The 57671-nt window shown below is 44.3% G+C and carries 44 protein-coding genes (1 of these 44 running past the window's edge); 21 read left to right on the top strand and 23 right to left on the bottom strand.

Going from position 1 to position 57671, the window contains the following annotated elements:
* The 4 genes from QT979_RS04200 to QT979_RS04185 all read left to right on the top strand — a co-directional run.
* Positions 1-2636, top strand: the 3' portion of a protein-coding gene (locus tag QT979_RS04200) for a response regulator (RefSeq protein WP_333308334.1). It extends 232 nt beyond the left edge of the window; the window shows 2636 of its 2868 coding nt (coding positions 233-2868); its start codon lies off the left edge, out of view; the stop codon is at positions 2634-2636.
* Positions 2629-4065, top strand: coding sequence for a response regulator (locus QT979_RS04195; RefSeq protein ID WP_333308332.1), 1437 nt, complete (start codon positions 2629-2631; stop codon positions 4063-4065). The genes QT979_RS04200 and QT979_RS04195 overlap by 8 nt, the downstream gene beginning before the upstream one ends.
* A gap of 124 nt (positions 4066-4189) precedes the next feature.
* On the top strand, positions 4190-4585 hold the full coding sequence (locus QT979_RS04190; RefSeq protein WP_333308330.1) for a response regulator: 396 nt from the start codon (positions 4190-4192) through the stop codon (positions 4583-4585).
* Positions 4582-7188 carry a PAS domain S-box protein gene (locus QT979_RS04185; protein ID WP_333208969.1) on the top strand — a complete coding sequence of 869 codons (2607 nt, stop codon included), beginning with the start codon at positions 4582-4584 and terminating at the stop codon, positions 7186-7188. The genes QT979_RS04190 and QT979_RS04185 overlap by 4 nt, the downstream gene beginning before the upstream one ends.
* Positions 7189-7292: 104 nt before the next feature.
* Here QT979_RS04185 and QT979_RS04180 read toward each other — a convergent pair whose 3' ends face one another.
* The 6 genes from QT979_RS04180 to tkt all read right to left on the bottom strand — a co-directional run bounded on the left by QT979_RS04180 (position 7293) and on the right by tkt (position 16359).
* The gene (locus QT979_RS04180) at positions 7293-8381 is read right to left on the bottom strand and encodes a response regulator (RefSeq protein WP_333308328.1); all 1089 of its coding nucleotides are present in this window, start codon (positions 8379-8381) and stop codon (positions 7293-7295) included.
* 124 nt (positions 8382-8505) lie between these two features.
* Positions 8506-10008, bottom strand: a complete 1503-nt coding sequence (locus tag QT979_RS04175) for an ATP-binding protein (RefSeq protein WP_333208965.1) — start codon at positions 10006-10008, stop codon at positions 8506-8508.
* A gap of 91 nt (positions 10009-10099) precedes the next feature.
* Positions 10100-10252 (bottom strand): hypothetical protein, encoded by a 153-nt coding sequence (locus QT979_RS04170; protein WP_333056783.1) that lies wholly within the window; start codon positions 10250-10252, stop codon positions 10100-10102.
* 306 nt (positions 10253-10558) lie between these two features.
* Positions 10559-11005, bottom strand: coding sequence for a response regulator (locus QT979_RS04165; protein WP_333208963.1), 447 nt, complete (start codon positions 11003-11005; stop codon positions 10559-10561).
* Between the two features lie 48 nt (positions 11006-11053).
* Complete coding sequence (locus tag QT979_RS04160; protein WP_333208961.1) at positions 11054-13852, bottom strand: PAS domain S-box protein; 2799 nt, start codon at positions 13850-13852, stop codon at positions 11054-11056.
* 491 nt (positions 13853-14343) lie between these two features.
* On the bottom strand, positions 14344-16359 hold the full coding sequence (gene tkt, locus QT979_RS04155) for a transketolase (RefSeq protein ID WP_333208959.1): 2016 nt from the start codon (positions 16357-16359) through the stop codon (positions 14344-14346).
* 540 nt (positions 16360-16899) lie between these two features.
* Here tkt and lysS point away from each other — a divergent pair.
* Positions 16900-18453 carry a lysine--tRNA ligase gene (lysS, locus tag QT979_RS04150; RefSeq protein WP_333229114.1) on the top strand — a complete coding sequence of 518 codons (1554 nt, stop codon included), beginning with the start codon at positions 16900-16902 and terminating at the stop codon, positions 18451-18453.
* A 144-nt stretch (positions 18454-18597) separates the two neighbouring features.
* Here lysS and QT979_RS04145 read toward each other — a convergent pair whose 3' ends face one another.
* The 6 genes from QT979_RS04145 to QT979_RS04120 all read right to left on the bottom strand — a co-directional run bounded on the left by QT979_RS04145 (position 18598) and on the right by QT979_RS04120 (position 24743).
* A complete protein-coding gene (locus QT979_RS04145; RefSeq protein ID WP_333208955.1) occupies positions 18598-19197 on the bottom strand; it encodes a TerD family protein in 600 nt (199 codons plus the stop codon).
* Between the two features lie 81 nt (positions 19198-19278).
* Positions 19279-20733, bottom strand: a complete 1455-nt coding sequence (locus QT979_RS04140) for a TerD family protein (protein WP_333229116.1) — start codon at positions 20731-20733, stop codon at positions 19279-19281.
* Between the two features lie 99 nt (positions 20734-20832).
* Positions 20833-21405, bottom strand: coding sequence for a TerD family protein (locus QT979_RS04135; protein WP_333208952.1), 573 nt, complete (start codon positions 21403-21405; stop codon positions 20833-20835).
* A 54-nt stretch (positions 21406-21459) separates the two neighbouring features.
* Complete coding sequence (gene def / locus QT979_RS04130; RefSeq protein ID WP_333308323.1) at positions 21460-21993, bottom strand: peptide deformylase; 534 nt, start codon at positions 21991-21993, stop codon at positions 21460-21462.
* Positions 21994-22126: 133 nt separating this feature from the next.
* The gene (locus tag QT979_RS04125; protein ID WP_333308321.1) at positions 22127-23368 is read right to left on the bottom strand and encodes an HhoA/HhoB/HtrA family serine endopeptidase; all 1242 of its coding nucleotides are present in this window, start codon (positions 23366-23368) and stop codon (positions 22127-22129) included.
* A gap of 145 nt (positions 23369-23513) precedes the next feature.
* Complete coding sequence (locus tag QT979_RS04120) at positions 23514-24743, bottom strand: transposase (RefSeq protein WP_333308319.1); 1230 nt, start codon at positions 24741-24743, stop codon at positions 23514-23516.
* 58 nt (positions 24744-24801) lie between these two features.
* On the opposite strand from QT979_RS04120, the gene QT979_RS04115 reads away from it, so the two are divergent.
* The 4 genes from QT979_RS04115 to dnaN all read left to right on the top strand — a co-directional run bounded on the left by QT979_RS04115 (position 24802) and on the right by dnaN (position 28288).
* The gene (locus QT979_RS04115) at positions 24802-24981 is read left to right on the top strand and encodes a hypothetical protein (RefSeq protein ID WP_333308317.1); all 180 of its coding nucleotides are present in this window, start codon (positions 24802-24804) and stop codon (positions 24979-24981) included.
* Positions 24982-25132: 151 nt separating this feature from the next.
* Positions 25133-26503, top strand: coding sequence for a chromosomal replication initiator protein DnaA (gene dnaA, locus QT979_RS04110; protein WP_333208947.1), 1371 nt, complete (start codon positions 25133-25135; stop codon positions 26501-26503).
* Between the two features lie 57 nt (positions 26504-26560).
* A complete protein-coding gene (locus QT979_RS04105; protein ID WP_333308315.1) occupies positions 26561-26911 on the top strand; it encodes a hypothetical protein in 351 nt (116 codons plus the stop codon).
* Between the two features lie 237 nt (positions 26912-27148).
* Positions 27149-28288: a DNA polymerase III subunit beta gene (gene dnaN, locus QT979_RS04100; RefSeq protein WP_333081191.1), complete on the top strand. Its 1140-nt coding sequence runs from the start codon at positions 27149-27151 to the stop codon at positions 28286-28288.
* Between the two features lie 198 nt (positions 28289-28486).
* Here dnaN and QT979_RS04095 read toward each other — a convergent pair whose 3' ends face one another.
* On the bottom strand, positions 28487-29926 hold the full coding sequence (locus QT979_RS04095; RefSeq protein ID WP_333213479.1) for an ATP-binding protein: 1440 nt from the start codon (positions 29924-29926) through the stop codon (positions 28487-28489).
* Positions 29927-30909: 983 nt separating this feature from the next.
* Between QT979_RS04095 and QT979_RS04090 the strand changes: the two genes are divergently transcribed.
* From QT979_RS04090 to QT979_RS04055, 8 genes are all read left to right on the top strand, one after another.
* On the top strand, positions 30910-31989 hold the full coding sequence (locus tag QT979_RS04090) for a permease (RefSeq protein ID WP_333213480.1): 1080 nt from the start codon (positions 30910-30912) through the stop codon (positions 31987-31989).
* A 150-nt stretch (positions 31990-32139) separates the two neighbouring features.
* On the top strand, positions 32140-32928 hold the full coding sequence (locus tag QT979_RS04085; RefSeq protein ID WP_333213481.1) for a TIGR03943 family putative permease subunit: 789 nt from the start codon (positions 32140-32142) through the stop codon (positions 32926-32928).
* Positions 32929-33110: 182 nt separating this feature from the next.
* Positions 33111-34487 carry an oligosaccharide flippase family protein gene (locus QT979_RS04080; protein ID WP_333213482.1) on the top strand — a complete coding sequence of 459 codons (1377 nt, stop codon included), beginning with the start codon at positions 33111-33113 and terminating at the stop codon, positions 34485-34487.
* Positions 34488-34506: 19 nt separating this feature from the next.
* Entirely contained in the window at positions 34507-35508 is a 1002-nt protein-coding gene (locus tag QT979_RS04075) for a hypothetical protein (protein ID WP_333308312.1), read from the top strand.
* A gap of 477 nt (positions 35509-35985) precedes the next feature.
* Positions 35986-37551 (top strand): hypothetical protein, encoded by a 1566-nt coding sequence (locus QT979_RS04070; protein WP_333308310.1) that lies wholly within the window; start codon positions 35986-35988, stop codon positions 37549-37551.
* Positions 37552-37633: 82 nt separating this feature from the next.
* Positions 37634-38200, top strand: a complete 567-nt coding sequence (locus QT979_RS04065; RefSeq protein WP_333308308.1) for a hypothetical protein — start codon at positions 37634-37636, stop codon at positions 38198-38200.
* A 691-nt stretch (positions 38201-38891) separates the two neighbouring features.
* The gene (locus QT979_RS04060; protein ID WP_333213486.1) at positions 38892-40247 is read left to right on the top strand and encodes an ATP-binding protein; all 1356 of its coding nucleotides are present in this window, start codon (positions 38892-38894) and stop codon (positions 40245-40247) included.
* 108 nt (positions 40248-40355) lie between these two features.
* Complete coding sequence (locus QT979_RS04055; RefSeq protein WP_333308306.1) at positions 40356-41732, top strand: ATP-binding protein; 1377 nt, start codon at positions 40356-40358, stop codon at positions 41730-41732.
* A 252-nt stretch (positions 41733-41984) separates the two neighbouring features.
* Here the strand turns inward: QT979_RS04055 and QT979_RS04050 are convergent, their stop codons facing one another.
* On the bottom strand, positions 41985-42764 hold the full coding sequence (locus QT979_RS04050; protein WP_333308304.1) for an ion transporter: 780 nt from the start codon (positions 42762-42764) through the stop codon (positions 41985-41987).
* Positions 42765-42810: 46 nt separating this feature from the next.
* Between QT979_RS04050 and QT979_RS04045 the strand changes: the two genes are divergently transcribed.
* Together QT979_RS04045 and QT979_RS04040 are read left to right on the top strand one after the other, a co-directional pair.
* Entirely contained in the window at positions 42811-44547 is a 1737-nt protein-coding gene (locus tag QT979_RS04045; protein ID WP_333308302.1) for a pentapeptide repeat-containing protein, read from the top strand.
* A gap of 268 nt (positions 44548-44815) precedes the next feature.
* A complete protein-coding gene (locus QT979_RS04040; RefSeq protein WP_333308300.1) occupies positions 44816-45337 on the top strand; it encodes a hypothetical protein in 522 nt (173 codons plus the stop codon).
* A gap of 60 nt (positions 45338-45397) precedes the next feature.
* Here the strand turns inward: QT979_RS04040 and QT979_RS04035 are convergent, their stop codons facing one another.
* Together QT979_RS04035 and QT979_RS04030 are read right to left on the bottom strand one after the other, a co-directional pair.
* Complete coding sequence (locus QT979_RS04035) at positions 45398-46018, bottom strand: DUF4276 family protein (RefSeq protein WP_333213491.1); 621 nt, start codon at positions 46016-46018, stop codon at positions 45398-45400.
* Positions 46012-47211 carry an AAA family ATPase gene (locus QT979_RS04030; RefSeq protein ID WP_333213492.1) on the bottom strand — a complete coding sequence of 400 codons (1200 nt, stop codon included), beginning with the start codon at positions 47209-47211 and terminating at the stop codon, positions 46012-46014. The genes QT979_RS04035 and QT979_RS04030 overlap by 7 nt, the downstream gene beginning before the upstream one ends.
* Positions 47212-47434: 223 nt before the next feature.
* Between QT979_RS04030 and QT979_RS04025 the strand changes: the two genes are divergently transcribed.
* Positions 47435-47779, top strand: coding sequence for an NAD(P)H-quinone oxidoreductase subunit M (locus QT979_RS04025; protein ID WP_333213493.1), 345 nt, complete (start codon positions 47435-47437; stop codon positions 47777-47779).
* Positions 47780-47994: 215 nt separating this feature from the next.
* Here QT979_RS04025 and QT979_RS04020 read toward each other — a convergent pair whose 3' ends face one another.
* Together QT979_RS04020 and QT979_RS04015 are read right to left on the bottom strand one after the other, a co-directional pair.
* Positions 47995-48351 (bottom strand): hypothetical protein, encoded by a 357-nt coding sequence (locus QT979_RS04020; protein ID WP_333213494.1) that lies wholly within the window; start codon positions 48349-48351, stop codon positions 47995-47997.
* Positions 48352-48380: 29 nt separating this feature from the next.
* Positions 48381-49652, bottom strand: coding sequence for a transposase (locus tag QT979_RS04015; protein WP_333308297.1), 1272 nt, complete (start codon positions 49650-49652; stop codon positions 48381-48383).
* An 884-nt stretch (positions 49653-50536) separates the two neighbouring features.
* Here QT979_RS04015 and QT979_RS04010 point away from each other — a divergent pair.
* Positions 50537-52846, top strand: a complete 2310-nt coding sequence (locus QT979_RS04010) for a protein phosphatase 2C domain-containing protein (RefSeq protein WP_333308295.1) — start codon at positions 50537-50539, stop codon at positions 52844-52846.
* Positions 52847-53157: 311 nt separating this feature from the next.
* Here QT979_RS04010 and QT979_RS04005 read toward each other — a convergent pair whose 3' ends face one another.
* The 5 genes from QT979_RS04005 to QT979_RS03985 all read right to left on the bottom strand — a co-directional run bounded on the left by QT979_RS04005 (position 53158) and on the right by QT979_RS03985 (position 57560).
* Positions 53158-53853: an LPS assembly lipoprotein LptE gene (locus QT979_RS04005; protein ID WP_333213497.1), complete on the bottom strand. Its 696-nt coding sequence runs from the start codon at positions 53851-53853 to the stop codon at positions 53158-53160.
* Between the two features lie 293 nt (positions 53854-54146).
* Positions 54147-54512 carry a DUF1823 family protein gene (locus tag QT979_RS04000; protein ID WP_333213498.1) on the bottom strand — a complete coding sequence of 122 codons (366 nt, stop codon included), beginning with the start codon at positions 54510-54512 and terminating at the stop codon, positions 54147-54149.
* A gap of 149 nt (positions 54513-54661) precedes the next feature.
* Complete coding sequence (gene gap, locus QT979_RS03995; RefSeq protein WP_333213499.1) at positions 54662-55693, bottom strand: type I glyceraldehyde-3-phosphate dehydrogenase; 1032 nt, start codon at positions 55691-55693, stop codon at positions 54662-54664.
* Between the two features lie 582 nt (positions 55694-56275).
* Positions 56276-56587, bottom strand: a complete 312-nt coding sequence (locus QT979_RS03990) for a P-II family nitrogen regulator (RefSeq protein ID WP_223300725.1) — start codon at positions 56585-56587, stop codon at positions 56276-56278.
* Between the two features lies 1 nt (position 56588).
* A complete protein-coding gene (locus tag QT979_RS03985) occupies positions 56589-57560 on the bottom strand; it encodes a sodium-dependent bicarbonate transport family permease (RefSeq protein WP_333213500.1) in 972 nt (323 codons plus the stop codon).
* Between the last annotated feature and the right edge of the window lie 111 nt (positions 57561-57671).

Here is a 57671-nt window from a genome sequence, read left to right as displayed (position 1 = left end):
CTGTCAAGCTCGGCTTGTTAAAGATGGAAAAATTATCAGCTTGGGAGAAATATCTTTGGCGGCAAGTACAATTATATCCATATATCTATTTTACCTCCGTTGGCAACGATAAGGGAGATTATAGAGCCGGTGAACAACTCTCTAACGGCTCCCGAATCATTAATGTGATAGAAACATCTACTGGGTTAAATTTTGATTCTTACAATACGAACGCTCTCGGCGATCGCACTACAATTACCACCCTGGCCAAAAACTATGATCATCGGCAACATCCTGCGTACCGAAAAGCCGTAAAAGTCGGCAAACCTACTTGGAGTTCGGTTTTTGTTTCCTTACTAGAGCCGACATTACTTATCAGCGCTCTCCAACCCGTATACAGCGAAAAAAATCAGCTAGAAGGAGTCTTATTTACTGCCTTCCGTCTCGACCATCTTGGGAGATTTCTCAACAGTCTCAAAGTTGGCAAATCCGGTCAAACATTTATTATAGATCGCCAGGGAACTTTGTTAGCAACTTCCACAACAGAAAAACCATTTCGCACTAAAGGTAATGAAAGACAACTGTTTAAAGTAGAACAAAGCAGCAACCCTTTTACTCGTTCGACAGCTAAATATTTAACTGCCAACTTTAAAAATTTAGACCAAATTAAAAAATCCGAGTTATTGAGCTTTGAAATAGATGACAAGCGACATTTTTTAAAAGTCTTGCCGTTCCAAGACGGCAAAGGTTTAGACTGGCTGATTGTCGTAGTTGTTCCCGAAGCAGATTTCACCAAAGAAATCGATGCCAATACCCGCACAGCGGTTTTACTTTGTTTCGCAGCTTTAGGAGTAGCTGTGGCGATTGGCATTCTGACTTCTCAGTGGGTGACAAATCCTATTCTGAGCTTAAATACAGCAGCAAAAAATATTGCTAAAGGTGAATGGGATAAAACAGTACAAGGCGAACGTTCTGACGAATTGGGGGAATTAGCAAAGTCATTTAACAGCATGGCTCAACAACTGCAACAATCTTTTGAAACTTTAGAAAATAGAGTACAAGAGCGGACGACAGAATTGGCTGTAGCTAAAGACAAAGCGGAAGTAGCAAATCAAGCTAAAAGCACCTTTCTGGCTAACATGAGCCACGAATTGCGATCGCCTCTCAATGCAATTCTCGGCTTTTCCCAACTGATGACTCGCAGCCAAACTCTATCCCCCGAACATCAAGAAAATATTAGCATAATTAGGAGCAGCGGAGAACACCTCCTTACCCTGATTAATAACGTGCTGGATTTATCTAAAATTGAATCGGGCCGCACCACCCTCAATCCCCATAAAATCGACCTCTATCGCCTGCTAAACGACTTGGAAGATATGTTTCAACTCAAAGCAGATGACAAGCACTTGCAGTTGGTTTTTGACCGCAGCCCCGATGTGCCACAATACATAGAAACTGATGATTTAAAGTTGCGGCAAATCTTAATTAATCTGCTCAATAACTCTCTTAAGTTTACCGATGAGGGCGGTATAGCGGTCAGAGTTGGGAAGCAGCCATTCGGCAAAAATCAGCAGGCAGAAGGCGGAAACTTTGAGCAGTCGGAAGTATCAAAAAATACAAAAAGTTCCGCTATGAATGGTGTTAAAATATCTCAAGTCAGTCCGTCCAGCAACCAGATTATTGCAAAGCCAGATGACGATGCAGCTTCTACCTGTTCCTTCTTCCTTCATTTTGAAGTCGAGGATACTGGTTCCGGTATTGCTACCAATGAATTAGACGATATTTTTGAACCTTTCGTGCAAACCAAGACAGGCAAAGATTCGCAAGAAGGTACTGGCTTGGGATTGCCCATCAGTCGCAAATTTGTGGAATTAATGGGCGGCGAAATGAGCGTCTGTTCTGCTGTTGGTAAGGGAACTAATTTTAAGTTCAACATTCAAGTTATTGCGGTCGCTGCGGCTGATATTGAAAGCCCAAAACCGAGCCGGAATGTTATAGCCCTGGTTCCCAACCAACACACCTATCGAATTTTGATAGTAGACGATAAACAGCTCAACCGTCAACTGTTAATTAAAATCCTCTCTCCTCTTGGTTTTGAACTAAAAGAAGCTACTAACGGTCAAGAAGCTATTGAGATTTGGGATAGTTGGGAACCGCATCTAATTTGGATGGACATGAGAATGCCTGTGATGGACGGCTACGAAACTACGCAATACATTAAAGGTACTATTAAAGGTCAAGCTACTGCAATTATTGCGCTGACAGCAAGCGTTTTGGAGGAAGAACGAGCAGTTATTTTGTCGGCGGGCTGCGATGCTTTTATGAGGAAGCCTTTCCGGGAAGCCGATATTTTTGATGCGATGCACAAACATATCGGAGTGCGCTATATTTATGAAGAGCTGGGTTTAACTAATTTATCGGCAATCAAAGAAGGCGATCGCGCTATGAGTGCGGCTGATTTCGTAAAATTGCCTGATTCACTGGTAGCTGATTTAAAGCTAGCAATACTGAATGCAGATATGGATTTAATTGATACCTTGATAGAGCAAATTCGATTAAAGGATGCAGTAACGGCAGGTGCGATCGCAAATTGTATGGAAAATTTTGAGTACGACAAAGTTTTAAAGCTAATATCTCAAGCAATATCACATGAATAACGACATTCCTAGCACCGATCGCGGTAATATTTTAGTAGTTGATGACACCCCAGCTAATTTGCGGCTGCTAGCCGGAATTTTGAACAGCAAGGGCTATAAAGTGCGCCCGGTACCTAGCGGCGAGTTAGCGCTTTCGGCGGCAAAAGGTATGCCTCCCGATTTGATTTTGCTGGATATTATGATGCCCGAAATGAATGGATATGAAGTGTGCGAAAAAATCAAAGCTGATGAACTAACTTGCGACATCCCGGTGATTTTTATTAGCGCGATTAATGACGTACTTGATAAGGTCAAAGCCTTTGCTGTGGGCGGGGTAGATTATATTACCAAGCCCTTTCAGGTGGAAGAGGTTCTAGTGAGGGTAGAAACCCATTTAGCAATATGCCAGTTGCGAAAAAAACTTCAACAGAAAAACAATGAACTTACAGTTACTTTAGACCAACTGCAAGCTACTCAGAATCAATTAGTGCAATCGGAAAAAATGGCTGCGTTAGGACAACTGATTGCGGGCATTGCTCACGAAATTAATACGCCGTTGGGGGCGATTCGGTCGTCTATTGGAAATATTACCAGCTTTTTGGATAACAATCTAGAAAGGTTGCCAGTTTTTTTTAAAGAACTGTCAGCAGAACGCCAGCAAGATTTCTTGCGTTTGATGTACAGTTCTAGCCAACAAAATTACTCTTTATCTACTAGAGAAAAACGAGTTTTAAAAAAAGACGTGAAGCAGCAACTAGAGTCGGAAGGCATTGACAATTATGACAGCCTTGCTAGCATTTTAGTCAATATCGGATTGCAAGGAAATCTGCAAGAATTCTTGTCGTTGCTCAAAGATCCTGACAGCGAAAATATTATCAAAACAGCCTACGACTTTGCTAGCATTCACAGAAGCGCCCGAACCATCGCTACCGCTACTGAACGCGCTGCAAAAGTCGTCTTTGCCCTGAAAAATTATGCGCGTTACGATATAAATGGGGAAAAAATACAAGTGAATATTACGGATGGACTTGAAACTGTATTAACTCTTTATCAAAACCAAATCAAGCAGGGTGTGGAAGTTGTCAGAAACTATCAAGATCAATTGCCTGTGGTACTGTGTTATCCCGACGAACTCAATCAAGTTTGGACAAATTTAATTCACAATGCCTTACAAGCGATGGACAATCAAGGAACTTTAACAATTGACGTGGTACAACAAGATACCAGCGTCTTGGTAAAAATTAGTGACAGCGGTAAAGGGATGCAACCAGAGATTATTCCAAAAATTTTTGAGCCTTTTTTTACTACCAAACCTGCGGGAGAAGGCAGCGGGTTGGGGCTGGATATTGTCAAAAAAATAATGGAAAAACATCAGGGTAAAATTGATGTGGAGTCGATGCCCGGTAAAACAGCATTTACCGTGTCTTTGCCGATTAATTTAACTGAGTAGGTAAAGCGCCGGAGACTGAAGTCGGGGGCGAAAATTTGCAGTCTACCCGCGCAGAATGTAGAATTTGGAAAACGGTGTGCTGCCCATGGGGTGCACCCTGCCACACTAAAGAAGGAAACTAGCGATGTCTAAATCAGCAATTTTGTGTGTGGACGATGAAGTAGGAGTGTTGGAAAGTCTTGAAATTGAACTGCAACAGGCATTTAACGGTAAATATCTTTGCGAATTTGCTGAAAGTGCTTCCGAAGCCCTGGAAATTATTGAAGAGCTATGTGAAGCTGAGGTTAACATTTTAGTAATTGTCTCTGATTGGTTGATGCCCGGAATGAAAGGAGATGAGTTGCTGATTAAAATTCATCAAAAATATCCGCAAATTGTGACAGTGATGCTGACAGGACAAGCAGACCAAGAAGCAATAGAGCGCACAAAAAGTCAAGCAAATCTTCATGCTTTCATAGAAAAACCTTGGCAAAATCAAGAATTAATTGAAGCGATTAAGTCTGGTCTAGCAAATTTATGAAAAAACCAGTGATTATTTGTGTCGATGATGAGCAGACTATACTCGATAGTCTGGAAATAGACCTGCTAAAAGCCTTTGAAGATAAATATTTAATTGAAACGGCCCAAAGTGGCGAAGAAGCTTTAGAGTTGCTGTCCGAACTTTTAGCAGAACAGTATGAAGTTCCTTTGGTGATTTCGGATCATATCATGCCTAGTATGAAAGGAGACGAACTATTAAGGAGCGTTCATGCTATCTCGCCGAACACTCTCAAGATCATGCTGACGGGGCAAGCTGATTTGGATGCGGTAGCCAATGCTATTAACTATGCTAAATTGTACCGATATATACCTAAACCTTGGCAATGTGATGACTTAAAATTAACTGTAACTGAGGCAATATATAGATATTTTCAAGATAAAGAATTAGCTGAAAAACAAAGAGAACTTCAGGAAATGAATCAGGAGTTGATAAAATTAAACCGCAAGCAGGCGATGCTGATTGCCAAACTCCATGAAAACGAAAGTCGCTTGACACAGTATCTAGAAGCTATGCCATTGGGCGTGTGTGTACTTGATGCAAACGGGCAATCTTTTTACGCTAATCAGAAGGCGCGGGAGGTATTTGGCAAAGGCACTGTGCCACATATTAATTCAGAGCAAAAAGCAGCTATTTATCAATTCTATAAAACCGGGACTAATCAGAGATGCCCAGTGGAAGAATTGCCAATTATGCGGGCACTTAGGGGCGAAAATGTGCGGACTGAGGGTGTAGAAATTCGTACAGCTAATAAAATTACTCCTGTAGAGAGTTGGGCAACTCCAATTTATGATTCTACAGGCGACATTTCCTATGCGATTATTGCTTTTAGTGACATAACTGAACGCAAGGAAGCTGAAGCGGCGTTAATTCAAGCTGAAGAGAAGTATCGCGGGATATTTGAAAATGCTCTAGAAGGTATTTTTCAGACGACTCCGGACGGACATTTTATCAGTGCGAATCCTGCTCTGGCGGAAATTTACGGCTACGATTCCGCATCAGAATTGATAGAAAGTATTAATGATATTCAGCAGCAATTGTACGTGGAACCTAACCGCCGTCAAGAGTTTCTGGCGCTGATGAAACAGCACGGTACTCTGTGTGAGTTTGAGTCTCAGGTTTACTGTCGAGATGGCAGCATTATCTGGATTTCTGAGTATGCGCGCACCGTTTATGATGCTAACGGTGAAGTGCTTTACTATCAGGGTTTTGCTAAGGATATTAGTTTGCAAAGACAGGTAGAAGTAGAACGAGTCAGGTTTACTAATGATTTAGAAAAAGCTTTGGCAGCCGAAGAAAAGTTAAATGAGGCACTGTCAGAAAACGAAAGTCGATTGACTCAATTCCTGGAAGCGATGCCAGTGGGAATATTTGTTGTCGATGGTAAGGGGAAACCTTTTTACATGAATTCTTGGGGGGAAAGGATACTAGCCCAAGGTTTAATTTTTGATGGGGGTACTGACCAATTTCCTGAAGCTTATCATTTTTACGACGCTGCAACTAATCAATTGTATCCGAGGGATAGCCAACCGATTGTTCGGGCGTTGCGGGGAGAATTTGTGCGTATGGACGATCTAGAAGTTCATGGGTCGGATCGGATTGTGCCGATCGAGGTTTGGGCGACTCCAATCTACGACGAACGGAAAAACATAGTTTACGCGATCGCCGCTTTTCAAGACATCACGGAACGTCTAGAGGTAGAAACCGAACGCCGCCAATTCACAGACGAGTTACAAAAAGCTTTAGCAGCAGAAGAAAATTTAACAGATGCTTACGGGCGGTTTGTGCCGCACGAATTTCTCCACTTTCTGGGATATGAAAGTATTCTGGAAGTCAAATTAGGCGATCAGGTACAGAAAGAAATGTCGGTGCTGTTTTCAGATATCCGCGATTTCACTTCTCTTTCTGAAAGGATGAATCCCGAAGAGAATTTTCAATTTATCAATGGTTATTTGTCGCGAATGGAACCGGCAATTACTAATAATTTTGGGTTTATTGATAAATACATGGGCGATGCGATTATGGCGCTGTTCGATGGCAGTGCGGATGATGCTGTGAAAGCTGGAATTGCAATGCTAGAAGAGCTTAATGAGTATAATATTAGTCGCAATCGACCCGATCGCCCGCCGCTGCAAATTGGCATAGGAATCAATACGGGTTCTTTGATGTTAGGCACGGTTGGTGGCCAAAGTCGGATGGACAGCACAGTGATTAGCGATGCGGTAAACTTAGCCTCTCGTGTGGAAACTTTGACAAAAGAGTATGGAGTTTCCATGTTAATTACTCACCATACTTTTATACAGTTGAACGATATTTATGATTTTAGGTTGATCGATCGCGTAGCAGTTAAAGGCAAATCGCGAATGGTAACAATTTATGAAGTATTTGCGGCCGATCCGCCAGAGTTACGACAGAAAAAGTTAGAGACCAAGACAATCTTTGAGCAAGCTTTGGTACTCTACAATAGTGACAAGTGTGTCGAAGCTAAAAGATGGTTTTCGGCCTGCTTGGAAATCAACCCTAATGATAAGGTAGCTCAAATTTATCTGCAGCGGTGTCTGAAAGAAGCGATCGCTCCTGCATAATACCATTTGAGAGTTTAGATTTGAGAATAGGGAATGACTTATGCCATAAGAGTTGGGAGTTTACCTACAGTTGTATTCTTTTTGGAAACTGGTATAATCATTGTTTAGACAGGCAGGGAAACGCAAACTATGGTTTCTTGCTGCGGCAAACTTTCTATTTTAAATTCTCCTCCGTGTAATTCTACAAGTAGTTGAACAATCGCCAGGCCCAATCCCAAACCTGCTTGTTGGTAAAGTTTGCGATCGAACTGCCTGTAAGCTTCTAGCTGTGCAATCTGATCGGTAGTCATGCCGCGGCCTTGGTCTTTGACAGACAGAATAAAAGTCTGATTTTCGACGAAAGTGCTTAATAAAACAGGCGTTCCTTCTAAAGAAAATTTGAAGGCATTGTCCAATAGTTCTTCAACAATTTTTGCGAGTCTGACAGAATCAATAGCAACCGAGGAATCTTGCAAGTTTAATTGTAAATCGTCTGTTCTATTCGCGTGTTTTGCTTGCTGGCGCGCTTTTTGACTCAGCAAAGATTTTACACAGCTAAATTCGCTGTTACGCATCTCCTTTAACAGTTCGGGATTTGTAGCTGCTATCTCCAGTTCTGCATACAGCAAAAAGTTTTGAATGAGTCGATACAAGCGATGACCAGAAGTTTGAATTTGACCAATCATCTCTAAGATATCTGCTTCCTCTAAGACCTGATATTCTGACAAAATCAGCTCAGAAAAACCCAGAATTGCATTCAAAGGAGTCCGCAATTCGTGGGGCAGCGACATACTAATATTAGTGCGTAATTCGTCTAGCGTCTTTTGAGATTGTCGGCTAATTGTTTTTTGTTTCTCAAGTCTAATAGCAATGGCTTTTAGCAGTTCTTGCGGCGTACATGGCTTAGTAATGTAATCGTCAGCTCCCAGTTCCATGCCCGTGCGAATGTCAACTTTATCGGCTTTTGCTGTGAGGAAAATAAACGGAATTGTGGCAGTCAAGGGTTCCGAACGCAAAGCTTTGAGGACGCCGTGACCGTCTACTTCCGGCATCATCATGTCGCACAAAATTAAATCAGGGATTTGTTCGATCGCCAATTTGATGCCGAGTTTGCCGTTAATTGCTCCTATTCCTTCAAAATTCTCGGCTTCCAGCAACTCTAAAATATTCTCTCTAATCGCTTCTTCGTCTTCTATTACCAAAATCTTAGCCATGGTGATAGCTCCTTTTAGTTAGTAGTTTGTGGGATAAATCTGGGTTCAGATACTTGATAAGTTTGTTTGTTAGAGAGTTAATTAATCGTTAAATTACGGATATGTATAGTTGATGATTCAGTTGTTATTGATGGGGAGGGCAAATTAAAGGCAAGGTAATAGTGAAAGTTGTGCCTTTTCCTTCTTGACTATCGATCGCCAGTTTTCCGCCGTGAAGTTCCACAGCCCTCTTCACAATTGCTAAACCGAGACCTGTTCCCGAAATAGTGCCGACATTTGGAGAGCGGTAAAAAGTTTCTAATATCCGCTCTCGATCGGCTTGGGGAATGCCGATGCCCTGGTCTTGAACTTGGAACACAGCTTCGTTGTTTTGACAGTTGAGATGCAAAGAAACTGGACTGCCTACGGGGGAATATTTGATGGCATTTGAGAGGACATTTCCCAAAATTTGCTGCAACAGTTTTTCATCCATTTGAGCCTCGCAGTTGCCACCTTCATATTGAAAGGCGATCGGGTGTTGGTTGCTGTCGTTGAGCTGCTGCTCTTCTACCAGTTGACGGCAAAATTTTTCGAGGTTTAAGGAAATCGGTTGAAACTGCAAAGTATTGGCTTCGATTTTGCCAATTACGAGGATATCTTCTAATAACTCTGTCATGCGTTTAATTGCTAATTGAATCCGCACAAAATGAGTAGATTTTTTATCTTGGGCCCACTGAGAACTGTAATCTTGCAGCAATCCAGCGGAAAATTGGATGGTTGTCAAAGGTGTGCGGAACTCGTGGGAAACCATTGTGACAAATTTAGCTCGCAGTTCTGAAAGTTCCTTTTCTCGTGCGAGGGCTTTGAGAATTTCCGCTTCTGCTCGTTTGCGATCGCTAATATCACGGGCTTCCGCTATCAGCAGCAAAATTTTTCCTGTCTCATTTTTAACAGGTTTCAGTGAGAAATCAACTGTCATGATTTGACCACTTTTGCCTAACAAGTCGATTTCGCTGCGGAAAAACTCGCCGCGACTTGCTTTGCCGATCGCGCATTGCAATTGTTCGGAAACCTGTGGCGACTGGGCCCAAATCGCCATTTCCCAAATCGGGCGGCCGACAATACCCTCCGATCGCAATCCGGCAAAATCGAGGGCTGTCTCGTTGACTTCCAGCACAATTCCTTCGGGAGTCAGCAGCTTGGTTAGCTGAAACGACGAGTCAAAAATCGCCCGAAAGCGGCGCTCGCTTTCCCGCAGCATTTGAAATGTTTGAGAACGTTCGATCGCATAGCGGATCGTCCGCACTAATAATTGAGTAGTAATTTGACCTTTAACAATATAGTCTTGAGCTCCCAAGCGAACTGATTCGAGGGCGATCGCCTCATCATCCAAGCCTGTCATTACCACCATTGGCACATCAGGAGCAACTTCTCGCAGGCGAGTTAGCGTTTCCAAACCGCGGCTGTCGGGCAAAGAAAGGTCGAGCAAAACGACATCAAAGGGTTGTTTACACAGTTGTGCGATCGCCTCATGCAGGAACTCAACAGACACCAGTTCCCACTCGACGCCCACAGATACTTCTAACAGTTCTGCAAGTAAATCAGCATCAGCAGGATTGTCTTCTACTAACAGAATCTTAATCCACATAGCTTAGACGTTTTTGACTGTAAAATTTTTACTCTACCAATCTTAGGTTAAACTTTTTTGCTTTCCCTTGCCATTTTCAACTTGAAAATTATTATTTGGGAACTGTCACCACCACCAGCCACCAATCCTCAATCCATCTCACCAGCTTAGCGACTTGACTAAAATCGATAGGCTTAGTGATGTAGCACCGGGCTGACAGGGCATAAGACTTGAGAATCTCTTCATCGGCTATGGATTTTGTCATAATTACCACCGGAATCATTTTTAACTTGAGTGCTGAATTAATTTATATCAATATTTACCAACTGTTTTTTTATACAAAATTAAGTCCAGCAGAATTAAATCGGGACGCAAACCCTAACAGAAAAGCCTTCTTTATTCAATAAATTTATTGCTATTACCATATTTCCTACTCTTATGCAAATTGTTAAAGATTGACTGGTAGCCAGCTTTTATAAACCCCATTCAGCCTCGCTGAGCAAATCATCCACCAGCATAATTTCCTAGGTTAAAAAATTTTAGAGCATTCATAAGCAAAGCATCTGTTCGTTTAATTTAGAGGAAGTTTGACGACTGCCAGCCAGAATTCCTCGATTAACCTCACTACTTTAGTAAATTCTACGAAGTCTACCGGTTTTGTTATGTAACAGTTGGCGTGGAGCGAGTATGACTTAAAAATATCTTCGGGAGCTGCTGAAGTGCTGAGAATCACTACAGGAATTAATTTTAACTTTGGGTCAGTTTTAATTTCTTCTAGCACTTCAATACCGCTTTTTTTCGGCAGATGCAAATCGAGCAAAATCAAATCGGGACGAGGTACTCTGAGATAGGGTTCTTTTCGGCGCAAAAACTTGATTGCTTCTACTCCATCCTCCACAAAATGCAAGTTATTCAATATTTTACCTTGACTGAGGACTTCTCTTGCCAAATCCGCATCGCTGGGAGAATCCTCAATCAGCAAAATCTCTATAGGTCTAACAGTGCTTCGATCGCTCATAACCGGCGTATCCCTTTGAGTATAAAAACAGAATTGAATTTTGAGGCTTCAGGTACTAATTATAGGAATAGTGAAGTAAAAAGTCGCTCCTTTTCCCTCCTGAGATTCCACCCAGATCCGACCGCCGTGGCGTTCAACAATGCGCTTGCACATCGCCAAACCTATGCCAGTACCGGAATATTGGCGGCGGGAGTGCAGGCGCGCAAAAATGATAAAAATGCGATCGGCATACTGCGGATCAATGCCAATGCCGTTATCGCGGACACTGAACACCCATTCGTTCTCTTGCCTACGGGCAGCGATATGAATCAACGGAATATCTTGGCGACAAAATTTGATGCTGTTGGCGACCAAATTTTGGAATAATTGCACCAGTTGAAATTCATCCGCCATCACGGTTGGCATCACGTCGCAGGTGATTACAGCTTTTGTTTCGGCGATCGCAATTTGCAAATTGCACATAGTTTGCTTAACCACAGCGTTGCAGTCCGCCTGCTCAAACTCCTGACCCCTCGTTCCCAGACGTGAATACGCCAACAAATCGTTAATTAACTGCTGCATTCTCGTGGCGCCATCGACAATATAATGAATATACTTATCTGCGCGATCGTCCAAATTTCCTTGATAGCGCTGGGCAAGCAATTGAGTGTAACTGGTAACGGCTCGGAGCGGTTCTTGCAAATCGTGGGAAGCCACATAAGCAAATTGTTCTAATTCCTCGTTGGAACGCTTCAAATCTTCTGTAAGTTGCAGCATTTGCTGCTCTGCTTCTTTGCGGCTTGTAATATTGTAAACCAAGGCGCAACAAGACAGCAGATTACCCTGGGAGTCCATGACTGGACTGGTAGACATATCAGTCCAAATATCTTTGCCATCCTTGCTTTTGAATTTAAATTCGTGTTGTTCACGAATACCTTGCTTGCGTCGCTCGACATTATCAATAGCTTGTGGTTCTTCCGCTTTGTCCATGAAATCAAAAAGCGATCGCCCGAACATTTCTAATTCATTATAGCCGAGCATTCGCGCCATTGCGTGGTTCACATAAGTCGTGAGACCATTACTATCAATTACCCAAATGCCTTCTTCTGCTAATTCAACTATTTGTCTGTACTTGAATTCACTTTCCTGCAAAGCTGTTTCAGTTAGTTTGCGCTCGGTGATATCTTTCATAAAACAGTGGTTGCCGTTAAATATTCCTTGTTCGTCCCAAGCTTTTACCATTGTTACTTGCTTGTAAAAAAACGAGCCATTTTTGCGGACCCCTCTAGCTTCTACTTCTACTTTGCCAGAAATGACCATTTCCTGATAAGCTGAGAGCATCATCTCAACATCGCCCGGATGTACGGTGAGCTGCCATTCCATGCCAAGCATTTGTTCCGGTTCGTAACCACATTTATGAGCGTAAGCTCGGTTAACCTTCACGTAGCGTCCCTCAATATCCAGCCGCGAAATGCCTTCCACCGCATTTTGCATGGCATTAGTGAGGTCGCGCAGCTCTTTTTCAGCTTGTTTGCGATCGCTAATATCCTGACCGATACCCAAAAAACCGTTAATATTTCCGCTACTATCAAATAAGGCAGTCACCGACAACAGTACCGGAAACCGCGAACCATCTTTGCGAATGTAAGTCCATTCATTTTCGTCCGCGATTTTCCTGGACGGCAAAGCAAAAAATACTTGAATTCCCGGCTCTATTTGCACTCCCAATTCTTGAGAAAGAACTTCAGCTCTTTGAGCGACCTCCAGAGGATCGTGAATTATTGCTAGCGTGACTTTCCCGACTACTTCTTCTAGCGAATAACCTAAAAGTTGCTCTGCCGCCCGATTAAATGTTTTAATTGTACCATCGGGAGCTGTAGAAATAATTGTGTAGTTAGCGCTATTAAGAATTGCATTTTGCAGTTGCGTCAATTCCAACAAAGTGAGCGCAATTTTTTCCCGGTAGGCTATTTCTTTTTGCAATTGGTGGTTAGAAATTTCGATTTGAGCAGTGCGCTCAGCAACTCTGTGCTCCAGAGTTTCATTGAGCAGTCGATTTTCCTCTTCGACCTGCTTGCGTTCTGTAATATCAGTAATAGTACACACATAATTTTTAACCTCCCCATTTTCTCCGATTTGACCGACAGATTGACCGAATACCCAACTGATTTGAGTGTGATGAATGCCTTGAAAGCGGTACTCAGATTTAAATGGCAATTTCTCATGCGCGGCGCTATACCATTCAGAAAAAACCCGATCGCGGTCGTCTGGATGAATGCCTTGCAACCACCCTTTGCCCAAAGCTTCATCACAGGTAATTCCCGAAATTTGACACCAGCGCTCGTTGACATACAAGCAGTCTCCTCCAGCATCTGCATAAAATATTCCCACCGGCGAAGCTTCAGTTAAAGTTTGATAGCGAGCTTCCGTTTCTCGGCGTTCAATTATTTCTTTTTGCAGTATTGAATCGATCATCCCTAATTGAGTTGGACTCAGGAGAGTTAATGCTTGGGGAACGAAAGGGATTAATGCAAATGCGGTGTAACCAGAAATCGCGGCGGTAATAATTTTTAGAATGCCAGAAACCCAATAAACAGGATGCCAAAGCGTCCAAACTTCCATTATATGAGTAGTGCCGCAAGAGATAATAAAGGCTGCAAGCAGCCAAAAGATGTTGCGGAAGGGCAAGTCTTTTCGCTGACCGATAAAATAATAAATTAACGAGAGGGGTATTGAATAGTAGGCCAGGGCAATGATAGAGTCTGACACTATGTGGAGCGCGACTAGCTCTCGCTGCCAAAGGTAACAGTAGCCTTGAGGAATATAATTCCCGGTGAATAACAACTGATTTAAAAAATTCCAAATCATAAATCGAATGAGTAATCGGGAATGGGTAATCGAGAATTGGTAATTGGTAATTGGTAAGCGGGAATTGGTAATTGGTAATTTAATCCAATGACTTATAACCTATCTCAAATTTTTGAAATATACAGCCTTGGACCCACCGGGCGGTAAAAACCCCGTTTCTGGCTAGATGCCTCATTGCCAAACCGAATATTGTCGTAGGGAACTGGTTTTTCTTCCGTAAGCCTTAATATAGCAATTCTCAATGATTCGCGATGTGTAGCGAGCTCTAGGTTGGGTAGAACGAAGTGAAACCCAATATTCCGATTTTAGATTTTAGATTTTAGCTTTTCCTTCCTTCTTCCTTCTTCCTTTTCCTTCTTCCTTCTTCCTTCTTCCTTCTTCCTTCTTCCTTCTTCCTTCTTCCTTCTTCCTTCTTCCTTTTTCTTCTTCCTTCTTCTATAAAAAATGGGGCGAGCTCGAAGCCCGCCCCACCAAAAATTATGCTGCTGCTATTAACCCAACAGCGCCTGAGCCTTAGCTACCACATTATCAACGGTGTAGCCAAACTTTTCTAAAGCAACGGGGCCCGGTGCAGAAGCGCCGAATCTGTCAATACTGAGGCTATCGCCTTCAGAACCCAAATAACGTCCCCAGCCGAAGCTAGAACCTGCTTCAACTGCCAACCGCTTAGTAACAGCTTTCGGCAGTACAGATTCGCGGTAAGAGGCATCTTGTAAGTCGAACAATTCCCAGCAAGGCATCGAAACTACGCGCACTTTATTGCCTGCAGCGCGCAATTTTTCAGCGGCATCAACGCAGAGGTAGGTTTCGCCGCCGGTGCCGATTAAAATGATGTCGGGAGTGCCACCGTCGTCGGACAAAATGTAAGCGCCTTTGGCTGTTCCTTCGATCGAGCTTCCAGCCAAGTTAGGCAAGTTTTGGCGCGACAAAGCCATTAAAGTTGGGCGGGTGCGGCTTTCAACTGCCACTTTGTAAGCGCCGGATGTTTCATTACCATCCGCAGGGCGCATTACCAACAAATCGGGAATTACTCGCAGAGAAGCGATGGTTTCCACGGGTTGGTGAGTGGGGCCGTCTTCGCCCAAGGCTACGGAGTCGTGAGTCATTACATAAATAACTCCAGCTTCCGATAGTGCAGAGAGGCGAATTGCTCCCCGCATATAGTCAGCAAATACCAAGAAAGTAGCGCAGTAAGGAATTAAACCGCCGTGCAGTACCATACCGTTCGCGATCGCACCCATGGCGTGTTCCCGCACACCAAAGCGCAGGTTACGTCCTTCGTACTGACCTTTTTGGAAGTCTTTTTCACCCTTGAGCAAAGTCATGTTAGAAGATGCCAAGTCAGCGGAACCGCCGATCAGTTCAGGTAACACACCTGCCAAAGCATTCAAACATTTTCCAGAATGATTCCGAGTCGAATCGGCTTTATCTTCTGCCTTGTATGTCGGCAAAACTTTATCCCAACCTTCAGGAAGTTTGCCGGCAACGCTGCGCTCATATTCTGCTGCTTCTGCAGGATATGCTGCTTTATAAGCATCAAAAGCTTTCTGCCATTCTTGCTCAGATTGAGCACCGCGATCGACTGCTTTGCGGAAGTGTGACAAAGCATCATCAGGAATCTCAAACGGTGCGTGTTCCCACTTCAAGAAATCACGAGTTGCTTTCACTTCATCGGTACCCAAAGCAGCACCGTGAGAACTGTAAGAATTGCGCTTGTTAGGAGAACCGTAACCAATAACTGTGCGGACTTTAATCATGGACGGTTTGTCCGTGACTTTTTTGGCTTCTTCAATAGCTTTGTGAACTGCTTCTAGGTTAGTATCTTCGTCTAGAGCGGTATTGTCTACTGTAATGACGTGCCAATTGTAAGCTTCAAAACGCTTGCCCACATCTTCAGTAAAGGCCAAGCTTGTGTCGCCTTCAATAGAAATGTGATTGTCATCGTACAAGGCAATTAATTTGCCGAGTCCGAGGTGTCCGGCCAAAGAACAAGCTTCGCCAGAAATGCCTTCCATGTGGCAGCCGTCACCCATGATGACATAGGTGTAGTGGTCAACAATTTTATGGTCGGGCTTGTTAAACTTAGCAGCGAGGTGAGCTTCTGCCATTGCCAAACCGACGGCATTAGCAATTCCTTGTCCGAGGGGGCCGGTGGTAACTTCTACGCCTTCGGTGACGAAGTTTTCGGGGTGTCCGGGGGTTTTGGATTCCCACTGACGAAATTGCTTGATGTCGTCGAGGGTGACGCTATCGTAGCCGGTCAAGTACATGAGGGCGTACTGTAGCATACAGCCGTGGCCGGCGGAGAGGACGAAGCGATCGCGATTAAACCACTTGGGGTTTTTGGGGTTGAACCGCATGAACCGATCCCACAGCACAAAAGCCATAGGGGCAGCGCCCATCGGCAGTCCCGGGTGTCCTGATTTTGCTTTTTCTACCGCATCGATGGCCAAAAAGCGGATAGAGTTGATGCAGAGTTCTTCGAGTGATTGGGTTGCAACAGCCATAATTCTGGTTTTTATATGTTAAGAGAGAGTGTGTGTGGTCGATTCTGACAGAGGTGCGATGAGCCGAGTTCGATCGCTCGCGTTTCTGCTGTTCAGTTTCTATGGAACTGCCGTGAGGCTGCACTACATATCATCTCACCTGTTGCGATCGACAGACAACTTAATTTTTTAATGTTTCGGTCGCTTTGTGCAGTCGATAACAATAGTTGTCTGTTGTCTGTTGACTGTTGACTGTTGGGGAGAGGGAGTAGGAGGGATGGAGAGGATAGAAGACTTCCGTCAGGATTAAAACCTTACTGACCTTCTGCATCTGTCGATCGCCAGTGTGTCTGGATTATCTGACAAATTGGTCTATGTTGACCAGTTATGATAGAGTTTGGTGTTTCTGACATTTTGCAGCTCGATCGCGAACAGGCAAGATGCCTGTTCCACAAAGAGTGAATTTTCTTGTAGGGCGTTGTTTTGAGCAACGCCCGATCGCACGATCGCCAGAATAGTGCAAGATGTCAGATATTTGTAATTTTAATCAGGCAATAACTAATGACTCTCAGTGAAGCCGAAGTCCGCAGTCAAAAAGTAGACGAACTGCGATCGCAAGGCATAGAACCGTATCCCAGTGAATCCTACGCGCGATCGCACACAGCCCAACAAGTTCGCGAAATATTTAGTCAGCCGGGAAAAGAACTCCAAAACGGAGAAAGTGACCCCGAAGAAATTTCCCTGCGATTAGCCGGCCGCATCACTTCCAAGCGAGACAGCGGCAAAATTGGTTTCATCGATTTAAAAGACGCCACAGACAAAATTCAACTCAAAATCGAGAAAGCAATTGTCACCGGCGAAGTCGGTTTGAGCTTTGAACAAATTAAAAAATTGCTCGATGTCGGCGATTTTGTCGGCGTCGAAGGTATCGGCTGCCGCACCCCCAGGGGAGAACTTTCTATTTTAGTGAGGGAATTAAAGCTTTTATCAAAAGCTACTATTCAATTTCCCGATTCTTATTATGGAATTAACGACCCCGAAGTTTGCCGCCGTCACCGCGAAATGGATTTGGCAAGCAACCAAGATGCGCTCAACCGTTTTATGCTGCGAAGCCGCATCGTTCAAAGCATCCGTTCCTATCTCTGGCAAGCCGATTTTTACGAAATAGAAACCCCGACACTGCAAGCTATTTACGGCGGTGCTGCTGCTAAGCCATTCATCACTCACCACAATGCTTTGGAAGTAGATTTGTATTTGCGAGTGGCTCCAGAATTATTCTTAAAAAGAGCCATTTGCGGCGGTTTCGAGCGAGTATTTGAACTAGGGAAAGCATTTAGAAATGAGGGCATTGACAGCACGCACAATCCAGAGTTTACATCTTTGGAAGTTTACCAAGCTTATGCTGATGTTTTCGATATTTTAGGAGTTGTCGAAGACGTGATATGTTTCGCAGCGGCGGCGGTATTTGGGGATGTCAAAGAAATTGAAAATCAGGGGGAAACCATTAGTTTAGAACGCAAGTTCGACTACAGCGAAAAATATCCCGGTTTCAGCGGCAAACACTGGCAAGTGAAAACGATGGTAGAAGCTGTCAGAGACGAGTTTGGGCTGGATTTTGACAGTTTGGACTTGGAAAGTGCGATCGACTCTGCAACCAAGTTAGAATTGCACCTGTCTAAGTTAGAACAACAGAGTTTAGGCTACGTGCTCTATGCAGTTTTTGACAAATTAGTTGTTCCCAAACTCATTCAACCTACATTCATCATCGACTACCCTGTTGAAGTCAGTCCCTTAGCAAAAGGACATCGCAGCAAGCCGGGATTTGTAGAACGTTTCGAGCTGTTTATCAACGGTACAGAATACTCGAACGGATTTTCAGAATTGAACGATCCGAAAGAACAAAGAAAGCGGTTTGAGGAACAGTTAGCACAGAAAAATGCCGGCGATGACGAAGCGCATCCAATGGATGAAGATTTTATCCAAGCGCTATCTTTGGGAATGCCTAACTGTGCCGGAATGGGTATCGGTGTAGACAGATTGGTGATGCTTTTAACTAATACTCAAAGCATCCGAGATGCCGTCATGTTCCCGACAATGCGGCCGGTCAAAGATTGATTGGAGTAGGTTTTTTGCAGATGTCTAATAAGTACATGGGGATTTTTTAACCGCAGATATCAGCGGATTAACACAGATAAACGCAGATGGAATTTCATCTGCGTTTATCTGCGTTTACCTGCGGTTAAAACAACATTTTTAAGATCACCGCATAAATGAACCGACAACACCGTTCATATCTTCAGCCAAAGGATTTCCCAAAGCCTTAAACTTCCACTCGCCGCCTTCTCGATAGACTTCTCCCATCAACATATTTAATTTTCCTTCATAAGATGGGTCATTTGACAAGCGATAGCGAGCTATTTCTTTCCCGGCGGCATCTACAGCCCTCACGAAAGCATTTTGTACCAGGCCGAAATGCTGTTTTCTCTCTTTTCCATCGTAAATATTTACGCCCAAAATAATTTTGTTATATTCGGCTGGCAAAGAACTCAGTTTCACCACTATTTGTTCGTCGTCTCCGTCTCCAGCCCCCGTGAGATTGTCGCCTGAGTGAACAACTGTTTTGTCCTTTGACTCCAAATGAGAGTAATAAATTACATCCTCTTTGTAGTTCTTTATTTTGCCATTTTCTCCCAGCAGCATAGCGTAGGAATCTAAATCAAAATTGGCACCGCTGCTTCGACCGAAAAGACCTTTTTTAGCTTGGGCAACATCCCAGCCCAAACCCATTGTCAATCTGGATAAGTCGTATTCGCTTTTGCTGAGAACGATCGATTGCCCTTTTGTCAAGTTGATAGCCATAGTTTTGAGATTTTGTAAGGTTTATGGTGAAGTTGAATGATTGCCCTAAGCTAGCATTTTGTTTGGCTGCAAAAGCTGTTTCTAGGGTAAGAGATTTTTGATTCGTGCTGATTTTACCCAATGTGGATATTCGGCTGTCAACAAATCGTATAATTCCTCATCGGCAATATGTTCTGGGTCTTCTAAACTGAAGAAATCGGCGTTGTCTAGGTAGCGATCGCCCATTTCGTCAAGCTGTTCTAAAAAGCTAAAATCGCTCGCTACGGCTCTTGCTAACCACCCGCGAGCTCCCTTACTTTTGACATCTTTCTGCGACTTGCCGATCGCCATAAACTGCCAAAATATCGGCTCGTAAGACGACCATTGTAGCTGCTGCTTGGTTTCCGATTCGTCAGCAGTGGCTCCATCCGTGACAAACATCACGTATACAGGTCGATCGGCTTTAATAGCTGCGTAGCGCCTGCTACCGCGAGCGTCAGGAAAATAGAAATTTCTAATTTCTTTCATTACTTTACCGTAGTAAGTACCTCCTTCTAAAGGATACGGTTGCAGTATATTGTGGATGAAGTTTGAGAAATTGTCGATCGACATTTCACCGGGATTGTGGGGGTTGACTCCAAACAGAAATATGTCGATTGATCCGTTGTCATCCAACCGACACCCCAAAGCCAAAATCTTCTCTGCCAAACGCTGAATTTTTCCTGAACGGTATAGGGAAGACATAGAAGCAGAAATATCGAGGCAAAGCGCTACTTGAGCATTGTGATTTGTGAGATTTGCTTTCTTGAGCGAGATATCGGCTTTCTTCGCGAGATTAAAAATGTGCGGCGCTTTCTCCTCAAGCTTTTTGTCTAACGCTATAGCTTTCTGACTTTTGTGGCTATCTTCAATAACTGGTAATTTAGGCAATTCTACTGTACGTTGTGCTGGTTTTTCTTGCTGTTGAATCTCAGAATGATACTTATCAACAAAACTCTGCAACCCTGCTTTATATCCTTGCCCTACGGCCTGAAATCTCCAAGCTGCATCTTTTTTATACAACCGTCCAAACTCGATCGCGGTTTCTTCAGAAAAAGCTTCGGTTAAATCATACCGCGCTAGTTCGCTGCCTGTTTGGCGATCGTACAATCGGATAAAAGCATTTCTGATTTGGCTGAAATTTTGATGTTTAGCTTGTGCGTCGTGAATCGTGACCACAAAAACCATTTCTTCAACAGCAGCCGTTACTTTTTCCAAGTCTACATCAATTGTCTCGTCATCCCCTTGAGTTTGACCAGTTTGATTATCTCCCGAATGGGCGATCGCTCCGTCCGGCGACTGCGAGTTATTGTAAAATACAAAGTATCTTCCATCGGGAATCTTGCCGTCCGCACCTAATGCAAAAACAGAGGCATCGATATCGCAGCTTTGCGGGTTTGAGTTCGGTAAGTTTAGTTCAGTTGCTATTTCCCACCCCAGGGCGATCGCAACTTTTGTTAAACTTGGAGATGTTTTAGAAAGATTAAATCTTTCGCCCTTCTTTAATTGAATTCCCATCTGGTTTATCACCTCATGAGTCTGATTGCTTAAAATCGAGGGAAACATTCCTGCTTCCGAATTTCCCCTCGATTTATTTAGCTGGGAGCGATCGCCTTTTTATGCGGCATACTTATCTACAAAGCTTTGCAAGCCGGAATTGTAGCCTTCTCCTACAGCTTGAAACCTCCACTCGCCGTCTTTCTTGTAAAGTCTGCCAAACTCTACCGCTGTCTCCCGAGAAAAATCCTCGTCTAAATCGTACTTCATTACCTCTGTGTTAGTAGTAGTGTCGTAAATCCTGATAAAAGCATTCCGCACTTGACCGAAGTTTTGCCTTCTCGATTCTGCTTCGTGGATAGTTACCACAAACACAATTTCTTGCACCGCCGGATCGACTTTGCTTAAATCGACTGTAACGGTTTCATCATCGCCAAATCCTTCTCCAGTTCTGCTATCTCCCAGATGTATTACAGAAGTGTCCGGCGACTCCTTGTTGTTGTAGAAAACAAAGTATTTTTCGCCGGGAATTTTGCCCGTAGCCCCCAACATAAACACGGAAGCATCTAAGTCAAACGCTGTGCCGGTATCTGTAGCATTGGTATCCCATCCCAAACCAATCCCGGCATTTTTTAGCCCCGGTGCTTCTTTAGAGAGATTGATTCTCCCGCCTTTTTCCAAATTGATAGACATTCGCCCTCCTATTCACAACATCACTGGTGTTACTACTAGCAATTATATCAAGTGTTATAGTAAGTTGACAATTTGCTTTTGGTACTCGTCCTCTGTGATTAGTTCGTGGGTATTTTCCACTCTGTCTAAAAACACGATTCCATCTAAATGGTCGTGTTCGTGTTGAAAAATTCGGGCCACAAAGTCTGTCAATTCTTGTCGGTGGAGTTTGCCGTCTCTACTGGTGTATTCTATCTCGATCGCCCTACTTCTCGGCACCAACCCTCGAATCCCCGGAATGCTCAAACAGCCTTCCCAGTCTTTGACTGTCTCTGTTGATGCAGCCACAATCCGGGGATTAATCATCGCTGTGGGTTCCATGTGGGGTGCTTGGGGATACCGTAAATTGGGACGGGATGCGACGATGAACAGGCGATCGGACTGAGCGGCTTGAGGGGCGGCAATCCCAACTCCGTTTGCCTGCTGTACTGTACAGATTAAGCTGTCAATCAATTGTTGAATGCGATCGTCCTTAATATTCTCGACAACTTGCGACGGGCGGCGCAGTACAGGATTTCCTAATTGAGAAATTTGTAATATCTCTGCCATAGTTATTGGTTAGTCGTTATTGGTTAGTGGTTAACTACTGACAAATAGCCATTTTTTTCTTCCTTCTGATGTCCTTCTTGACATCCGTTACATCCGTTACATCCGTTACATAATCCGTTGCCGAACTTCCTTCTTATCCAACTTTTTGAACCGGCAAACTCCCCGGTTTAACACTCAAATTAACTATTTGCCCGTTGCGGTTGATTTCCATTTGCAACAGCCCGCCAACCTTAGCATTTTGCACGAACTCCTGAACAGCTTCCGACTGAATAATCGGCTGATTGTTAATCTTTTGAATCACATCTCCAGCCCGCAAGCCTGATGCTGCTGCGGGAGAATTAGGAACTACACTAACAATAGCCACACCCCGATCGACTGCAACTCGCAGACTGCTGGTAGCATTGCTGTTAATTTGCTCCTTAACATCGGGAGTCAGCGTCGCCATTTCAATACCCAAATAAGCGTGTTCGACTTTACCCGTCGAAATCAGTTCCTTCGCCACCTGTTGCGCCGCCTGAATGGGAATCGCAAACCCCAATCCTTGAGCACCTTGAATAATCGCCGTATTCATGCCAATAACTTGGCCCGAAGCATTCAGCAGCGGGCCGCCGGAATTCCCCGGATTAATTGCAGCGTCTGTTTGAATAAAACCGATCCGCTTGTCGGGTACGCCCACCTCTGAGCTCGATCGCCCCGTAGCGCTAATAATTCCCGCAGTTACGGAATTGTCCAAACCCAAAGGATTGCCGATCGCGATCGCCCATTCCCCAGGCAACAGCTTATCCGAATTGCCGATCGCCACCACAGGCACATTATTGGCTTCAATCTTCACCACAGCCACATCCGTCACCTTATCCGCCCCCAACACCCGCCCCTGAAAGCTGCGGCCGTCCTTGAGAGTTACATTTACGGTATCGGCTCCCTCTACAACGTGAGCGTTAGTGAGAATCAAGCCGTCGGCACCGATGACAAAACCCGAACCAGTGCCCCGTTCGATCCCGCCCCGGCCGCCCGAATTCGGTTCTATACCCAAAAAATCTTCCGGCGACAGCCCTCTATTTCCCGGTTTCACCCGGCGCGAAGCATCGATCCGAACCACTGCCGGGCCAACTTTTGCCACCGCAGCCACAATAAAATTCACATTAGTCCCGTCGCCGGACAAGGAAGCCGGCGGCAAGACTTTGCTAGCTTGATTCTTTGTATTAGGAGGCAGTTGCAATTTCGGTTCCAGCGCCCTTTGTCCCGAATCGCCAGAATTTCCACGAAATTGAGAAACCGTCAGACGATCGCCCAACATGGCGGCCCCGGCTCCCGTTACCAGCAGCAATATGTAAATTGCCGGTTGCTTCCAAAATTTGCCAGTAGAACTCTTCATGGCCATGTTTTAAGGCTTTCCTGCCAAATCTAAATATTTGCTGAGCCGCTCCCCGATACCTGGTTTGGGCTGCAGAGCGGCAAAAATTTTGGCGATCGGCAGACTCCCTTAAACTTTAGCATCTGAGGAGTGACATACTCCCACATCAATCACAAGCTGTCACCATTGATGTCGGCTTCTCAGCGACTCCAGCTATTGCTTCGGACGTTAACTGAGCTTTAAGAACGGAATGCCCTACCGCTCTGTTTTTTATATTGATAGCTGCATTTTGATCGCGATCTAGACTACACCCGCAATGAGGGCAATCGTGCCATCTTTTATGCACCTTTTTAGGTACTTTCTCGCCGCAATTAGAGCAATCTTGTGAAGTGTTATGGGCACTTACTGGGACTACCAACAAACCAGCATTTACGGCTTTATTTGTTAGTATCGACAGAAAGCTTGACCACCCAGCATCCAGCACGGATTTAGCTAATCTTGTACGAGCAAGTCCTTTAACATTCAAGTCTTCAACTGCAATAACATCATATTTATTCAATAAATTCTTAGCAGTTTTGAAATGAAAATCTTTACGTTTATCTGCAACTTTCTTGTGTTGACACCCCAGTTGTTTAATTGCTTTCTGTCTACGGTTACTTCCCTTTTTACGTCGTGCAACTCGCTTTTGAATAACCCGTAGGCGTTTTTGGGCTTTGCGATAAGGTTGAGGAATAGTAACCGTTTCCCCCTCTGATGTCGTCAAGAATTCCTTCAAACCAACATCAATGCCAGTAATTTTGTTTGGATCAAAATCTGGTTTGATTGTAGGAACTGTTAGATATTCCAAGCTGAGAGTTACGTAGTATCCATCAGCTTTTTTGGTGATCGAAACAGTTTTGATCTTAAAGCCATCAGGTATGGAGCGATGCAAAATAACCTTAACCTTCCCGAACATCGGTAAGTTAATAAGGTTGTCTTGCAAGCACTCGCCTTTGATCTGAGGATAAGTAAACGTGCGGTAACGACTGCGTGATTTAAATCGAGGTCTACCGCTACGTTTTCCATTGCTATCACCTTTCAGAAAACTATCAAAAGTTATCTTGACTCTTTTCACTACATCTTGGAGAACTTGAGAATAAATCTTGGCATACCAGGGATGAGATTTTTTGAGCTGAGGTAAATTTCTCTTCTGTGAGTAGTAATCGGGATTATCTCTCAGTTCAGGCAGGTAACAAATCAGAGGACAAGCATTAACAGGAGAACGGTTTTGCTCATACCAGTTAAATCGATCGGCCAACAAATAGTTATACTGAGCGCATAGCATCGACAACCATCTGTCGATCTCAATGGCTTGTAACTTTGTAGGGCGTAGTTTATACTGATATGCCGTTCTCATCTATCTGACTGTACACTAAGTGCTATATATAAGTTAACCTGTATACTGGGGGCTGTCAATGCCTTTTCAAAAAAATCACAAACTAGGGGCAAGGAAACGGTTGAACCGTCCTTTAGACAAGGAAACAATCGGATTCAAAGGCTATGAAGGACAAAAAGAAAAACTTAAGGCTGTTCCTGACTGGCAAGAACGTTTGAGAGAGTTTGTTGATAAATTAATTAGTGATTACGAGAATTAATTGGTCAACTCCGTACCTAGGTTGACCCGCCGGAGCGAACCCAACACCAATCTGATTACAGGTATCGCGCGTGGGATTCCGGCGGTTTCATAGCTAAACTCTCTAGACTGTAGAATTAAATATCTTGAATGCCGATCGGCAGAGGTGAGCAGTGGACATTCCCCTCGAAAGTCTGTGGAATCAGATACTTGAACGTCTCCAGGTACAACTTAGCAGACCTAGCTTTGAGACGTGGATCAAAACTGCTAGGGCCGAACAACTCGAAAATAACTGTTTGATTGTCAGCGCCCCCAACCCCTTTGCTCGCAATTGGTTGCAAAAATATTACAGAGAAATCCTTGCCGATGCAGTCGCAGAAATTCTCGGCTATCCCGTAGACATTTACTTGACAATTGCCGGGGGAAACGAAACAGGCGGCAGCAGCGACTCGGCCATAATTTGGCCATCCCCCATCGCCGATATCCCGGAAACCCACTCGCTTCACCCCCCCAAACCCGCCAATTTAAACCCGAAATACCTATTTTCCCGCTTTGTCGTCGGTTCCAACAACCGCATGGCTCACGCGGCTTCCCTCGCGGTAGCCGAGTCTCCGGGCCGAGAATTCAATCCCCTATTTTTGTGCGGTGGCGTCGGTTTGGGCAAAACTCATTTGATGCAGGCGATCGGTCATTATCGCTTGGAAATTGACCCCAACGCCAAGATTTTTTACGTTTCTACTGAGAAATTTACTAACGATTTAATCGCCGCCATTCGCAAAGACAGTATGCAAACTTTCCGCGACCATTATCGGGCAGCCGATGTTTTATTAATAGATGATATCCAATTTATTGAAGGAAAAGAATACACTCAAGAAGAATTTTTTCACACTTTTAATACTTTGCACGAATCGGGAAACCAAGTAGTTTTAGCTTCCGACCGTCCGCCACAGCAAATCCCCCGCCTGCAAGAGCGTTTATGTTCCCGATTTTCTATGGGATTAATTGCCGACATTCAATTGCCAGACTTGGAAACTCGGATGGCAATTTTGCAGAAAAAATCTGAGTATGAAAATATGCGGCTGCCGCGAGATGTGATTGAATACATTGCTTCTAGTTACAATTCCAACGTTCGGGAATTGGAAGGAGCTTTGATTCGGGCGGTAGCATATCTTTCAATTACCGGTTTGCCGATGACCGTGGAGAATATCACCCCGGTTTTGAACCCGCAAACTGAAAGCGTAGAGGCGACTCCCGATGCAGTAATTGCAGTTGTGGCCGAGGCGTTTGATGTTTCTGTTGAAGATTTGAAAGGCATTTCCCGCAGGCGAGAAATTAGTCTCGCCCGTCAAATAGGGATGTATTTAATTCGGCAGCATACTGGTTTGAGTTTGCCGAAAGTTGGCGAAGTGTTTGGCGGCAAAGATCACACGACTGTGCTTTACAGTTGCGACAAAATTGCTCAGTTGCGGAACACTGACCCGAATTTGGCTCAAACTTTGCGTCAGTTGAGCGATCGAATTAACGCTGTCAGCCGCAAAAGTTAATTTGAAGTCAGTTGTCTGTTGACAGTTGTCGGTTGACAGTTGTCAGTTGTCACATCAATGACTCAGTTGTCAGTTGTCAGTTGTCAGTTGTCAGTTGTTATCACTCAACGCCGTCAACAGTCAACAGTCAACAGTCAACAGTCAACAGTCAACAATTCCCATTCCCAAATCCCAATGCCCCATAATAGACAATCTTGCCTGTGGAAAAACCTGTGGAAAAGTTGCCCTCCGTTTGTGGAAAACTTTACTCGATCGCCCAAAACAGTTTTTGCACAAAAATGGGCGGGCGATCGACCGCAACAGCTTTTCCACAAGTTTTCCACAAGTATTTATTACCTACAAGTCTTTCCCAGCAAGCAGTTAGCTTTTTTTTCCACAGTTTCCACAGGGCGATTGACACAAAAATAATTCAATAAATTAAAAAAAACTGGTGATCCCTACACACCCTACACACATAGTTCGCGACGCGCGCTGACTTCAGAAACCCGGTTTCTACGAAGATTTCTCGTTTTTACAGACAAAATTTTGCCTAGAAACCCGGTTTCTAGCTCCATGCTTAAGCCCTACACACAGAAAAACCGACCCGCCGGCTTTCTGTGATACCATTTGTTTCTGTTTCAAATCCGGTTAATTAACCTTCCTACAATGAAATTGGTTTGCACCCAAAGTGACCTCAACGCCAACCTCTCGTTGGTAAGTCGGGCCGTTCCCTCCCGCCCGACACATCCGGTACTAGCCAACGTGCTCTTAGTAGCGGATGAGGAAAATCAGCGGGTTAGCTTGACAGCTTTCGATCTCAGTTTGGGCATTCGCACCAGCTTCGCAGCAGAAGTAACAGGCGGCGGCAGTTTTACCATACCCGCTAAATTACTCAACGATATTGTTTCGAGACTCCCAGATGGAGAGATTACTTTAGAAGACGAAGCAGGGGACACCGTAGCATATCTCACTTGCAGTTCTGGCAGCTACCAAGTTAGAGGCATGGGCCCGGAAGAATTCCCAGAATTGCCTGCAATAGAAGGCGGAACAATCCTCAAATTGCCACCGGAAGCCTTGATAGAAGGACTCAAAGGAACTTTATTTGCTACTAGCCCCGACGAGGCAAAACAGGTACTTGCAGGCGTGCATTTAAAGGTATTGCAAGATTGCCTGGAATTTGCAGCTACAGACGGTCACAGATTGGCAGTAGTTCAAACTGCCAATGAAAAACCTGAAGGCGAAGAAACCCAAGAAGAATTTGAGGTGACAGTCCCCGCTAAAGCATTGCGCGAAGTAGAAAGAATGCTGGTGATGCGGCAGTGGACTGAACCTGTCACCCTGCATTTTGAACACGGTCAAGTAGTGTTTGAATGGGCAGATCAGCGGCTGACCACCCGCACCTTGGAAGGGCAATATCCCGCATACCGGCAGTTGATTCCGCCGTCTTTTGAGCGGCAAATTACCTTAGAAAGGCGATCGTTCTTAGCAGCAGTAGAAAGAATAGCCGTTTTTGCCGACCAAAAAAACAATATTCTCAAATGCAGCATCGACGAGGAGAATCAGGAAATTACTTTGTCTGTAGATGCTAAAGATGTCGGCTGTGGCAAAGAGTCAATGCCCGCACAGATTTCGGGAGATAGCATAGATATTGCTTTCAACGTGAAATACTTAATTGACATTTTGAAAACTGCTCAATCCCCCGAAATTCAACTGCAATTAAACGGTGCCTTAGCCCCCGTAATTTTTCAGCCATTAGGCGGAGTCAATGCTACATTCTTGGTGATGCCTGTGCAGCTAAGAGCTTAAAAAGAGTCAGTAGTCAGCAGTCATTAGTCAATAATCACGGATGCTGCAACCGGAATTGATCTAATTCATCTGCGTTAATCTGTGTTAATCTGCCCTCATCTGCGGTAAAAAAAAGAGAACTTTTGAACCGCAGATGACAAGGGATGGACGCTGATTCACGCAGATAAAGAGAAGAGAGATTTGATATGAGTTAGTGCTTCAAATCCATGGTAACAAAATTTCAAATTCAGTACCTGTACCGGGCGTAGAATGCAAATTTAACTTGCCTTTATGCTTTTCCGTAACAATTTGATGGGTGATTGCCAACCCCAAACCAGTACCTTTCCCGGCGGGTTTAGTGGTGAAAAATGTCTCAAAAATCCGCCGCTGAATTTCTGGCGGAATTCCCGGCCCGTTATCGGCAATTCGGATGGCTATCCAAGCGTTATTTTGATTTTTTTCCGCTGTTTCTGGGCAGAAATCGCCGTTTTGGCTGGCGGATGATAGCTGTTTGACATTTTGCCGATCGCCCATAACATAATTTTGAATTAATTCCGAATTCACGCAGTCTCCGTCAGAACTGTCTATTACCTCGGTTTCAATAGTAATCACAGGCATAAAATCTTTTTCTGCTTTTACCTCTTCCAAAGCGTCGATCGCATTGCTGATGATATTCATAAATACCTGGCTCAACTGGCCAGAGTAACACTTGACCAAAGGCAAATCACCATAGTTTTTAACTACCTTAAATCCGTACTTCAGACGGTTTTTCATAATTAGCAGGGTACTGTCAATACATTCGTGGATGTTAGCTTGCTTCAAGTGGGTTTCGTCCATGTGAGAAAAGGTGTGCAGGCTGGTGACGAGTTCGGTCAGCCTCTGCGATGAAACTTTCATACTTTTGAGAATTTCCACCCAATCTTCTTGTAAAAAATCAAATTCTATGTGTTTTTTGAGTTCGCTAATTTTTTCGCTTTCACCCACAATGTCTTCGTAAGCAGACAGCAAATCCATGATGTCTTTCGAGTAGTTGGACAAAAAGCCGAGATTTCCGCTGATGCAGGTGACGGGATTTCTAATTTCGTGGGCGACTCCAGCTACCATCTGTCCCAAACTCGCTAGTTTTTCGGTTTGAATTAATTGAGATTCAGTTTGCTGCCTCAGCAATTTTGTCGCTAGTTCGTGAATATTGGATTGCGCTACTAAGAGTTCGTGCACGTCTAGCAAACTATAAGTTTGAGGTGACAATTGAACCACAATCGGTTCGTAAAGCAATTCTTTCGATCGCAACAGCGACTTCCTGGCTGCATCCACGATTAAAGTATTGCTGGGAAAAATTAAACTCTCAGTTTCGGCAAAGCGGTACAAAGCCCTCACAGGGCGCTTTAAAAATAATTCTCGCCCAAAAGGACGGCTGATAAATTCTAAAAATCTCCGCCGGGAAATCATACCGGCAAATTCACCTTGATGGGTGACAATGACTCCCGGTAACAGCGGATTAGCTTCTAGCATCTGAGAAATTCGCATTCCCCAATCCGTAGCTTCTACCTGAAAATCGTAAAGCGACAATTGGTGGAGAGTAGAGTCTAAACAAAGTTCTCCTAGGTCAGCCTGAGAGATGGGTTGGACGGGTCTTTCTACGCAGGAGGTATTCAACATAAATTTATCAGCACGCTTTTTTGGGTTCTATTTGCCAGTAGACATTCAGCTACCAAAGGTCAACAGGTGAGTTGCTGAGTGCTTTGACCGGCATCGCCCTGGCAAACTGCATTTTAAATTACACAAAAAACTGACTGTAGCAAGGAAAATTTTACCACTTAAAGTATTAGGCAAGATTGAGGATCACCGAGATAAATGCGCCCTGGTAATTATACCTGACTTTATTTTATACTGGCTTGAGCAGTATTAACGCTTGTTTGGACTATTTAACTATTCATTAATCTTAATTAATCGTCTTAACCTTTTGTTAATAAATTATTAGGCTAAGAAATATAATTGATTGATAATAGAAGAAAATGGGAATTGCCCGATCGCCCCGGCGATACAACAGCCTGAAACAAGTTAAAAGCACAAAGCTAGGGCGATCGCGTCCCTGAGTTTTAGCTTGCAATCGCGATGGCGGGACGCCTTGCAAGCTAGGGCATCTGAGGCTATGTCCTCCCATCTCCCCGATCCGGTACTCGAAACCCCCCGTAACGACCAGCTAGCGGCACACCTGCCAGTGCGTCCCTTATAGGTTTGTAGTGAAAACTAAAGTCATCGCTACAAACATATTTTTTAGCGATCGTTATATAAAACAGTTAGCCTTGCCCGGAATCTGCAAAATCTGCCTTGGCATTTGTTCTAAAATCAATTATTGTTAACCGAAATATCCATCAAATCCACGACGGTTGGCTTAGTTAATTATTGATTGGCTGTACGAGGCGGATATGAATAAAAATCCAGTCAAATTTAAACGGCTTTAAGCAGTCGGAATCATTCCATATCTTAGCATTGATCAAATTAGCAGGTCTACAAATTATAGCAAAAAAAAGACCAAAAACAATTAACTCGATCTTAACTTAGTGCTATGCTTTGGTATGATATACAAGGAGTTCTACCAAAGACGTATAGCTAAATAGCAATCTACCAGTAGGTGATCGATGCAACCCGCCCTGACAAATCAGTTAAATAATGCTTTCACCCTGTTTCTCAGCTTGTTAGTAGAAGCAATACCTTTTCTGCTGCTGGGAGTTTTATTTTCAGGTTTGCTGCTGGGATTTGTAGACGAACGCAAACTCGTATCGCGCATCCCACAAAACCCGCTGCTGGCGGCTTTGATGGGCAGTTTAATCGGCTTTTTGTTTCCCGTGTGCGAGTGCGGTAACGTGCCCGTAGCCCGCAGGTTACTGATGCAGGGAGTACCCGCACCAGCGGCGATCGGCTTTTTGCTGGCGGCCCCCACCATCAACCCCGTGGTAATTTGGGCTACTTGGACGGCATTTCGCGATCAGCCAGAAATTGTAGTTTTCCGGGTGGTATTTTCTCTGTCTATAGCCACAATTATCGGCTGGGTGTTCAGCGGCCAAAAAGACTTGCGGCCTCTGCTGCAACCCTCTGTAGCCCGCGCAATCCCCTTGCCAAAACCAGAGTTTTCCGAAAAAGAAGTTGTCCAAGCTAACACTCCGCTGCTGTTGCAGTCGGGAACTTTTATGCTCGGTCAGCCGGGGGGGGTGGTGCCGATCGAATCTTTGCTACAAGACGACTGGAAGCCATTAAAAACAGGCAAAACAGAAAAAACCTCGAAACGTTCCTCAATGTTTCACCGGGTTTCTAAACAGCGTCTGCGCCTGCTTTTAGAGACTATGGTACAGGAGTTGCGCGAATTGGGAGGAGTGTTGGTAATCGGAAGTGCGATCGCAGCCATCATTCAAGTTGGCGCCCCCCGCGAACTAATTCTCAACCTCGGCCAAGGCCCCGTTTCCTCGATTATAGCCATGCTGCTATTAGCGGCAGTCGTATCGATTTGTTCTACAGTGGATGCCTTTTTTGCCCTGTCTTTTGCTTCCACATTTACCAGCGGTTCGCTGTTAGCCTTTCTCGTTTTCGGCCCGATGATTGACCTCAAAGGTATCGGTTTAATGCTGTCAATTTTTAAAGGTAGAGCCGTAGTTTACTTAATTGTCTTGGCAGCTCAGTTAACCTTTTTAATGACCCTCGCTGTCAACTTGCATTTAGGTTAATAAGTTAGCTCAAACAGACAACTAATACCATTTTCGCTTGGCGATTTTCAATTACCTTGCTCGCAGATACGGAAGTCACGAATATACGGATAGGTGTTTTTCATTTGCCATCTTCCCTATTCCTTCTTCCTTCCCCATCACTTTTAAAAAATGAATCTTAAAAAAATTAGCCCCTGGCTAGACGCCCTAGCTATCTTAGGCTGGGGAATATTGCTCCTCAAATATTGGATCACCGGCCAATTAAGCATTCTCATTCACCCCAATTACTTTGGCTTGACTCTAGCAGGAGGAATCGGCTTATTGGTTATTGGCGGTTTAAAAACTTGGGAACTCTTAAAACTCGCTCGCACTACCCAGCAATCGCGGACATCAACAGCAAATAACTCTCTCAGAATCACAGAAGTTGAACACGTTACTTTGTTTCCCCCCAGTATCGGCAGCACCTTAATGTTGGGCATCGCATTAATAGGTTTACTAACAACGCCACGCACCTTTACCAGCCAGACAGCATTAGAACGAGGCCTCACCGAATCCCTGCCCATCACCAGACTGCAACCCCAAGAATTTCGCAATACTACAAAACCCGAACAGCGATCGCTCGTCGAATGGGTGCGGCTGTTAAATTTCAACCCCGAACCGGATACATACAGAGGTCAAAAAGTCAAAGTTCAAGGATTTGTAATTCACCCCCCTAACCTAACAGAACAATATATGTGGATTGGGCGTTTTATCATTACCTGCTGCGCGGCAGACGCCTATCCGATCGGCTTGCCAGTAAAATTACTGATTGGTCAAAGCCGCACCACCTTTGCCCCAGACACTTGGCTAGAAATAGAAGGAGAAACGATCGTAGAAGAACTCCAAGGCAAGCGCAAATTAATCATTCAAGCATCCTCCCTCAAACCAATTCCCGCACCCAAAAACCCTTATGATTATTAGATGTTGAGTAAGTATCAGATGAAATTTTACCTTGATTGCGAAATGGAAAGTCCAGACCCAATCTCCGTATACAGATCAAGATACGGTAAAGTCAGCTAAAAAAGTGGCAGCATCCTCCTTTAGGAGTTGCAAATAACAAATTCAGCAACTACACTCGTAATTAGAAAATAAATTCTGAGTATATGTCATCAGAAAAAAAATTAGCTATCAAAGGTGCTGCCTGGACGATCGCCAGTTATGCAAGCAGTCAAATTATCCGATTTGGCAGTAACTTAATCCTGACGCGCCTGCTTTTACCCGAATTATTTGGTCTAGTAGGTCTAACCTACGTTTTTATAACAGGGATCAACTTATTTACAGACATAGGCTTGGGCCCAAGTATCATCCAGAACAAACGGGGGGAAGATCCTCAATTTCTCAACACCGCTTGGACACTGCAAGTTATTCGCAGCTTGTTCATTTGGATTGGTTTGCTTATAATTACCCAGCCCGTTGCGAGTTTTTATGAAGAGCCCCGTCTTCTGTGGTTGATTCCAATCATAGGTATAAATTCCTTACTCGGAGGGTTTAAATCTACTTCAACAGCCAGCCTAGAACGCAAAATGGCAGTGAAGAAAGTAGTAATTTTTGAGTTGGGCATACAGATTGTTTCTACAACAGTGATGATTGTCTGGGCATGGTTCGATCGCAGCATCTGGGCGATTATCGTCGGTGGCTTTACTGGAGCTTTCATGGAGTTAGTATGGAGCCATTTTTTGATTCCAGGCAAGTCAAACCGCTTTGCTTGGGATAAAGAAGCAGCTAAAGAAATATTTTCTTATGGAAAATGGATATTTTTGTCTACGGCTTTGTTTTTCTTGTGTTCTCAAGCCGATCGACTGATCCTAGGGAAAATATTTACTTTAACAATGTTGGGCATTTACGGCATCGCTTTTACCCTGGGGGATATGCCGCGCCAAGTCATCATCGCCATTAGCGGTCGGGTAATTTTTCCATCGATTTCTATGCTGGCAGAGTTGCCGCGGGAGGAGTTGCGCGCGAAGATACTCAAGAACCGCAATCTAATTCTAATACCATTAGCCGTAGGTTTAGCAATTTTTGTAATCTTTGGAGATCAGTTAATTTTAACACTGTATCGGAAAGAGTATGAGGCTGCATCTTGGATGATGCCAATTTTGGCGTTAGGTATCTGGCACACCACCCTCCACAATATCATGGGTTCTTGTCTGTTAGCCGTAGGAAAGTCTCAGTACCCAGCTATAGGCAATCTGCTGACTTTTCTGAATCTATGTATAAGTATACCGCTGGGATACTACTTAAAAGGTAATTTAGGTGCCGTGATTGCTGTAGCTCTCGGTGACCTTCCTACCTATGCAGTAACTAACTACGGTTTGTGGAAAGAAGGACTAACTTGTTTTTGGCAGGATATTCAATTAACAGGGCTGTTTGTAGTGGTTCTGGCCACTCTACTTTGGTGTAGAGTCGCTTTGGATTGGGGTCTGCCAATCGATAAAATATCACCGATGGATTTAGTTCCAATCAATCAACTATTTCAGTAAAAAAAAGGAGATTGTTTCTATGTCAGCCGAACAAAATACAAGAAGCAAAGTAATGCACTTTATGTTCTTACAAATGGCTCTTTTACAAGAAATATCGCGAGTGGCAACAAGGTATAGTAAACTGATGTTTTTTTATCAAAAAAATCGGGTTATAAATTTGTTCAAAGAAAACGAACAGCCCGAAAAAAAACGCCCCAAAGTCTTTGTGGCTGTCCCACACATTACATCAGTTGAAGAATCTAACAATCCCGAAAAAGCCACAGCAAAAATAGAGAGACTCAGGCACACAATAGATGGACTGTTAACGACTTTTGCTCATTGCGACCTGACAATTACTATCCAAACTCTACCGAACAGGCACGTTACAGCTTACTTACCTGAATATCAAATTAAGTGCATTCAGATCCAAGAAGGTCCTGAATGCGACCCCATGTTTGTAGAGTTTAGACTTCAGGAAGAATTTGTCGAAAAAGTAGAAAAATTTGACTGGTTTTTATTTATAGAAGATGACATTGTTTTATACGATGCTTTCATTCTAGAAAAATTAGAAAATTTTAACCGACAAAGCGGGTATGAGAATGCTATTCTTTACCCACACCGTTTTGAAATGTATCAAGGAACCAAGAGATACATTGATTTGACAATAGATGATGAACTATCGTGGAATAAACTATCTAGTGTAGAGATAGAAACTGTAAAATTTGCTGAGTGTACCAATCCTCATTCAGGATTTTACTGTTTGTCAAGAAAGCAGATGAAAGAGTGGATAAAATCAGGTCGCATCTTCAAAAATCAAGTAGTGAAGGTCGGGCCTTTAGAGAGTGCAGCCACTTTTTGTCTTTTGGAATGTTTCTCGATATATAAGCCCCACCCGTCAAACTTAAACTATTTTGAGATCAGGCATTACGATAGCAAATACTCTAAGCTATATCCCGAACCGGAATCGCCGTATACACTGTCAGCAGTTAATAATAGTTCCCACACACCCATCGGCAAGGCTTCGTCAAAGGGATCTAAGTAGTCGTCATGATTATTAGTAGGATGGGTAGATCGCAAGCGTTACCCCTAAACCTATTAAATAATTAGCGATTTGAGATGTGAGATTAAATTAAAAATCTAAAATCTCAAACAGTGTTGGACGCAAGTGGTATAATTGTAGGGTGTTCTACTGTCCTCAAAGCCTCTCTCTATCGAGCAATTTTTAGCACTGAGGCAGCCTAAAAGGTAAAATCTCAAATTTCACATCTCCACTCGGTTGATACTGTTGGAATTGCCGCAGACTCCACGGATTTAAGCTCGTGAGTTTAGTTCAGTCCTGGAGGCACACACACTTTCAAAAACCGAGTTTTTTACCAACATATTTCGTTATATTTCGTTGCAGCCCTTTAGCCTGGTAAAAAAAACCGTTTCAGAGGGCCGGGAGTACGCCCAAGACAGTAAAATTTAAGAGGGAAAATTTGGCAGTTACTTTTCAGCAGAAAGTAGGAGAGAAAGATTTGTGAGTATTTTTAAGAAAAAAATTAATCCTTCACCCTTCGCTATTCTGCCATTCCAACAGCCGATCGACCGCACGGCGATCGTCCTCATGCTAGTGCTGAGCTTCTTAATAGGGCTGCTGCTGCTGAGCGGCGATCGCACAGCACCCAGAGTGCGAGAATTTACCTGGGAAAATAAACAAATCGGCGCCGAAGATACCGGCTTTATCCTCACATTCTTTCGGCCGATGAACCAGTCCACGGTCGAAGAAAACTTAAAGCTAGAACCCCCCCTCCCCGGTAAATTTAGTTGGGCGGGAAGGCGCATGGCTTACACCCTCAAAGATCCAGCACCCTACGGCGTTACCTACACATTAAAACTCGCTGGAGCAACCGACAAGTATTTCGGAGAAAAAAACCAAAAAAAAGGAACGCTAATGCAACCGTTTAGCAGTTCCTTTCGCAGCCGCGATCGAGCTTTTGCTTACATCGGTGTCCAAGGCGAAACAGAAAGCAGATTAATGCTAGTCAATCTCACCAGCAGCGACTCAAAACCGATACCGCTGACTCCCAAAGATTTAGTTGTCACCGATTTTAAACCTTATCCCGACAGCGATCGCATTTTATTCTCCGCCACAGATCGATCAATCGCCCGTACTCGCGGCACCCTAAATCAAGAACTCTTCACAGTCACCACCGGCCTCAACCCCCAATCCGACTTAGGAAATCAACAAAAATACCCAGCCGGTAGAATCGACAAAATCTTAGACTCCAAAGATTACCAAAACCTCAAATTCGACCTCTCAGCCGACGGAAAAATCATAGTTGTCCAGCGCGTCAACCGTCGCAATCCCGGCGATTTCAGTCCTTGGATTGTGGAAGAAAAAGTGCCACCCAGACCCTTGGAAAATGAACAAGGCGGAGATTTTATGATTCGCCCCGACAGCAAATCGATGGTAATATCTCAAAAACAAGGATTAGCGATCGTCCCCCTCAAACCCGAAGCAGATCCAGTAGAATTTTTGCCAAAATACGAACAAGTATTGGGCATGGCCCGCGACAACTCCGCCGCCGCCTATGTTAAATACAACAGCGACTTTACTCGATCGCTTTTCATCTTAGATAACCAAGGTGTAGAACAAGAAATATTGCGTATTCCCGGCAGCATTATGGCTGTTTATTTCGATCCCCGCAAAAACGAAGACAACCAAGTTCAGCGTCTATACTGTTTGTTAGCCCAACGCCTCAAAACAGAAAGCTACAAAGAACAGCCTTTCATCGCCACCATCGACCTCAAAAAAGAGGGTACTCGTTTGGTAGGAACCATCAAACCGCTGCTGATTTTGCCCAACCAATTAGATACCCAAATCAGTTTATCTCCCGACGGGCTGGCATTAATTTTCGACCAATCAGTCACAGCAGCAACTCCCTCCGTAGCAGACAGTCCCCGCAACGATAGTGGACAGTCGATCGCCACCAGCCGCCTCTGGCTGCTACCCTTAGTGGAAATACCGGCAGACGGTTCTCCCGCAAAACTACAGCCAGAAGAACTTCCCTTTGCCGGCTATCACCCCCGCTGGCTACCATAAACCAATTTGAGATTTGAGATCGAACTGCTGACTAATGACTGGTGACTAATCTAAAATCTAAAATCTAAAATCTAAAATCCTTATGACTCCCGAAGAAATTAGCAATACCCTTAAAGACTTATTTGGTGACACTGTTGAGATGCCTGCTGCCACTTCTTGGCAAGTAGAAACCCCCAATTTTCGCCTGTTAGTCCTCCTTTCAGAAGACGGGAGTTGGCTGCGGATTTTGTTGCCGATCGCCGATGCCCAAGAAGCTCAACCATTTCTTGATAAACTCCTAGAAGCTAACTTTGACACCACCCTCGAAACTCGCTACGCCTTACATCAAAACGTTTTGTGGGGAGTATTTCAGCACAGTTGTGCCACACTCGCGGCCGCCGATTTCTCAGCCGCCGTCGCCCGAGTGCTGGCTTTGCAAGAGAGAGGTTTGTCTGACTTTTTCGGCGGTTTGATAGAAAGCCGCATCCGTCAAATCATCAAAGCTGCGAAGACGCAGGGACAGTCTGTCGAAACCACCCTTCAAACTTTAGACCGTTTCTACGCAGAGGGATTGATGGGTGAAATGGAACTAGGGCGAGAGTCTAGCGAAAAAACTCTCGCCGCTTGGCGGTATCAGCTAGAACGCCTCTGGCCGGAGGTGGAACCCTAAAAGAATTGGAGATTGCTGATTGGAGATTGCAGATTGCAAAAAACTGATGACTATCGAGGTTCGGAAGTTGCCTAAAGTTGCATTTCTTTTGAGTGGTATAGCAACCGCGGCCGACGCTTAGGATGTTCTTAATTCCACAAACCCTTGGGGAACATTGCTTCTTCCTTCTCTCGCGACGATAACTAAAGCCTTCCATCCGTTACATTCGGTTACATCCGAAGAAAGCGAATTCGTTGCCGAACTTCCTTTGGCTAGGGCCCTAGTCTTGACAATTGGAGCCTGCAAGCCCCTTGGACAATGGCTAATCCGGGCCCTCGAACCCTCACAGGATGCCAGTATATTCACTGATAACCCGCTCGCGGTTCTCCAATTCCCTTCTATCACGGGAAAAATGGTATAATTTATCACAATAATTAGTTATAAATATTAAAAATTTTCGGAAAACACCCGATCGCAGGTATATCATGGTAAAAAGTTTACAGCAGAGATCAGTAAGTTCCACAAAAGCTTCGATCGTTTAATATTGACTTAGAAACAAAATCTTTAGGAGACAATGCTACTGCGATCGGGTTTTCCCATCGGGTGCTGTTGTAATTTCACAAATTAGCAACTACCCGCTACCAATTACCAGTTACGAATTAATAGCAACTTAAGTTGTTCATGAATACAATTTTTAACAGGGGTTTCATCTATGTTTGCTGTGCGTGAGACTAGCTCGGAGTTATCAGTGTTGCATATACCTGAATTTTGTACTTGGAACATCTCCTTAGAATCAACTCTCCTAGACCTGCCACTCTCCAACTGCCAAATTGAATTAACTCAACAGGCAAAAGAAGTAGCCAAGGCTTTTGAAGAAAATTCAATGCTTCCCGGCGTCATTTTGACAGATAGTGGTAATTTTGTCGGCATGATATCCAGGCGTCTATTTTTTGAAAAAGTTAACTGCCGCTACGGAGTAGAAATGTTTTTCAAGCGACCAATAGAGGTGCTGTACAAGTTTGCCAAGCCAGAGGAGCTCATACTTCCCGCCAGTAAATTAATAGTAGAAGCCGCCCAGGAATGTCTTTACAGATCAGCAGAATTAATTTACGAACCCGTAGTAGTGGAAATAGCCCCCCAAGCCTACAAGCTGTTAGACGTACACCAATTAATGGTCGCTCAATCAAGAATTCACGAATTAACAAATAAGTTACTCCACAAACAAACCCAAGCCAAACTCATCCAAACCGAAAAAATGGCGAGTTTGGGGAGGATTGTAGCAGAAGTAGCCCACGAAATCAGAAATCCGCTGAATTGTATTTGGGGAAATTTAACTTTTCTGCTGTCTTATTTTGAACACTTGCTTCAGCTCATGTCGGTTTATGAAGAAGAATATTCGGCACCCTGTCCCCGAATTGATGCCCTTAAAAAAGAAATTGAATTTGATTTTTTACAAGAAGATTTGCCGATCACCTTAGAAGGGATGGAGTTGGGAGCCTCACAATTGCTAAAAATAGTTAACGGGCTGCACCACTTCTCTCACATGGACGAGACAAAACCAGCCGAGACAGATATTCACGAATGCGTGGAGATGACGCTGTTAATTTTGAAAAATCGCTTTAAAAACAGCATAGAGGTGGTTAAAAATTACGGCGAACTGCCCCTAGTTAGAGGCTACTCCGGTCAGTTGAGTCAGGTGTTTTTGAACTTGTTAGTTAATGCTCTAGACGCCCTGACCGAGTACGCAGCCGATCGAGAAATACACACCCAGTGCGGGGACAACTGGCAGCCCCAAATCGAAATTACCACTAAAGTGATAGAAACCGAACACGGCAAGCGAGCCGCAATTTGCATTGCCGATAACGGGCCAGGCATTCCCCCAGAAAATCAGCAGCAGATATTTGACACCTTTTTTACCACTAAACCAGCAGGCAAAGGCAGCGGTATGGGGCTGGCTATCTGCCATCAAATCGTCACAGAAAAGCACGGCGGCCAACTCAAATTGCGATCGCAACCAGGTAAGAACACTGAATTTGAAATTCTCCTGCCTATAGTTGGCACAACATGATTAGCTTAAGAATATTCTCGGTTGTTCGCTCCTGCGGTGAAATGATAGGGTAGCTTAGTAGTAGGTGCTCATTTCACTTTCCCAGCGTTTCGGCAACTAAAAGTTCCAGTGGCAAATAAATTCAGTTCCAAACTCCTTGGCCCTTCAGTCTCCGAAGGCAGCCATCAAGACCTTTCGCTAGAGTCTACCCTCTGGGATTTGCCCCTGTATGACTTTCAGGTTAAATCGAGCTGCTTGGCCGTGGCAGTTGCCGAAATGTTTGAACAGCATCCCCTCGTGCCGGGGGTCGTCTTGATGGAAGCAGGAGAGTTTGCTGGCATGATATCCCGCAGGCAACTGCTGGAATATTTGCTCAAACCCCAAGGCCCAGAGCTATTTTTGCACCTGCCACTAAAAGTTCTCTACAGTTACGCTCGCGTCGAAATATTATTGGTGGCAGAGAGTACAACCATTTTGGCAGCAGCCCCACAAGCTCTGCGTCGATCGCCCGAATTGCAGTCAGAACCGATCGTCGTCCAAATAGACTCCCAATCTTACCGACTCTTAGACCCTAACGCACTCAACATCGCGTACTGGCAAATTCGTGGCATAGAAACTCAAGTCCGCTACGAAAGAGCCCAAACTCAAATGATTCAAAGCGAAAAAATGGCTAGTTTAGGGCGTTTAGTCAACGGAGTAGCCCACGAAATTTTAGATCCGGTAGGCTTTATCTGGGGGAATTTAACCTACGTCAGCGACTACAGCAAAAACTTGATGGAATTGCTCTCAGTTTACGACGCATACTGTACCGATCCCCCGCCGGAAATAGCACGGCTCAAAGAAGAGATCGACTATGACTTTTTGCAAAACGACTTCCTCCGAACTGTTGCCAGCATCAAATCAGGAGCAGAACGTTTGAGCAAGTTGGCAACCAGTTTGCAAAACTTCTGCCACATCGACGATATTTATCCCAAACCCACCGACTTGCACGCCAACATAGACAGCATACTTTTGCTGCTCAAAAGTCGTTTGACTAGGGAAATCCAAGTAGTGAAAAACTACGGCTACCTGCCACCAGTGCCGTGCTATGCAGGACAGCTAAACCAAGTATTTATGAATATATTGACGAATGCTATTCATACATTAATTAACGAAGCAGTCGGTCAAGAATTGGCAAAAGAGTTCAAAGGTGGAGGACTCAGAGACGCCGATCGCCAGCCTAAAATTGAAATCACAACTCAAGTCTGCTGTCCCGAACCTGCGTCGGATTTAGACAAACTTCATGTTCGCTGGGTTTCGATTTGCATATCAGATAACGGGCCAGGAATGTCACCTAGCAAGTACAAAAAAATCATAGAATCCTTCTCTACGGAAAAACGCGCCCTCAAAGAAACCAGTTTAGCAGTTAGCTATCAAATAGTGACGGGCAAACACGGCGGTGCATTCAGAATGCGATCGGAGTTAGGCAGAGGCACTGAATTTGAAATTTTGTTACCGTTAGCTTAAAGAAGGAAGTTCGGCAACGGATTCTGTAACGGATTTAACGGATTTAACGGATTTCAGGAAGAAGGAAGTTCGGCAACGGATTGTGTAACGGATTTAACGGATTTCAGGAATAAGCAAGAAGCAAGAGGGAAGAAGTTACAGTTTATTCCTGATTTATGAAGTACAGGAGACGGCAATGCGGTTTCCTTAACCGTTATCTGTACTCCACTCAACTGAAAACTGCTGTAACAGTCAACAGTCAATAGTCAACAGTCAACTATTATCTAATTGACTGCCGCACATTTTACAAAATTTAGCATTAGCATCGTGTACCGACCAACCGCAACCTTTACAAACAGCTTCTCCGTGATTAGCACTTTTAACTAAGTGCTTAATCAAGTCCCCCAATTGCCAAGGAATCAGAGCAATTCCCGTCAAAATCATCAAAATAGTCAGAAAACGACCGGATTCCGAAATCGGAGTAACATCGCCAAATCCCACCGTGGTCATCGTGACAACCGAGAAATAAACAGCATCTAAAAAAGTTCCAAAACTTTCGGGATTTGCCGGATGTTCGACTTGATAAATTAAACCCGAATAAACAAAAATTATGGCCAGCAAAGTAAACAAAATCCGAGCAAAAATCACCCCATCTTCGCTGCTGATGCGGAAAATAGAAATTTTTAATTCTAGAAAGCGGATGAGTCGGAGAATTCTAAACCAGCGGAAAATTCGGATAAAACTAACGTTGACAAATCCCAGCAAAAATGGTAATATTGCCAGCAAATCAATAATAGAAAAAAAACTAAAAATAAATTTAACTCGATTTTCGGCACACCATAGTCGCAATAAATACTCAAACAAAAAAACAACTAAAAGTGCTGTATCGAGAGTTTGCAAATTAATTCTAACAGTTTCCGAAATCGGGTAAGTTTCGGCGATGAAGCTGGTCGAAGATAGGAGAATGAGTCCGGTAAGAGTTAAATTGACGGTTCTGCCAATTGGGGTTTCGATGTCTTCGAGATAAAATCCAATTTGCGATCGGGTTAACATAGATGAGATAATTAATACCATTTATGAGGTAAGGGAATTATCGCATATGAGTATCGAATTAACTAAGGGTGAAAGGTTCAATCTTTCTAAAGAAACTCCTAATTTCAGTAAAATTGCGATCGCCCTGGGTTGGCAAGTCAGCCAGACATCACAAAACTGCGACATTGACGCATCTGTTTTTATGTTAGCGGCGGACGGTCGGATTCCTGATGAAAAGTATTTTGTATTTTACAACAACCTGACCTCCCCCGACGGTGCGGTGCGACATTCGGGAGACAGCGCGACTGGGCAAATAGACGGAGATGATGAGACGGTTTATGTGGATTTGAGTAAAATCAATTCGGCGATTCAGGAAATTGTGTTTGTGGTGACTATTCACGAGGGACAGGAAAAAAATCAAAGTTTTAGTCAAGTTACAAATGCTTTTATCAGGCTTTACAACCGAGAAACTCTTAGCGAATTGGTTCGGTACAATTTAAATCAGATATTTTCCCAAGAAACGGCTTTAGAATTTGGACGCTTGTATAAGAAGAATGGCGAATGGAGGTTTCAGGCGGTAGGACAGGGATATAATGCTGGGTTGCAAAGTTTTGTAGACAAGTATTATGTTGAGAATGCGGTTGAGAAAAGCTCGAATGTTGGTGAGAAGGTTGATGATGCTGAGGTTGTGAGGCGGTTTAGCGATCGGGTGGACAAGCTATTGCGGGAAGAGGCGATCGGGGAGACACCGATTCCAGCATCTAGCGAAGCGGTAGAACAGGCTGCTGCTACTCCTGTAAATGCGGATACTGTGGAATCTCAGGAAGAGGCAAAAATTGATGATTCTGCACTAGAAAATCTGGAACCCGCTATTAGTGCGGAGGAATTTTGGAAACGGTATGAAGACGGAGAACGCGACTTTACAGGAATTAACCTAACGGGAGTGGATCTAAGTGGCAAAACTCTCGCATCTAATGTCAGTCTAAGTCAAGCAAACCTGAGAAATTCCAATCTAGCAAATGCCAAATTGACTGGGGTAAATTTGATTGGAGCTAACTTGCAAGGCGCTAATTTAAACTCAACAAACTTGCAAAGCGCTGATTTGATTGAAGTTAATTTAAGTGGGGCTAACTTAACCAATACAATCTTGTATTACGCAAGACTAATTCAGGCAGATTTGAGTCACGCTAACTTAAGCGAAGCAAAGTTAGATAGCGCAAACCTGACTACAGCAAACTTCAGTAGCGCTAACTTAACTCAGGCAAGTCTAGGTAGTGCTAACCTGACAGGAGCCGATTTAAGTCAATCGAAGGTAACTAAAGTCAACCTTAGTGGTGCCAACCTTAGTGGTGTTAACTTAACAGGGGTAAGTTTGATTGGAGTAAACCTTCAACAAGTTAACCTTAGTGGCATGAATTTGAGTGGGATAAATTTGACGGGCACAAATCTAAGTTATGCAAACTTTAGTGGCGTTAACTTGAGTGGTGTTAAGTTAAGTGGGGCAAATTTGAGTGCCGCTAACTTGGATGGTGCTAACCTCACAGGGGTAAATTTGATTGGGGTAAACTTACAGAGCGTTAATCTAAGCGGGCAAAACTTGAGTGGCTTTAATCTGTCTGGGGCTAACCTATATGGAGCAAACTTGAGTGGAGCAGACTTAACTTCAGCAGACTTGCGCGGAGCAAATTTGAGCTGTGCAAACTTAGAGAAAACTAACCTGAAGGAAGCTAAACTGGTTGGAGTAAATCTGGACAATGCAAAACTCGCAGGTGCAATTATGCCAGATGGCACAATTCACGAATAAATTAATGTTTGTAGGAACGAATTGAGTCCTTAGAAATGGCAGGAGTAGGGCGTGTTTTATTGACCCGGAGATCCCCCCTAGCCCCCCTTAAAAAAGGGGGGAACCGGAAGCACTCAAAGTCCCCCTTCTTAAGGGGGATTTAGGGGGATCGAGACTTTGATACAAGTGACATTTATTATAGGTTTCAGTCTTAAATTGACACCAATGGTGTGCATCGCCCTAGAAATAGATTATGATTAGTATTAAAGATCAAATACATAGATTGTCGATGAATGAATCTGACGCGGAAATTATAGAATCTACCCTGAGATGGATGACTGAGTTTGTCGAGTTGCCGCATCCAGTTTTCAGCGATTTACCGATTTGTCCCTTCACTAAAAAGGCACGCTTGGCAAATCAAATTTTATTCAAAATCGAGCGGTTTTCAGCGCTGACTGAGTTCGATCGCGATTCTGCCATAATGAAATCAATTTATGAATTTTACAATTCGGAATTTGAAATCATGGTAGTAATTAATCCTGAAAAAACTGCAATTAGTGCGCCAGAAACTAAAGAATTGATAGACAAATTGAATAATCAGATTTCAGAATTGGGCTTGCTGGCTTTTCACGTCCATCCCGAAGAAGATTTTAATATTGACGGGCTTCATACTAGGAGGATGCCCTATCCGGGCTTCACTGTTCAAGTAAATTCTAAGCTGAAGCCAGCTTCCGATTCTTTAGAGAAAACTGAATATTACAAAAATTGGACTGCCGAACAACTAAAAAATTTCGGGATTCCGAGAAATTGACGATCGCCCACCCTCCCTTTCTCCCTGTCTTGCTTCGCGCCCTTGGCTACTTTCATCGCTTCAATCCTCCATGAGTTTGATGAGAGTTGTAAAAATACGATCGCACTCTGAAGAAGCCTTGCGAACCTTGTCAACATCCAACATTTCTAACAGCTTGGAAGCGTGCTGTATTTTTTGATATTCGCCTTTCGATTTTGTGTCGCGGCTAGCTGCTTTCAGACTTCGTTCTAACAAATCCTTTTCAATGGTCTCTACATTGATATTTTTAGGAATCTCATTTTGTTTAAATCCCTGTCCGTAAAATCTTTTTAAAGTATCAATATCCGCCATGAACCAAGCTTCCATCGCTTGAACCATGAGATAGCAATGAGTGTCATTAACCCCAGGCGAATCCCAATTATCCCTCCACTTCAAATGCTCCCAAGGCGACTGCTTTACAACAGGTGCTTCTGATTCAACCAGAAGGATGACAAACGCATCTGGGTGAGCGGCAAAAGCATTTTTGAAATCCCTCAAAGCATTATTCCGGGAACCGCAAAGAGTGATAGTCCACTTGATTTTCTTGCTTTGGACAACCTGCACAATTTCTTTGAAAAAACTGCTAACTCCTTGTCGGAGCAATGCCTTTGTATTCTTGCCCTCGCCGCCGCCTTCGATGTAAATGCGAATTTCTTTTACCATCGGTTGCCCCCGATTTCTCCCATCCGCCAAAGGTCTCCCAAAGTGTAATTCTCAAGCCATTTTTTCAGTCGTTCGGGATCGAGACGGTTCAGGTGACTTCCTCTATCATCCCGATCGCATATTAACACTGACTCAGGACTCAGAGCCGACACTAAAGCATCGGAATGAGTTGTCACAATCAATTGTGTGCGCTGTGAGGCTTCGATCAACATTTCAGCAACAACAGGCAGAATGTCGGGATGCAAGCCAATCTCCGGTTCTTCAATACATATAAGTGGCGGGGGAGTTGGATCGAGGAGTAAAGCTATTAAGAATAAATAACGCAGCGTACCGTCTGATAAACGAGTTGCGGGAATTGGCTGAGTTAATCCTGTTTCGCGGATGAATATCTGGACAGTACCGCCATAAATCTTGATACTCAGTTCTTCGGCTGCATCGTAGAACAGTTGTAATTTTTCAATAATCAGCCTACTTCCTAATTGATACTGTAAGTTATTTAAAACCAGTCCTAAGTTGCCACCATCTTCTAGGAGGGGATGTTCTGGCCAGTCAGTTTGCTGAGCCTTTCTAGATACTGAATCTCTCCCTGTCTGCCAGTTACGATATAAACCAATGTCGGCAAATTTATTTCCCAGATATGATAGTTCGGGATATAGTTCTGGATCTTTTCTTTGAGATAAGATAGATTGATCGGGAATGATATCTTCTCGCCGCAGATTCCGCAGCGTTCTTGGTTGCTGCTCGTTGTCCTGTATAACATTGATAACAGGGCGACCCCGATCGCTATAACGGTAATAGAAAAATGGCTGGCTTTCAGAACTATTGCGCGGTGCCATATCTTCTATAGCTTCGTCCACTACTTCAAGTCTCTGACCGACTGCGGTAAAACTAATCTGATAGCGCAGTGGCATCGTTCGTTCTGGGTAATCTAAAATAGCCTCAATTTTTGCTGTGGGAGTACCTTTTCCACCTTTCCACAGAAAATCGCTGATACCACCTCCTTGACGAATCGGAGTAAGTAAGTCGGTAGGTGTTGCCTTCAACACTCCCATCGCTTCAATTAAGTTAGACTTGCCGGATGCGTTAGTACCGATCAATACATTCAGGGGTTGCAGTTCAATTTTTTCCCCTTCACTTCCATAGGAAAGGAAGTTTTGCAGTTGCAGGGAGTGAATAAATCTCTTGCCTTCCACCTTGTCGTCCTATGCCAATTCTGCATTATTATACTTTACGAAAGCTTTCCTTTTTAGTCTTGAATTAAGTAGGTTTCAAAACTACCGATTCCAAGTCTTTGCCTTGAAGTCGGAGGGGGAGTGAGATATCCCGATAGATCGCACAACAGGCGACCTACTCTCCTGCAACGGTCTGTGACCCATTACAATTAATTCAGCAAAAAATCTTTACACATAAGAAGTCATGCAGCTTAAGTCAACAACCCGCCATATTCGCATATACACCGCCATCCTCGAAGATAACGAACTCGTACCCAGCAACGACCTTTTGACCCTCGACATTGACCCAGATAACGAACTTAACTGGGATGACGAGTCAGTCAAACAGGTACAGGCCAAATTCGACCAACTCGTAGACGCTTACGAGGGCGAAGACTTGACCGAGTACAACCTCCGCCGTATCGGTTCGGAGTTGGAACACTTGGTACGATCGTTCTTACAAAAAGGCCAAATCAGCTACAACCTCAACAGCCGCGCTGTCAACTACAGCATGGGATTGCCTCAAGTTGATGCCAAAGTTCACCTGTAAGGGCGATCGGGCGATCGGCATTTATGTCAAGTTAAGATTGAAACCCATAATAAATGTCGCTTGTAGCTGAGTTTCGATCCCTCCTACTCCTCTTAATCAGGGGAGTACGGGGGAAAAAGAGGGTTATGTTTCGTCTCTGGCTTTGGGGATGGAGGGAGATTTAGACTTGGATACAGAGGAAAGGTGGAGATGGGGAGAATTGGGAAAATGTGCTTTTATTCTTCTTCCTGCTTGTTTCTGACTCCTGACTCCTGACTCCCGGCTTCTTCCTTCTTCCGACTTCGATCGGACTTCTCCCCCGCCTCCCCAGCATCAACTGGAGAATTTGGAACGCGATCGCGTTCCAAAAACTGTTTAACTGCAAGTTGACGGTTGGTCATAAACTGACCCCAAGCGCCGGGAAACAGCCCATCCAAGGTTTCCACCAGCGCCCAAACCTCAAGATTCATCACTTTGTAATAGAAACTGTGAGAATGTTGAATGCTAGTGAGTATTTCGTCTATTTCAACAGCAGGCGGCAGCTTCGGATCGGACAAATTCTTGGGAAAGGCGCTGGGATCATGTGGGGGCATGGTTAAATAGCTAGTAAAAGTATAGTCATTTATGACATGACATAGGAGGCATTGAGTCCCTCCCCTTTCGCTCGTACTTTGAGCGGATTGACTCGCCTTGGCTGAACTACACAGCTCTCTATCCCATCGCTAAACGCATTTGGGATTGCTTTTCTTAGGATGTTGTATGAGGCGTTGACATCGGAGTTAATTAATTGACCGACCGATGTCTTGTACAAACCTCTCTTGATTCGCTTACCGCTAAATGTGACACCATCAGCGCCAGTATTCCCGTACACAGGAATCGGGTCTAGATTCAGGAAATTCGACCTAGATGTGTAAGATTCTTCTTGCACGATTACCTTCATCCCAACCAATCGAGCTTTATATTCTATCATTTCAATCAGTCGAGCATGAGGAATGCCGACGAAGTTTTGGTTGGTTTGCTTTCCTAAATCAATCTCGGTTTTCCATTGTGCATTTTTGCCGACAACTAGCGTCCCAATTTGATTAGCGACCAAAAGGTCAACAATTAGGCGACTGGTATGATGCAAGTAATTATCGACTTTTTGGTGGCGACAGCGAGTTAAGCGTTGAATGCGGGGTGAACTCTTGCGACTTGCTTTTAACTGAGATTGTAACCGTGCTTTACGTTTGTTGTAGAACTGGTTGATTGATTTCAACGGACGCCCGTTAATCAACAGAGGTATAAAACCCGGCTGATTTGAAGTTAACGCCGCTAAGTTATTCAGACCTAAATCAATACTAGCTACGAATGTGTCGTCGCGGGCGGTGGACGCCGGTTCATCATAAACCACCTCAATCACATAGGAATCACATTTGGGAACCAGCCTAAGTTGGCAAATCTGAGCGGGATTTACTTGGGTCTTTATCAATATTTCCGTACCCGAAAGCTTGATAATTCCTTTCTTCAATTGCTTGCTGCTAATCGCCTGAATCGTATAGACAAGAATATTACGACCCTTGGTCTTATCCTTATATTTCGGTAGCTTCGGACGACCAGTGAATTTAGAGGAATCAATTTTGTAAGCTTTGACTGCTTCAAAAAAGGATTTCCAATTCTTGTCCAATACCATCAAGATTTGTTGACTAACCTTGGCGGGCATTGCCTTGTATGCTTGATGAGATTTCATCAAACGGTTCATCTCGTTGTAATTGATGTGGCCCCATCCATAAACAAAACTCTGACGAATGATGTAATTGGCGGCCTTGTAGAGATTTTTGGATTTAAAAGCTAATTCATCAATTTCAGCAAAACGGTGTTCCGTAGATTTAATGATGTGTCGCTCTGTTAGCTGCATTTGGATTTTCCATTCTTAACGCTCGCAACATTCTTGATTTCTATGAGTAGATGATACTACTATTGTTTATTAATGCTTAAAAGTTTAATGAACTTTTACAATTCTCAACAGCTTGCAGAGGCCGGTCAGTCGATTTTAGATTTTAGATTGACTCCACAGATGAATCTGGGGGCTTGAACTAATATCTAATTTTTTTTTCTCTCCCCGACTCCTGTCGGGGGCTGGCATCCGGCAGTAGATGTGAGATGTGAGATGTGAGATTGTAGATTTTATACTTTAGATGGACTCCAGAGATGAATCTGGGGGCTTTTATCCGTCTTTGGACCAGGTTAAATTTAACTTAACTTGCGAAACTCGGTCAAGAGGCAATGAACACCCTTGGCGAGAAAACCGAGAAGTGATATTTATTTATACCTGTCGGCTCAGGTGATTTCTACCTAGCAGCATCATACCATTAGAGTTAGTATAAAATCTCAATTCCCTTGAGTGCTGCGATTTCTTCGGAAATTGCCGCTATCAGGAATATGCTGAAAACAGCGTGATTTCCAACCGATGACTGGGGTGTCGCGCGATCGTCTAACCCTGAAAGCTCATAGTAAAATTCATCCGGCAGTCAACAAAATGGTAAACTGTTCGTGTCAGTACAAGACATTAAAACCTACCCCTAGACTGGGGGAAAGTCAGATATCACTACGCACACAACAGTGGAAACGTGGTGAGCCCGGGAACCTGAAAAATCAGGATATTAGGACTGCGAAGTCTTAAGAATCTGCGTCTGTTGAGAAAGCGGGGGTGTCAAATAATCGCCACGTATCAACCCGTCGAGGTTCAATCGCTAAAATAGTTCAGATCAGCACGCTTGCCCAAAGGCGTCAGGAACCCTTATGCAAAACTCTGTGGCAAAACACTACTTATGGGCTTTAGGTGAAGGGATCAAAGGGTGTAAGCCAGGCGATCTGATCGCTGGTCGCTACTTGGTCAAGCGCGATCGACTTCTTGTCGATACTCAACCCGAACACTTGCCGGAACTGCCCGAAGAGATTCCGAGTGTTGTCACTCCTTATCTGAGACTGTTTGCCTATCAGTTGCACGTACCTCAAGTATACGGCCTGGTATCGTCCAGGATGAGCAAGCTATCGGGAGATATCTGGCTACTGGAAAACGTGCCTATTTTGAAGGTGACGGAATCTTTAATGCCGGAATTGGCGGACTCCTGGAAAGGAGCCGCAGCGATGCGCCAGCTCAATTGGCTGTGGCAAATGGCCCAGTTGTGGCAGCCTTGTATCGCTCAGGGCGTGGCTTCGACGCTGCTGACTCCCGAACTGCTACGGGTGGAAGGGCAATTGGTGCGGTTTCTGGAATTGCAGCCCGATCGCAAACCGCCTCATTTGTCGCAGTTGGGCAAATTGTGGCAGCAGTGGCTCGAAGATGCTCACCCAACTATTGCCAATTTTTTAAGGCAACTTTGCCAGCAAATGGTTGCCGGTCAAGTGCGCCACGGCGAACAACTGATGGGCCAGTTGGATAAAGCTTTGGCAAAGTGCGGCCGATTTTACGATCGTCACGTTGAAATTGCCACGGGCACGGATGTAGGCAGATCCCGCGCTCACAATGAAGATGCTTGCTATCCGCCCAGCGGTACGCTGTTCGCAGGAAACCCGGGCGCAGAAGCTTGCGCGATCGTCTGCGACGGTATCGGTGGACAAGACGGCGGCGAAGTCGCTTCGGAAGAAGCAATTGGTGTGCTGTGCGACAAGTTGCAGCAAATGCCCCTGCATCAGGCTAATTGGGACCCATTGAGCCTGACTTCCAAGCTGGAACGGGCGGCTTGTGCTGCTAACGACAAGATAGCCAGTCGCAACGACAGCGAACACCGCCAAGGCCGCCAGCGGATGGGAACTACGCTAGTTATGGGTTTAGCCCATATTCACGAGCTCTATGTCGCCCACGTCGGAGACAGTCGGGCTTACTGGATTACTCGTACCGGCTGCTATCAAGTTACTCTCGATGATAATGTGGCTTGCCGCGAGGTGCGTTTGGGCTACTCTCTCTACCGGGATGCTTTGGAACAAGTGGCCGCCGGAGCTCTGATTCAAGCTTTGGGGATTACTTCGTCCAACACTCTGCACCCGACTATACAGCGTTTTCCGGTGGATGAAGACTGCGTTTTGCTGCTGTGTTCCGACGGTTTGAGTGATAAAGACCGGGTTGAGGAATGTTGGGAAGCGGAGATTTTGCCAATTCTCGACGGTAGCATTAGTTTGGGTAAGGCGCGCGATCGACTGATTGAGATTGCTAATACTAGAAACGGTCACGATAACGTCACTGTTGCTTTAATTCACTGTCAAGCACATTTGAGGGAAGACGGCAATACTTTTACAGAACTGTCTGTCGCACCTTTAGATACGCCGATCGAACTAATTTCCGATAGCGAGGATATGCCAACGGATTTGAATGGGCCCACAAGCCTTGGCGGTGCGAATTCTGAAGGAAAAACGCAGTTGTTACAGCCGGAAAAAAGCAAAAGCCCATTTTCGCTGCTGCTGAAAATTTTATTTTTATTAGGCTTGGGGGGTGTATTTGCTTATTTTTTCATCCCTCCGGTGGGTCGCGCGATTGATACTGCCGGGGAGTCGATTTTCGGGAAACGCGGTTTAATTAAAGCTGGAAAGACGCCGGAGAAAACAGTTGAATCTGTAGCTTCTCCGGTCAAATCTTTAGAAACAGGCTCGTTTATAGAGATTAAAAGTTCTGCGACTGGGGAATTAGGAAAAGAGGGCGATGGCTTGGATTTGCAAGGCGCAATCGGTGAGTTGACTGTCAAAGGAACAGTCCCAGCCGGCAGCGTTTTGCAGGTGACAAACAAACAGCTTACGCCTCAAGGCAATTGGCTGGAATTGAAAGTTTGTTCGATTCCTGAAATAGTGCGATCGAACTCTCCCAAACCCGAGTCAAATAAAGATTTTTCTACAGTTTCAAAACCGACACTGAATCCATCTCGCGCTGTGGCAAATCCCTCGCCTTCCCCGCCAGTTAAGGCAACAGTTGAAGTAGAAAGCGCCAAGCTGCAACCGGGGGAAATCGGATGGATTCAAGAACAAGATGCCATTTCTAAAGTAGTCTCTAACCTATCTTTAAACCAAATTCAAAAGGGGAAATGTGTTGATTCTGACTCAAATCCCAATGCAAATTAAACTGTTAATGCTTGAGTATATTTATCTAAATTGATAGAGTTTAGTAGAAACAAAAATGCAGATTTCTCAACAAAACTAAGATTAATATCATGTCCGGCCGAGCGATCGCGTTTTTTGCAGGGGCCCGTGACCCAACAGTACCTGGCAATAATTAACAATCTCAAAAACCCGCCCCGACCGGGATATTATGGTTAATCGATCGGACATGATATAACTGATACCATCGGTGGTCAAGTAGCTGGCATAATTTTAGATTTGAGATGGGAAATTATTAAATTACCAATCTCAAATCTAACAAGGTTTCAAAATTGCTAACCTAATTTATTAGATACTTCTGCCAGTTTAGTCACCATTTGGGATACGGCTTTGTCAACTGCCGCGCTCAAAAGTGAGTCTTCATTGCTGCTGCCAGAATTGCTGCTGATACCTCTGACAGAAATATTAGAATCGCTTTGATCTGCTTCTCCTACTGCTTTGGCTGTGGCAAGAATATCTCCCGAAGCTGTACCGATTAACCGCACATCTATTTGAACGGTAGCTTTGGTTTTTTGTGAACCCGCGCCGATTCCCATGAAACTGCCGCCGCCGGATTGTTTGTCGATATTAAACTTGGTAATGGTGCCGATGAGCACGGCGTCAACTCCTAATTGTTTGCCAATTTCGGCTGCTGTGCCAGCATCCATCGCGCCGCTGCGATTTTGCTGTTTGAGCACTTGTTCGAGTTTGCTGCGATCGACTACTGTATAAGTGCCGTTGTTGACGAGTTCGTTGATTAACAGTTCGCTGATGCCTTTGGCGGCGCCGACTCCCCTGTAGGAAGTGTAATAGCTGTTGGTGGGGCCGTAGTCGAAGTCCATGACGACGAGGCGTTTTTTGGCCGTTGCTTGGGCGAGTTGGGTTGCGGGTTCGGTGGTGGCTGGTGTGGCGATCGCATTTACTGAGACGCCTGCTAGCATTAGAGTAGCGAGGGAAATGCTGGTTAAGCGAGATATGGTGGTTGTTTTCATAAAGCTTACCTCACAGTTGTTTTGTGCCGACTCTAGGATACTTTACGGAACAGTCCGATGTCAGGGTTGGGGGGTGAGGAGGTTGGAATTGGCGGGCTTTAGTGTGTTGGGACTTTCAACAGGCTTAATTTTGGTTAATTAACCGCAGAGGACGCAGAGGACACTGAGAAAGAAAGGAAGAGTTTAATCAAGCTTTCAATCCTTTATAGGGATTTAGGGGTTTTCCTGCCAATAAATTTAATATCTCTGTACTTTAACGGTGGCCACAACCGCACAGCCATCCAAAATTCCTCTTACGCCCCAGCTTCCATAAAACCCATCAACCAATTAGCCATCGTCGCCCTGCGAGTCTGTCTGGGCCCGAATTCCCCAATTTTATAGCCTTTAAAGCCCAATTTTTCCTTCAGCAACTGCTTGTTTTCTGGAGGAGTCGATCGAGTCAATTTTACCGTCGCCGGCCTAGAATCGATAAAATCCGGCGGTTCCGGGTACTCTTGCCGCCACTCGGCTGCAACACCTGCACTGTTCCACTTGTCAGTCTCGGCATCCCAGCGGTAGCCCAGATATTGCCAAACTAATCGGTTGACAGCAGCATCGTCGATTTCTTCGTTGAGAATAGCCCAAATAGTTTCGTTATTCAGCGGTGGTAATTCAGACATAAGCGCGATCGAATCGGAAATAAAAAAAGTTTAACTCACATTAGATAACATGATCAGGAACGGGCCGGACAGCCCGTTCCACAAAAAATCATAGGAATTTGTTTGTGGGGTGGATACGCGAGCCCGCCCAAAATGCCACCCCAAAAAAATTAATTATTCAAAATTCCGTCTTTCTCGGCCATAGACAGCATTAAGTCAATCACGCGGCTAGAATAACCCCACTCGTTGTCGTACCAGGAAACAACTTTGAAAAACTTAGAATTCAGTTCAATTCCCGCACCTGCATCGAAAATGCTCGATCGCGCGTCGCCCTTAAAATCTGTCGAAACAACTGCATCCTCAGTATATCCAAGAATGTTTTTGAGTTCGCCCTCTGAAGCTTTTTTCATTGCCTCGCAAATTTCTTTATAGCTAGTTTCCTTCGCCGTTTTGAAAGTAAGGTCAACTACAGACACGTCGGGAGTTGGCACGCGCAAAGCCATTCCAGTCAATTTTCCTTTCAATTCTGGCAACACCAAAGTAACAGCTTTCGCTGCACCGGTCGAAGATGGAATAATATTTTGAGCTGCACCGCGTCCTCCCCGCCAATCTTTTTGGCTAGGGCCGTCTACAGTTGGTTGAGTAGCTGTCATTGCGTGAACTGTAGTCATTAAACCTTCTTCCAATCCGAAGTTATCGTTGATCACTTTGGCGATTGGTGCTAAACAATTCGTCGTACAGCTAGCATTAGAAACAACCGTATCTTTTGCCGGGTCAAATTTGTGGTGGTTGACGCCTACTAGAAAAGTTGGAACTTTTTCCGGGTCTTTTGTCGGTGCTGAAAGTATTACTCGTTTTGCTCCCGCCGTCAAGTGTTTTGATGCGCCTTCAAAATCTGTAAACAATCCGGTAGATTCTACAACATAATCTGCGCCGGATTTACCCCAGGGCAATTCGGCAGGATTTCTAATCGCTGTACAGGGGATAAATTTTCCGTCAACGACAATCCCGTCTGGTTTGCTTTCAACTTCGCCGTCGTAAATGCCGTGGGTGGAGTCGTATTTGAAAAGATAAGCCAGGTTTTCTGGCGAAACTAAGTCGTTAATGCCGACAAATTCGATGTTGGGGTTTTTGATGCCAGCACGCATGACTAGCCGTCCGATGCGACCAAATCCGTTGATGCCGACTTTTAATGCAGCCATGTTTAAACTCCTATTGAAAATATCGTTAGTCGATCGGGCGTTAGCGAAGTCCTCGCAGAGGATCGCCTGTTGTGGCTTAGAATTTACCACGCTCACTGATTTTTGCAACTGATTCTTTTCTATCTCTTAAGAATTCTGAATTCTCCCCCGGCTGGGAAGGGCAATTCATCCTGAAATAACCGCTGACTAATGGCTAATGGCTGATTTAAGTCAAATTGTAAAAGTGCTATAATAGACAGAAATTATTTTCAAAATCGCTTTTTCAAAATCAGTCTAAAGTAATAATAAAAAACTTATTCAAAAGGCGAAAAGGATTGGCATTCTCACCAGTGGCGATTGTCGGAACCAAAGCCTAGGATTAAAGTCGCAGATACGCGCAAGGACACAGCAATGCCGTGTCCCTAGACATAGGGCATACAATCTATAGCAATCCTTGCAGGAGTCGTAATTTTTTTACCCCACCCCAACTCTCCCCGAACTGGCGGGGAGGGAGTAAGAAATTTACAAATGATGCGAGGATTGTTATAGGTGCAGCTCAAATTTTCCGAATTGGTATAATCACCAATCACTAATAACTAATGACTACCCGACGCACCTAGTAATTAGCAATTCCACCGCATCTGAAATAAAACACGACCCACCAAATTTATTGAGTACGGGTCTAATGTTTTCTGCAACTGCTGAAACTTGAGCTGGTGAACAAAAAGCAAGCACATAAATGTTATCCAGCGCCGTCATTGATGAATCACGGGAAACGTGATCCCTAGTGCTTTTTCCAGCGACATCACGAATCACCGAATAGCCGGGTACGCCAGCTTTATCTAAACCGTCTAAAATCTTGCCGAGTTCTACTGAGTGGGCTATGATTTCTACTCTTTTGACTGACTCCATCATCTCACCTCCAAAACATATTGATTCCGTATAGATACAGGGGAATGCCTACAATGATATTAAATGGAAATGTCACTGCTAAGGCCGTTGAAATGTAAAGACTTGGATTCGCTTCGGGAACAGTTAGGCGCATGGCTGCTGGTACTGCTATATAAGAAGCACTCGCGCACAATACGGCAAACAGCAAAGTATCTCCCTGCGGCATTCCGATTAATTTGGCTATTACCAAAGCAATTACTGCGTTGACTATGGGAATTAGGATTGCAAAGCCAATCAGAAAAATTCCTGCTTCTTGCAAATCTTTAATTCTGCTAGCAGCAACCAGCCCCATGTCTAGCAAGAAAAAAGTCAGAACTCCGTAAAACAAGTCTTGAGTAAACGGACTCATAACTTCCCAACCATGTTCTCCGGTCAGTACGCCCATAATTAGGCTGCCAATCAGCAGAAAAACTGAACTGTTTAGGAATGCTTCTTGCAACACTTCGGACCAAACTATTTCGCGTTTTCCTTCTTCCCCACCAAATACACTAACTAGAATCAGACCGACTATAATTGCTGGGGATTCCATTAATGCTAGCGCGGCTACCATGTAACCGTCAAAGTCGATCCCCTGTGCTGTGAGGAAGGAGGTTGCGGTGATAAATGTGACGGCGCTGATGGAACCGTAGGTGGCTGCGATCGCGGCAGCATTGTAGGAGTCAAGTTTGATTCTCAGTATGAAAAAAGTATAAACTGGTACTAGCATTGACATCAGCATCGCTGCCAAAATTGTCAGGGCGATTTGCTGGTCAATTCCGCTTTTGGACAGTTCGACGCCACCTTTAAATCCGATCGCAAACAGCAGGTACAGCGAAAACAGTTTAGGGATGGGCGCTGGAATTTCTAAATCAGATTTGAGAAAAATGGCCAGCATTCCCATGAAAAAAGCTAATATTGGGGGATTTAAGATATTTGACGATACTAAACTCAAATCCACGATCGGTCACTCCCATTCGTTGCGTTTTTAATATTGTTAGAGTCGATAGGGGCATTTCTACCCCTACCTCTCTTTCAGAACCGGACATGAGACTTTCGCCTCATCCGGCTC

It is taken from the genome of Microcoleus sp. w2-18bC1 (genome assembly GCF_036700365.1).
Taxonomy (GTDB): Bacteria; Cyanobacteriota; Cyanobacteriia; order Cyanobacteriales; family Microcoleaceae; genus Microcoleus.
The sequence above is the reverse complement of the archived record's forward strand: the minus strand, read 5'-3'. Positions and strand labels throughout refer to the sequence as shown.

Bases quoted from the DNA above. Each gene is read 5' to 3' on its own strand.
- QT979_RS04085 (WP_333213481.1), top strand. From the start codon at position 32,140: ATGAATCTTAAAAAAATTAGCCCCTGGCTAGACGCCCTAGCTATCTTA.
- QT979_RS04195 (WP_333308332.1), top strand. From the start codon at position 2,629: ATGAATAACGACATTCCTAGCACCGATCGCGGTAATATTTTAGTAGTT.
- QT979_RS04145 (WP_333208955.1), bottom strand. From the start codon at position 19,197: ATGGCTATCAACTTGACAAAAGGGCAATCGATCGTTCTCAGCAAAAGC.
- QT979_RS04020 (WP_333213494.1), bottom strand. From the start codon at position 48,351: ATGCCCCCACATGATCCCAGCGCCTTTCCCAAGAATTTGTCCGATCCG.
- QT979_RS04065 (WP_333308308.1), top strand. From the start codon at position 37,634: ATGACTCCCGAAGAAATTAGCAATACCCTTAAAGACTTATTTGGTGAC.
- def (WP_333308323.1), bottom strand. From the start codon at position 21,993: ATGGCAGAGATATTACAAATTTCTCAATTAGGAAATCCTGTACTGCGC.
- QT979_RS04010 (WP_333308295.1), top strand. From the start codon at position 50,537: ATGCAAAACTCTGTGGCAAAACACTACTTATGGGCTTTAGGTGAAGGG.
- QT979_RS04165 (WP_333208963.1), bottom strand. From the start codon at position 11,005: ATGAGCGATCGAAGCACTGTTAGACCTATAGAGATTTTGCTGATTGAG.
- QT979_RS04180 (WP_333308328.1), bottom strand. From the start codon at position 8,381: ATGGCTAAGATTTTGGTAATAGAAGACGAAGAAGCGATTAGAGAGAAT.
- QT979_RS04175 (WP_333208965.1), bottom strand. From the start codon at position 10,008: ATGTGGATTAAGATTCTGTTAGTAGAAGACAATCCTGCTGATGCTGAT.
- QT979_RS04105 (WP_333308315.1), top strand. From the start codon at position 26,561: ATGACTCAGTTGTCAGTTGTCAGTTGTCAGTTGTCAGTTGTTATCACT.
- QT979_RS04090 (WP_333213480.1), top strand. From the start codon at position 30,910: ATGCAACCCGCCCTGACAAATCAGTTAAATAATGCTTTCACCCTGTTT.
- dnaN (WP_333081191.1), top strand. From the start codon at position 27,149: ATGAAATTGGTTTGCACCCAAAGTGACCTCAACGCCAACCTCTCGTTG.
- QT979_RS04095 (WP_333213479.1), bottom strand. From the start codon at position 29,926: ATGTTGAATACCTCCTGCGTAGAAAGACCCGTCCAACCCATCTCTCAG.
- QT979_RS04060 (WP_333213486.1), top strand. From the start codon at position 38,892: ATGTTTGCTGTGCGTGAGACTAGCTCGGAGTTATCAGTGTTGCATATA.
- QT979_RS04170 (WP_333056783.1), bottom strand. From the start codon at position 10,252: ATGACAAAATCCATAGCCGATGAAGAGATTCTCAAGTCTTATGCCCTG.
- lysS (WP_333229114.1), top strand. From the start codon at position 16,900: ATGACTCTCAGTGAAGCCGAAGTCCGCAGTCAAAAAGTAGACGAACTG.
- QT979_RS04075 (WP_333308312.1), top strand. From the start codon at position 34,507: ATGTCAGCCGAACAAAATACAAGAAGCAAAGTAATGCACTTTATGTTC.
- tkt (WP_333208959.1), bottom strand. From the start codon at position 16,359: ATGGCTGTTGCAACCCAATCACTCGAAGAACTCTGCATCAACTCTATC.
- QT979_RS04025 (WP_333213493.1), top strand. From the start codon at position 47,435: ATGCAGCTTAAGTCAACAACCCGCCATATTCGCATATACACCGCCATC.
- QT979_RS04190 (WP_333308330.1), top strand. From the start codon at position 4,190: ATGTCTAAATCAGCAATTTTGTGTGTGGACGATGAAGTAGGAGTGTTG.
- QT979_RS04015 (WP_333308297.1), bottom strand. From the start codon at position 49,652: ATGCAGCTAACAGAGCGACACATCATTAAATCTACGGAACACCGTTTT.
- QT979_RS04120 (WP_333308319.1), bottom strand. From the start codon at position 24,743: ATGAGAACGGCATATCAGTATAAACTACGCCCTACAAAGTTACAAGCC.
- QT979_RS04040 (WP_333308300.1), top strand. From the start codon at position 44,816: ATGAATGAATCTGACGCGGAAATTATAGAATCTACCCTGAGATGGATG.
- QT979_RS04080 (WP_333213482.1), top strand. From the start codon at position 33,111: ATGTCATCAGAAAAAAAATTAGCTATCAAAGGTGCTGCCTGGACGATC.
- QT979_RS04125 (WP_333308321.1), bottom strand. From the start codon at position 23,368: ATGAAGAGTTCTACTGGCAAATTTTGGAAGCAACCGGCAATTTACATA.
- gap (WP_333213499.1), bottom strand. From the start codon at position 55,693: ATGGCTGCATTAAAAGTCGGCATCAACGGATTTGGTCGCATCGGACGG.
- QT979_RS04045 (WP_333308302.1), top strand. From the start codon at position 42,811: ATGAGTATCGAATTAACTAAGGGTGAAAGGTTCAATCTTTCTAAAGAA.
- QT979_RS04050 (WP_333308304.1), bottom strand. From the start codon at position 42,764: ATGTTAACCCGATCGCAAATTGGATTTTATCTCGAAGACATCGAAACC.
- QT979_RS04160 (WP_333208961.1), bottom strand. From the start codon at position 13,852: ATGATTTGGAATTTTTTAAATCAGTTGTTATTCACCGGGAATTATATT.
- QT979_RS04035 (WP_333213491.1), bottom strand. From the start codon at position 46,018: ATGGTAAAAGAAATTCGCATTTACATCGAAGGCGGCGGCGAGGGCAAG.
- QT979_RS04185 (WP_333208969.1), top strand. From the start codon at position 4,582: ATGAAAAAACCAGTGATTATTTGTGTCGATGATGAGCAGACTATACTC.
- QT979_RS04005 (WP_333213497.1), bottom strand. From the start codon at position 53,853: ATGAAAACAACCACCATATCTCGCTTAACCAGCATTTCCCTCGCTACT.
- QT979_RS04000 (WP_333213498.1), bottom strand. From the start codon at position 54,512: ATGTCTGAATTACCACCGCTGAATAACGAAACTATTTGGGCTATTCTC.
- QT979_RS03990 (WP_223300725.1), bottom strand. From the start codon at position 56,587: ATGATGGAGTCAGTCAAAAGAGTAGAAATCATAGCCCACTCAGTAGAA.
- QT979_RS04140 (WP_333229116.1), bottom strand. From the start codon at position 20,733: ATGGGAATTCAATTAAAGAAGGGCGAAAGATTTAATCTTTCTAAAACA.
- QT979_RS04115 (WP_333308317.1), top strand. From the start codon at position 24,802: ATGCCTTTTCAAAAAAATCACAAACTAGGGGCAAGGAAACGGTTGAAC.
- QT979_RS04135 (WP_333208952.1), bottom strand. From the start codon at position 21,405: ATGTCTATCAATTTGGAAAAAGGCGGGAGAATCAATCTCTCTAAAGAA.